The sequence below is a fragment of the Ensifer sp. VA4 genome, assembly GCF_055710065.1.
The window spans coordinates 509681-567351 of sequence record NZ_JBVQPO010000001.1; the positions used below are offsets into that span (position 1 = coordinate 509681).

General features: G+C 62.4%; 51 protein-coding genes and 2 tRNA genes (2 of these 53 running past the window's edge). 19 read left to right on the plus strand and 34 right to left on the minus strand.

The features are described 5' to 3' along the window. The 5 genes from AC0C6X_RS02395 to AC0C6X_RS02415 all read left to right on the plus strand — a co-directional run. Positions 1-306 carry the 3' portion of a FliM/FliN family flagellar motor switch protein gene (locus tag AC0C6X_RS02395; RefSeq protein WP_173515591.1) on the plus strand. It extends 630 nt beyond the left edge of the window, so only the last 306 of its 936 coding nucleotides appear in the window; its start codon lies beyond the left edge, outside the window; the stop codon is at positions 304-306. Positions 307-366: 60 nt separating this feature from the next. Beyond that, entirely contained in the window at positions 367-972 is a 606-nt protein-coding gene (fliN, locus tag AC0C6X_RS02400; RefSeq protein ID WP_173515590.1) for a flagellar motor switch protein FliN, read from the plus strand. 142 nt (positions 973-1114) lie between these two features. Then, positions 1115-2146, plus strand: coding sequence for a flagellar motor switch protein FliG (gene fliG, locus AC0C6X_RS02405; RefSeq protein ID WP_472951725.1), 1032 nt, complete (start codon positions 1115-1117; stop codon positions 2144-2146). A 259-nt stretch (positions 2147-2405) separates the two neighbouring features. Further along, a complete protein-coding gene (gene flhB / locus AC0C6X_RS02410; protein WP_173515588.1) occupies positions 2406-3482 on the plus strand; it encodes a flagellar biosynthesis protein FlhB in 1077 nt (358 codons plus the stop codon). 5 nt (positions 3483-3487) lie between these two features. Beyond that, positions 3488-3928, plus strand: a complete 441-nt coding sequence (locus AC0C6X_RS02415) for a hypothetical protein (protein ID WP_173515587.1) — start codon at positions 3488-3490, stop codon at positions 3926-3928. A gap of 91 nt (positions 3929-4019) precedes the next feature. Here the strand turns inward: AC0C6X_RS02415 and visR are convergent, their stop codons facing one another. The 20 genes from visR to AC0C6X_RS02515 form a co-directional block, all read right to left on the minus strand. Continuing rightward, a complete protein-coding gene (gene visR / locus AC0C6X_RS02420; protein WP_173515586.1) occupies positions 4020-4760 on the minus strand; it encodes a transcriptional regulator VisR in 741 nt (246 codons plus the stop codon). A gap of 12 nt (positions 4761-4772) precedes the next feature. Then, positions 4773-5513 carry a transcriptional regulator VisN gene (gene visN, locus AC0C6X_RS02425; RefSeq protein WP_472951727.1) on the minus strand — a complete coding sequence of 247 codons (741 nt, stop codon included), beginning with the start codon at positions 5511-5513 and terminating at the stop codon, positions 4773-4775. 826 nt (positions 5514-6339) lie between these two features. Then, the gene (fliF, locus tag AC0C6X_RS02430; protein ID WP_173515584.1) at positions 6340-8010 is read right to left on the minus strand and encodes a flagellar basal-body MS-ring/collar protein FliF; all 1671 of its coding nucleotides are present in this window, start codon (positions 8008-8010) and stop codon (positions 6340-6342) included. Positions 8011-8371: 361 nt separating this feature from the next. Next, on the minus strand, positions 8372-8764 hold the full coding sequence (gene cheT, locus AC0C6X_RS02435) for a chemotaxis protein CheT (RefSeq protein ID WP_173515583.1): 393 nt from the start codon (positions 8762-8764) through the stop codon (positions 8372-8374). A gap of 74 nt (positions 8765-8838) precedes the next feature. Beyond that, entirely contained in the window at positions 8839-9393 is a 555-nt protein-coding gene (cheD, locus tag AC0C6X_RS02440; RefSeq protein ID WP_173515582.1) for a chemoreceptor glutamine deamidase CheD, read from the minus strand. Continuing rightward, positions 9390-9779 carry a response regulator gene (locus tag AC0C6X_RS02445; RefSeq protein ID WP_034851752.1) on the minus strand — a complete coding sequence of 130 codons (390 nt, stop codon included), beginning with the start codon at positions 9777-9779 and terminating at the stop codon, positions 9390-9392. Before AC0C6X_RS02445 ends, cheD begins: the two co-directional genes overlap by 4 nt. Then, entirely contained in the window at positions 9779-10840 is a 1062-nt protein-coding gene (locus AC0C6X_RS02450) for a protein-glutamate methylesterase/protein-glutamine glutaminase (protein WP_247958118.1), read from the minus strand. The genes AC0C6X_RS02445 and AC0C6X_RS02450 overlap by 1 nt, the downstream gene beginning before the upstream one ends. Continuing rightward, complete coding sequence (gene cheR, locus AC0C6X_RS02455) at positions 10837-11745, minus strand: protein-glutamate O-methyltransferase CheR (RefSeq protein ID WP_472951732.1); 909 nt, start codon at positions 11743-11745, stop codon at positions 10837-10839. Before cheR ends, AC0C6X_RS02450 begins: the two co-directional genes overlap by 4 nt. Then, positions 11742-12212 (minus strand): chemotaxis protein CheW, encoded by a 471-nt coding sequence (locus AC0C6X_RS02460; protein WP_429812593.1) that lies wholly within the window; start codon positions 12210-12212, stop codon positions 11742-11744. The genes cheR and AC0C6X_RS02460 overlap by 4 nt, the downstream gene beginning before the upstream one ends. Before the next feature lie 5 nt (positions 12213-12217). Beyond that, positions 12218-14506 carry a chemotaxis protein CheA gene (locus AC0C6X_RS02465; RefSeq protein ID WP_472951735.1) on the minus strand — a complete coding sequence of 763 codons (2289 nt, stop codon included), beginning with the start codon at positions 14504-14506 and terminating at the stop codon, positions 12218-12220. Between the two features lie 19 nt (positions 14507-14525). Then, positions 14526-14891, minus strand: coding sequence for a response regulator (locus AC0C6X_RS02470; RefSeq protein WP_025425897.1), 366 nt, complete (start codon positions 14889-14891; stop codon positions 14526-14528). A gap of 3 nt (positions 14892-14894) precedes the next feature. Further along, positions 14895-15188 (minus strand): STAS domain-containing protein, encoded by a 294-nt coding sequence (locus AC0C6X_RS02475; protein WP_173515577.1) that lies wholly within the window; start codon positions 15186-15188, stop codon positions 14895-14897. Positions 15189-15229: 41 nt separating this feature from the next. Further along, positions 15230-16843 carry a globin-coupled sensor protein gene (locus AC0C6X_RS02480; RefSeq protein WP_472951739.1) on the minus strand — a complete coding sequence of 538 codons (1614 nt, stop codon included), beginning with the start codon at positions 16841-16843 and terminating at the stop codon, positions 15230-15232. A gap of 689 nt (positions 16844-17532) precedes the next feature. After that, complete coding sequence (locus tag AC0C6X_RS02485; protein WP_472951741.1) at positions 17533-18921, minus strand: FGGY-family carbohydrate kinase; 1389 nt, start codon at positions 18919-18921, stop codon at positions 17533-17535. A 4-nt stretch (positions 18922-18925) separates the two neighbouring features. Continuing rightward, a complete protein-coding gene (gene rhaM, locus AC0C6X_RS02490; protein WP_173515574.1) occupies positions 18926-19240 on the minus strand; it encodes an L-rhamnose mutarotase in 315 nt (104 codons plus the stop codon). Between the two features lie 7 nt (positions 19241-19247). Beyond that, positions 19248-20252, minus strand: coding sequence for an ABC transporter permease (locus AC0C6X_RS02495; protein WP_173515573.1), 1005 nt, complete (start codon positions 20250-20252; stop codon positions 19248-19250). Then, positions 20252-21232, minus strand: a complete 981-nt coding sequence (locus AC0C6X_RS02500) for an ABC transporter permease (protein WP_173515572.1) — start codon at positions 21230-21232, stop codon at positions 20252-20254. The genes AC0C6X_RS02495 and AC0C6X_RS02500 overlap by 1 nt, the downstream gene beginning before the upstream one ends. Then, positions 21229-22725, minus strand: a complete 1497-nt coding sequence (locus tag AC0C6X_RS02505; RefSeq protein WP_472951861.1) for a sugar ABC transporter ATP-binding protein — start codon at positions 22723-22725, stop codon at positions 21229-21231. The genes AC0C6X_RS02500 and AC0C6X_RS02505 overlap by 4 nt, the downstream gene beginning before the upstream one ends. 283 nt (positions 22726-23008) lie before the next feature. Next, entirely contained in the window at positions 23009-23998 is a 990-nt protein-coding gene (rhaS, locus tag AC0C6X_RS02510; RefSeq protein WP_173515571.1) for a rhamnose ABC transporter substrate-binding protein, read from the minus strand. Positions 23999-24116: 118 nt separating this feature from the next. Beyond that, positions 24117-24929: a DeoR/GlpR family DNA-binding transcription regulator gene (locus AC0C6X_RS02515; protein ID WP_173515570.1), complete on the minus strand. Its 813-nt coding sequence runs from the start codon at positions 24927-24929 to the stop codon at positions 24117-24119. A gap of 202 nt (positions 24930-25131) precedes the next feature. Here AC0C6X_RS02515 and AC0C6X_RS02520 point away from each other — a divergent pair, with 202 nt between their 5' ends. From AC0C6X_RS02520 to AC0C6X_RS02550, 7 genes are all read left to right on the plus strand, one after another. Continuing rightward, positions 25132-27231 (plus strand): bifunctional rhamnulose-1-phosphate aldolase/short-chain dehydrogenase, encoded by a 2100-nt coding sequence (locus AC0C6X_RS02520; RefSeq protein WP_472951745.1) that lies wholly within the window; start codon positions 25132-25134, stop codon positions 27229-27231. Between the two features lie 14 nt (positions 27232-27245). Beyond that, positions 27246-28541 (plus strand): L-rhamnose catabolism isomerase, encoded by a 1296-nt coding sequence (gene rhaI / locus AC0C6X_RS02525; RefSeq protein ID WP_472951747.1) that lies wholly within the window; start codon positions 27246-27248, stop codon positions 28539-28541. Between the two features lie 150 nt (positions 28542-28691). Then, positions 28692-28946 carry a GlsB/YeaQ/YmgE family stress response membrane protein gene (locus AC0C6X_RS02530; RefSeq protein WP_173515567.1) on the plus strand — a complete coding sequence of 85 codons (255 nt, stop codon included), beginning with the start codon at positions 28692-28694 and terminating at the stop codon, positions 28944-28946. A 125-nt stretch (positions 28947-29071) separates the two neighbouring features. Continuing rightward, positions 29072-29260 carry a hypothetical protein gene (locus AC0C6X_RS02535; protein ID WP_173515566.1) on the plus strand — a complete coding sequence of 63 codons (189 nt, stop codon included), beginning with the start codon at positions 29072-29074 and terminating at the stop codon, positions 29258-29260. Positions 29261-29345: 85 nt separating this feature from the next. Beyond that, on the plus strand, positions 29346-29807 hold the full coding sequence (locus tag AC0C6X_RS02540) for a YbaK/EbsC family protein (protein ID WP_247958125.1): 462 nt from the start codon (positions 29346-29348) through the stop codon (positions 29805-29807). Positions 29808-29868: 61 nt separating this feature from the next. Further along, positions 29869-30015, plus strand: a complete 147-nt coding sequence (locus AC0C6X_RS02545) for a DUF930 domain-containing protein (RefSeq protein WP_247958126.1) — start codon at positions 29869-29871, stop codon at positions 30013-30015. 546 nt (positions 30016-30561) lie between these two features. Next, the gene (locus AC0C6X_RS02550; protein ID WP_173515563.1) at positions 30562-31809 is read left to right on the plus strand and encodes a glycosyltransferase family 2 protein; all 1248 of its coding nucleotides are present in this window, start codon (positions 30562-30564) and stop codon (positions 31807-31809) included. A gap of 119 nt (positions 31810-31928) precedes the next feature. Here AC0C6X_RS02550 and AC0C6X_RS02555 read toward each other — a convergent pair whose 3' ends face one another. The 10 genes from AC0C6X_RS02555 to murA form a co-directional block, all read right to left on the minus strand. Then, on the minus strand, positions 31929-32150 hold the full coding sequence (locus tag AC0C6X_RS02555; protein ID WP_472951753.1) for a hypothetical protein: 222 nt from the start codon (positions 32148-32150) through the stop codon (positions 31929-31931). A gap of 524 nt (positions 32151-32674) precedes the next feature. Then, positions 32675-32750, minus strand: a tRNA-Phe gene (locus AC0C6X_RS02560). A gap of 341 nt (positions 32751-33091) precedes the next feature. After that, positions 33092-33304, minus strand: coding sequence for a DNA gyrase inhibitor YacG (gene yacG, locus AC0C6X_RS02565; RefSeq protein ID WP_429812633.1), 213 nt, complete (start codon positions 33302-33304; stop codon positions 33092-33094). A 5-nt stretch (positions 33305-33309) separates the two neighbouring features. Beyond that, positions 33310-33930 (minus strand): Maf-like protein, encoded by a 621-nt coding sequence (locus tag AC0C6X_RS02570; RefSeq protein WP_173515561.1) that lies wholly within the window; start codon positions 33928-33930, stop codon positions 33310-33312. A gap of 150 nt (positions 33931-34080) precedes the next feature. After that, a complete protein-coding gene (gene infA, locus AC0C6X_RS02575) occupies positions 34081-34299 on the minus strand; it encodes a translation initiation factor IF-1 (RefSeq protein ID WP_004435948.1) in 219 nt (72 codons plus the stop codon). Between the two features lie 271 nt (positions 34300-34570). Next, the gene (locus AC0C6X_RS02580; RefSeq protein ID WP_173515560.1) at positions 34571-35038 is read right to left on the minus strand and encodes an arsenate-mycothiol transferase ArsC; all 468 of its coding nucleotides are present in this window, start codon (positions 35036-35038) and stop codon (positions 34571-34573) included. Positions 35039-35052: 14 nt separating this feature from the next. Beyond that, on the minus strand, positions 35053-35529 hold the full coding sequence (locus AC0C6X_RS02585) for a UPF0262 family protein (protein ID WP_173515559.1): 477 nt from the start codon (positions 35527-35529) through the stop codon (positions 35053-35055). Next, positions 35526-36830: a histidinol dehydrogenase gene (gene hisD, locus AC0C6X_RS02590; RefSeq protein WP_173515558.1), complete on the minus strand. Its 1305-nt coding sequence runs from the start codon at positions 36828-36830 to the stop codon at positions 35526-35528. The genes AC0C6X_RS02585 and hisD overlap by 4 nt, the downstream gene beginning before the upstream one ends. A 148-nt stretch (positions 36831-36978) precedes the next feature. Continuing rightward, positions 36979-37419 (minus strand): DUF2948 family protein, encoded by a 441-nt coding sequence (locus AC0C6X_RS02595; protein WP_173515557.1) that lies wholly within the window; start codon positions 37417-37419, stop codon positions 36979-36981. A 105-nt stretch (positions 37420-37524) separates the two neighbouring features. Continuing rightward, positions 37525-38817 (minus strand): UDP-N-acetylglucosamine 1-carboxyvinyltransferase, encoded by a 1293-nt coding sequence (gene murA / locus AC0C6X_RS02600; RefSeq protein ID WP_173515556.1) that lies wholly within the window; start codon positions 38815-38817, stop codon positions 37525-37527. Positions 38818-39075: 258 nt separating this feature from the next. Here murA and AC0C6X_RS02605 point away from each other — a divergent pair, with 258 nt between their 5' ends. Both AC0C6X_RS02605 and AC0C6X_RS02610 read left to right on the plus strand, forming a co-directional pair. Next, positions 39076-39429: a hypothetical protein gene (locus tag AC0C6X_RS02605; RefSeq protein WP_432704674.1), complete on the plus strand. Its 354-nt coding sequence runs from the start codon at positions 39076-39078 to the stop codon at positions 39427-39429. A gap of 43 nt (positions 39430-39472) precedes the next feature. Next, positions 39473-39547 (plus strand) — tRNA-Thr (locus AC0C6X_RS02610). A gap of 492 nt (positions 39548-40039) precedes the next feature. Here AC0C6X_RS02610 and pncB read toward each other — a convergent pair. The 3 genes from pncB to AC0C6X_RS02625 form a co-directional block, all read right to left on the minus strand. Next, positions 40040-41344 (minus strand): nicotinate phosphoribosyltransferase, encoded by a 1305-nt coding sequence (pncB, locus tag AC0C6X_RS02615; protein WP_173515555.1) that lies wholly within the window; start codon positions 41342-41344, stop codon positions 40040-40042. A gap of 37 nt (positions 41345-41381) precedes the next feature. Next, entirely contained in the window at positions 41382-41981 is a 600-nt protein-coding gene (gene pncA, locus AC0C6X_RS02620; protein ID WP_472951769.1) for a bifunctional nicotinamidase/pyrazinamidase, read from the minus strand. Between the two features lie 176 nt (positions 41982-42157). Continuing rightward, positions 42158-43339, minus strand: coding sequence for a polysaccharide biosynthesis/export family protein (locus AC0C6X_RS02625; RefSeq protein ID WP_173515553.1), 1182 nt, complete (start codon positions 43337-43339; stop codon positions 42158-42160). Positions 43340-43746: 407 nt separating this feature from the next. Here AC0C6X_RS02625 and AC0C6X_RS02630 point away from each other — a divergent pair, with 407 nt between their 5' ends. The 5 genes from AC0C6X_RS02630 (at position 43747) to AC0C6X_RS02650 (ending at position 56634) form a co-directional block, all read left to right on the plus strand. Next, positions 43747-51255 carry a type I polyketide synthase gene (locus AC0C6X_RS02630; RefSeq protein ID WP_472951771.1) on the plus strand — a complete coding sequence of 2503 codons (7509 nt, stop codon included), beginning with the start codon at positions 43747-43749 and terminating at the stop codon, positions 51253-51255. Further along, positions 51252-52667 carry an aminotransferase class I/II-fold pyridoxal phosphate-dependent enzyme gene (locus AC0C6X_RS02635; protein WP_247958130.1) on the plus strand — a complete coding sequence of 472 codons (1416 nt, stop codon included), beginning with the start codon at positions 51252-51254 and terminating at the stop codon, positions 52665-52667. The genes AC0C6X_RS02630 and AC0C6X_RS02635 overlap by 4 nt, the downstream gene beginning before the upstream one ends. 95 nt (positions 52668-52762) lie before the next feature. Beyond that, complete coding sequence (locus AC0C6X_RS02640) at positions 52763-53602, plus strand: SDR family oxidoreductase (protein ID WP_173515550.1); 840 nt, start codon at positions 52763-52765, stop codon at positions 53600-53602. A gap of 97 nt (positions 53603-53699) precedes the next feature. Then, positions 53700-55292 carry an LTA synthase family protein gene (locus AC0C6X_RS02645; protein ID WP_173515549.1) on the plus strand — a complete coding sequence of 531 codons (1593 nt, stop codon included), beginning with the start codon at positions 53700-53702 and terminating at the stop codon, positions 55290-55292. Between the two features lie 31 nt (positions 55293-55323). Next, on the plus strand, positions 55324-56634 hold the full coding sequence (locus tag AC0C6X_RS02650) for a capsule biosynthesis protein (RefSeq protein WP_472951774.1): 1311 nt from the start codon (positions 55324-55326) through the stop codon (positions 56632-56634). Here the strand turns inward: AC0C6X_RS02650 and AC0C6X_RS02655 are convergent. After that, positions 56618-57671, minus strand: the 3' portion of a protein-coding gene (locus AC0C6X_RS02655; protein WP_173515547.1) for an MFS transporter. 131 nt of this gene lie beyond the right edge of the window; only the last 1054 of its 1185 coding nucleotides appear in the window; its start codon lies beyond the right edge, outside the window; it ends in the stop codon at positions 56618-56620. The genes AC0C6X_RS02650 and AC0C6X_RS02655 overlap by 17 nt on opposite strands.

Genomic DNA, 57671 nt, shown 5'->3' on the forward strand with positions numbered 1-57671 from the left:
GGCAGCGGTCAGCAGCGCAACGCAAAGGCCGAATGGACCGAGCAGCTCGAGGAACAGGTGCGCCGCTCCGCCGTCACGATCGAGGCGCGGATCCGGCTCGAAAGCCTGACGCTCGAAACGATCAGCCGGCTGCAGGCGGGCGACGTCATTCCCTTCCACGACGCCCAGGATGTTCGCGTCGACGTCAACGCCAACGGCCGCGACCTCTATGTCTGCGAATTCGGACGGTCGGGATCGAAATACACGGTCAGGGTCAAGGACACCCACGGCTCGGAACAGGACATCCTTCGCCACATCATGAGTTAAATCGGCCTGCCGCGCGCTCGCAGCATGCCTGAGGCAAGCTTCAACTGGAATAGTTCTCACATGGCACCCAAGAAAGCACCCATCAACGAGGCAGACGTCGCGGTCGGAGACATGGAACTCGACCAGGCGATCAATGACCTGCGCGGTGTCCTCAAGCAGGATTCGGATGCGCCGGCAGCCTTCGGCTCGGATTTCGGCAGCGAACCCACGGGCGCGGCAACCGATTTCGGCAGCGAATTCGGCACCCCGGCCGGCGGCCTCGACGCGTTCGGCGGCAACTTCGGCTCCAGCGACTTCGGCGCCGATCTCAGCGGCGGTTCCGTTTCGGGCGACTTCGGCGGCGCGGATTTCGGCACGACGTCCTTCGATGGCGCTGAAGCGGCGATCGACACGCCGCCCGGCAGCGGCATGACGGCCAATCTCGACCTGATCATGGATATCCCGATCGATGTCCAGATCGTGCTCGGCACGAGCCGCATGCAGGTTTCCGGTCTCATGGGCTTGAGCGAAGGTGCAACGATCGCGCTGGATCGCCGGATTGGCGAGCCTGTCGAGATCATGGTCAACGGCCGGGTGATCGGCCGCGGTGAAATTACCGTTCTCGAAGGCGACGATACGCGCTTCGGCGTCAAGCTCATCGAGATCAAGGGCAGCAAGAAGTCATAGAGCCAAGAGCGGGATGAGGAAAAGTGTTTACGGTTTTCCGCCCGCATCCCGCTCTAACTTATGAGAATCGATCACGTTTATGATTTTGGGTCGATCCGACCCAAAATCATCGTGATCTTGTGACCGGGCGAAGGATGAATCCATGATGGATTTCGAAAGTTTCGAGGCTCAGGCGCTATCAAGGCCGCTGAGCCAGACGGACAAGGCAGCGGCCGTCCTGCTTGCCATGGGCAAGGGCGTCGCAAGCAAGCTCTTGAAGTTCTTCACCCAGAGCGAGTTGCAGTCGATCATCGCCGCGGCGCAGTCGCTGCGCGCCATTCCGCCGCATGAGCTCGAAGCGCTCGTCAACGAATTCGAAGACCTCTTCACCGAGGGCGCCGGGCTGATGGACAATGCCAAGGCGATCGAAAGCATCCTCGAAGAAGGCCTGACCCCGGACGAGGTCGACGGCCTGCTCGGCCGCCGCGCCACGTTCCAGTCCTACGAGGCCAGCATCTGGGACCGCCTGCAGGAATGCGACCCGGTCGCCGTCTCGGTCCAGCTTGCCAAGGAACATCCGCAGACGATCGCCTACGTTCTGTCGATGATGCCTTCGGGCTTCGGCGCCAAGGTGCTGCTGCAGCTTTCCGAAGAACAGCGCCCAGACATCCTCAAGCGCGCCGTCAACATGAAGGACGTCAACCCGAAGGCAGCCGCGATCATCGAGAAGCGCGTCATGGAAATGATCGGCGAGATGGAAGCGGAACGCAATTCGGCCGGCCCGGCCAAGATCGCCGAGGTGATGAACGAACTCGACAAGCCGCAGGTGGACACCCTGCTCGCGTCGCTCGAATCGCTCAGCACCGCTTCCGCCAACAAGGTGCGTCCGAAGATCTTCCTGTTCGACGACGTGCTCCACATGCCGCAGCGCAGCCGCGTACAGCTCTTCAACGACGTGTCGACCGACATCATCACGATGGCGCTGCGCGGTTCGACGGCCGAATTGCGCGAATCGGTACTCGCCTCGATCGGCGCACGCCAGCGCCGCATGATCGAATCCGATCTCGCCATGGGCGATGCCGGCATCAACCCGCGCGACATCGCGATCGCACGGCGTTCGATCACCCAGGAGGCCATCCGCCTGGCAGCCAGCGGCCAGCTCGAGCTCAAGGAGAAGGACGCGCAAGCAGCCTGATCGCACAGCGCGCAGACGGCCTGACCCCCCTTTCGCCACGGTATTTCCTGTTGAGCCCCTGCATATGCCGGGGCTCAACGCTTGTCTGCCCTGCGTTTCGGGTTCACTACTGCATGGCTTCCGAGATCGGAATCGATTGCGGGATAATGATGCGGCAGCTCAACGTGGTGCAGCAGGCTTCTTGCGCCTGAACAGGCGCGCGGCGCTGATGGAAAACGCGAACGAGGCTGCGCTGGTGTAACCGGAGCCTTCCTGCTTCATGTCTGATGATCAGGATAAAGACAGCAAAACAGAGGCCCCGTCCGAGAAGAAGATCTCCGACGCCGCCGAGAAGGGTAATGTGCCTTTCTCTCGCGAGGCGACAATGTTCGCCTCGACGCTGGCGATCTACATCTTCTTCGTCTTCTTCCTCGCCGACGGCGTCAGCACCATGGCGGAGGCGCTCAAGGACATCTTCGAGCAGCCCGAAGCGTGGCGGCTGGAAAATTCGACCGACGTGGTGGCGCTCATCACCCATCTCGCATGGAAATCGACCGCGCTGCTCGTCCCGGCCTTCGTGCTGCTCATCATCTTCGGCGTCGGTTCCTCGATCTTCCAGAACCTGCCGCGGCCGGTCCTGGACCGCATCCAGCCGAAGCTCAATCGCATTTCACCGATGGCTGGGTTCAAGCGCATCTTCGGCGTGCAGGGACTGGTCGAGTTCGGCAAGTCCCTGTTCAAGATCATCATCGTCTCCGTCGTCGTCGTGCTGGTGCTGTGGAACGACTACTTTGCGACGCTCGACCTGATGTTCTCCGATCCGGTCACGATATTTTCGACGATGACGAGCGACCTCAACGAGATCATGATCGTCATCCTGTTTGCCACCGCAGTTCTGGCGATCGCCGACCTCTTCTGGTCGCGCCATCATTGGTACACCGAACTGATGATGACCAAGCAGGAAGTGAAGGAGGAAATGAAGCAGGCCCAGGGCGATCCAATCGTCAAATCGCGCCTGCGCTCGATGCAGCGTGATCGGGCGCGCAAGCGGATGATCTCGTCCGTACCACGCGCCACGCTGGTCATCGCCAACCCGACCCACTACGCCGTTGCCTTGCGCTATGTCCGCGAGGAAAACGACGCGCCCGTCGTCGTGGCGATGGGCCAGGATCTGGTTGCCCTGAAAATCCGTGAAATTGCGGAGAAAAATGGCGTGCCCGTCTTCGAGGACCCGCCACTCGCACGCTCCATGTTTGCACAAGTCTCGGTCGATAGTGTGATTCCACCCGTGTTTTACAAGGCTGTTGCCGAGCTCATTCACAGGGTGCATGCGTCGCAACCAAAACGGATGACATAACTCCGATGAAAAAGTGCGAATTCTCCGAGAAACGGGAACAGATCGTCGCTGAAGCAATCCGCCCCGTGGCGACCGAACTGCGGCTCATCGACGCCGCCGATTTCATCGCACTCTTGCGGTTCGAATCCTACGCAAGCCTCGCCGATCTCGTCGAATCGGCGGCAGAACTTTACTTTCTGCCCGGCACGGTCAACTTCGGCCTCGGCGGCAACTACAATCTGGATTGGGATTGCGAGCCGGAAATCGTCCTCGACCTGGAGCTCAAGCCCCGCGGCGTCACCATCTATGCGCGCCTGTCGCTCGGCAACGAGACGGCCGGTATCGAGATCAGCCATATCAGCTTCCAGAACCCGTCTGCCGACCCGGACGAGAACACGGCATTCCTGGCCCGAAGCCTGGCGGACGCAAAGTTCATCAAGTCCTACGAATTGCCGCTCGCAAGCTGAGAGAACCGCGCCAGAGCCCCCTCAACTTGCCGAGGGCGCCAGCGCTTAATGCCCTTGTGGGAGGCGCAGCGCCCGATCCCGCCGAGCGCTCTTAGCTGATGTAACCAAGGCGAATGGCCTTGGCGATCGCCTGGATGCGATTGACCGAGTCGAGCTTCGTGGTCGCCGCCCCCAGATAGGCGTTGACCGTGTGGACGGAGAGGCCCATGCGCTCGGCGATCTCTTCGCTGATATGGCCGTCGCCTGCCATCTGCAGGCAGGCGATCTCGCGGTCGCTCAGGGTTTCGGCCGGTGCCATGCGCTTTTCGTCGGCAGCCAGCAGGTCGGTCATGATCATGCAACTGCGGCCGTGCAGATCCACCACCTGTTCCGTCGAGGCATCGACGTAGCTGCCAGCAAATATCACGTAGCCGTTGCCCTGGGCGCCGAGCCTGACGGGAAAGGCGATGCCCGAATAGGCGAGCTTGCGCGCTTTCAAGCGGTACGCAAAGGGCGCGAGTTCCGAGACCTCGACCGCCTGGTGTTCCCCTGCCCCATTCCAGAGCACCGGCAGCAGCGACTGATCGAGATGGGTAACCAGTTCCTCGCCATAGGCGGTGATGAGATCATGCGCGTTCGCTTCGGCCGAAATGCCCCAATTGTCGAGCACGCAGGTCAGCTTTCGGGCGGTGCCCTTGCCGTTGAGGCGCAGCACGGCGAAGTGCTTGGCATTGATCTGCCGCTGCATGGCTTGAAGACGCGTGACCAGGGTTGCGGCACGGGCGGCGCGGTTGCCCTGTCTGGCGAGCTTGTGGTCGTCGTCAATCCGCCCACCACCGAGAAAATGCGTCATCGCGCCCGTTCCTTACACAAGATTGTTGCGCACCGCGTAGGCGATCGCCTCCGATCGCGTCCTGGTCGCGGTCTTGCGCATGACACTGGTGATGTAGTTGTTGATGGTGTTGCGCGAAATTCCGAGGATCACCGCGATCTCTTCGCTGGTCTTGCCCTCGGCGATCCAGAAGAGGCATTCGAGCTCGCGTTCGGTCAACTCGAAATCCCGGTCGTGCCGGACCTCTGCGCGCGTGGTGAAGCTTGCGAGGTAGCCCGCAAGCAGCGTGACGTCGCGCAGGCTCTCCTGCGACAGGATCACGTCTTCCGGTACGAGTAGCATCAGCGAGAAGCGCAGGCGTCCTACATTGAAGGTGATCGCGCAGTATTCGCGGCTGATGCCGCGCGGCAGGTCGATATCATCGGGCAATGCGTAGAAGCACGGCTGCAGCACCGCCAGACATTTCTCCAGCTCGGTCGTCTTGGCGTGGAGCGACGTGACGACGCCGGAGAGGCGTCGGACGACATCAAAGGGCCAATCGGAGCAGACCACGAAATCGAGCCCGTTGTCCTGCGAGATGTCGTAACGCGCCAGCATATAGTGGCTCGCGCCGACATACTCCGTCAGCGCCGAGAGACCGCTGCCGAGGCCGCCCCGCCCGGCGACTTCCCCCAGCCTTCGCAAAAGCTGCTCGCGCGAGAACCCGCCGCCGCGCGCACGTGTCGGTGCCGTCGGCAAAGGCCAGACAGCGATGTCTGCTTGCGAAATGTCCATGAATTCAGCCCCCGTACCGGATTCACATCCCGGAACTGCACTTGCACTGTCGCCGCCAACAGCCGGCCGAAGCCGATTATTACCACCAGTCGCAGATCAGGACGCGAATCAACTGCTAAAAATGTACATGGCCACGAGAAAAATACCACCGCCCCGTCCTGGCTATTTACTTCACGTCCGGCGCTCGGGCCAAGCACGCCTCGCACGTTCGGGCCAGCTACGTTCATTGCCGGCGTCAAAGCGCAACCAATTGACAGAAAACGCATTTCCGTTCGAAAACTTGGCTTTCCGCCGCGATTGCCGCAATTCCGGATAGGACCTACCGGCGTCATTGTGCCCGGAAAACAGGCGTTTGTTGCCGATATCCGAAAATTAGAACCGCGAGAAATTATACTTTGTTTTCACGGCTGTTGCTGAAATGCACCAGGAGATTTTCGGATTCTTCTCATTTTACCGATATATAAATTGTGAAATTGTCAGAATAAATCCTGATTTCGATAAAGTTATATTTCGATTTGACTATGTATAGAGGGAATCCGGTACAGTACATGACCGCAGCTGATGCACGCCATGGGCCCGCGCCGAATCTATAAATTAAGATATCGTTAAAATATTACCATTCGCGGCATCCGGCGGGACTCAGCGACCTCGCTTCGAAACTTGAAGCAAATTTCGCGACGATGACGACGGAGGCGCCCGGACTCTCATAATATTTGGCCCGAACATGAAGCCGCCGCGAAGGATGCCGTGGTGGCGCCCACAAACACAAATCCCGCCACCAGGGCGGGATTCGTGTTTGATTGCGGCGGCCATGGCTGCGGCGGGATCAGGCGGCCTTGTCGAGGGCCCATTTGCGCAGGATCTTCGCCGCGCGTTCTTCGCTGATCTCGACCATCCGGGCCAGGCGCCTTTCCGGCCCTTCCTTGACGCGGCGGTTGAAGCCACCGTCCTCGCCCATGTTGAGCAGGTCGTCGGTGCTGTCGAAGCCGAAGTCCGACCCGAAGCCTTCCATGAGCGCCCCGCCGGCACCGGCATTGGCCGGAGAGAAGTCGGGCAATTCGAGACCGGCGGCTTCGCCTTCGAGCTGGCCGGCGGTGCTGCCGAACCCGAGTTGGCGGGCGAGCGGCCGCATGCCCCAGACAACCAGAGCGGCCACCACGATAAAGGCAAGGGCATTGATGATGCCGCCGAGATTGCGGGTCAGCGTTTCCATCACGCCGGGGCCGGCGACGGCCTGGTCGAGCAACTGCGTTTCGACGAAGTCCATGGCCGTCAGGGTAACGACGTCACCGCGGCTCGTATCGAGGCCGGCGGCGGACGCAACGATCTTCTGCATGTCCTGCAGATAGGCGTCGATCTTCGCCTGATCGGCCGGCTCGCCAACCATCGCGGCCAGACGGCCCCGGTTGACGACGACCGCGACGGAGAGGCGTTCGATCGTGTAGCTGTTCTTGACGGTGGCGATCGTCTTGCTGTTGATCTCGTAGTTGGTCTGCTCTTCCTTCTTCTCGGCCTCGTCGCTGGACTTCGGGCCGGCGCCGCCGCTGGGAGCAGCCTGCGGAATGTTCTGCTGGACGGTCGCGGCATTGTCCGGCTGCTGCTGGCTGGACTTCTGTTCTTCCTTGGTCACGCGCGTGGAGCGCTCAACCCGCGATTCCGGATCGAAGACCGTTTCCTGGATCTGCTGCGTATCGGTGTTCAGCCGCGCAGTAACGCTCGAGCGGAAATTGTCCATTCCGAGGAAGGGCGCCAGCGCATTGTCGATCTTCTTCTCAAGTTCGGTCTGGACGTTCTGGACAACGCCGAGCGACTGGTTGAGAGCGCTGTTGGCCGGGTCGTCACCGGAGGCGAGCAACTGTCCCGTCGAATCGAGCACCGTCACGTCATCGACGTCGAGCCCGGGCACGGAAGAGGCGACGAGATGGCGGATCGAGGCGGCGGCGCTGCGGCCGACGGTTGCGCTGGCACGGATCATGACCGAGGCAGTGGGGTTCTGGTCAGCCTTGCGGAAACTGCCGCGCTCCGGCATCACGATGTGGACGCGGGCGGCGGCGATGCCCGAGATCTGCTGGATCGTGCGGCCGATTTCGCCTTCGAGGGCACGTACCCGCGTCACTTCCTGCATGAAGGAGGTGAGGCCGAGCGAGCCGACATTGTCGAAGAGTTCGTAACCGGCATTGGCGCTGCTCGGCAGGCCGCGCTCGGCAAGCAGCAGGCGCGCCTTGCTCGTCATGCCGACGGGAACCTGGAGGCTGGCGCCGTCGGAGCCGACATTGAAGTCGATGTTGGCCTCGGCCAGCGCAATGCTGATCTGGGTGACATCGCTGCGTTCGAGCCCGACATAAAGCGTTTCGAACGAGGGTCTGTTGACGTAAATGCCCGCCCCGAGCACCAGGCCGACCGCGACAACGCCGGCTGCCGCCAGCGCGATCAGCTTGCCCTGCCCGAGATTGCTCAGGTTCTTCGTGACCGTGGAGAGTTGATCCAACAGACTCATTCTGTTTCCGCACCCAGTATCGCAGGACATTCGGACCGGTCATCGGCCGAGCGCCCTGCGCAGTTCCAACATTCGGGTTTGCTGGGTATCGACATGCTTCGTATCGACTTCCAATGCGCGCGAATCTACCAGCCCCGGTCGGGACCGTAGGAAATGAAACTTGCGCGAACTTGGCTTGATCCGGCCTGATGGCCGATCGGATGGCGGCGCCGGCGGAGTTGTCCACCGGCCTAACAAGAGCCCACGGCGACGGATATCCGGGACGAGCAGCCTTGCCAGGCCACGAGTTATCGTGCCATTAAATGCCTGATTCTAAAGACTTATCGTCCTGGCGCGGCGTCAGCAGGGCTCCCGACGAGCGTCAGAACGCCTCGAAATCACCGGCTGCCTTGGTCAATGGCTGGGAGTGGCCGTGGCGCAACATGCCGTTGCCAAGTGCCTTCTTCATATCGGCAAGCTTGACGAGGCTGACCGCGGTGGTCACGTCGACCAACCAGTTGTCAGGGATCGACGCCGTTATGGTGTCGATGAATTCCGCGAGGCCACGCGTCTTCTGCACGGCGAGGTCGATGCCCTGGAGCACCATCATCTTGTCCGGGTTTGCGAGCGCATCAACGCCCTCGTCACCCAGAAGCTGCGGTTCGACCCGTTCGATCAGATAGGCGACGTCGTGCAGTTCGGTGACGATTCGCATCAGCACTTCGGGCAGTGCTTCTTCCACGTGCGGCATGTGGCCCTGGTAGTCAGTCTGCATCGGTATGTCTCACGTGGCTCGGGGCTTCGGTAGAAGGTCGTATTTGCGGACTGCGAGGCGCCTGCCTCGCGGGATCAGAAGAATTCAATCGAGCTTTCGGCCGGCTTCGGCGCGACGATCGGGCGTTCCTCCATCTGTACGGTGCGCTGCGTCTCGACGCCGGTCAGGGCATATTGCCGGGCCCGGCCGCTGGACGGCCAATATTCGAGCTTGCGGCCGTGCTCGCCGCCGGTGCTCTCGCCAACGATGCGGATGCCTTCGTCGAGCAGGAATTGCCGTGCGAAGGCGGCATTCTGTTCGCCGACATTGGAGAAACGCGCAATCGTCTTGGCGCCGCCAAAGATCTTGGCTTCGAGACGATCTCGACGCGCGCCCTGCTTCAGCAGTCCGTTGATCAGGAGTTCCATGAGATGCACCCCGTAGCGCGTGGCGTCACCGCCGGAAGCGGGCGACGTCGCGGAACCAGGCAGCAGGAAATGGTTCATGCCGCCGACGCCGACCACGGGATCGCGCATGCATGCAGCCACGCAGGAGCCGAGAATGGTCGACAGTACGATATTCGGATCGTTGAAGACCTTGTACTCGCCCTGGATGACATGCACGCGCTTGCCGGCGGCTTCCATGTTCATTTGAGCGCCCCGAATACCGCCTCGATCGCAGCCTTCATCTTTTCGATGGTGAAGGGCTTGGCGAGTACGTTGTTGGCACCGAGGGCCGCCGCCTTCTGGACCAGCGCGCGATCGCCCTGGGCCGTCAGGATGATGAAGGCCGCCTTCTTGGTCGTCGGGTTGGAACGGACCGCCTGCAAGAGGCCAAGACCGTCCATCTTCGGCATGTTGAAGTCGGAGATCACCAGATGATGCGGGTTCTGGGCCATGATCTTCATGCCCTGCTCCCCGTCACCGGCAGCGGTGATCTGCTTGAAACCGAGCTGCTGCAGGGCATCACCCAGCAGCAGGCGGCTCGTCACCTGATCGTCGACGATCAGAACTTTGATTTTTTCGGCGATGGACATTATTCGCTTCCTTCCTTGCGGAGCGCCGCTGCTTTCAGGACCTCCTCCCCGATGGAACCGAGGGGAAGCTGGGTTTCAACGGCGCCCAATTCATAGGCGACTCTCGGCATGCCGTAGACGACGCATGTCTTTTCGTTTTGTCCGAAGGTCTTTGCTCCGGCATGCCGCATTTTCAGGAGACCGGAGGCGCCATCGCGCCCCATGCCGGTCAGAATGACGCCGATCGCGTTGCGGCCGGCGAGTTCAGCAACGGAATCGAACAGCACATCCACCGACGGGCGATGGCCGTTGACCGGTTCGCGTTCGACCAGGCGGCAGCAAGGTGCCGTCGCATTCGCGACCTGCAGATGGCGCTCGCCGCCGGGCGCCAGGTAAACCTTGCCGATTTCGAGCCGCGCGCCATCCGTCGCCTCCTGCACCGTCGGCGCGCACAGGCGGTTCAGCCGCTCGGCAAAGCTCCTGGTGAAGGTGTGCGGCATGTGCTGCGTGATGACGGTCGGCGGGCAATTGGCCGGGAACTTCTGCAACACCGTGATCAACGCCTCCACGCCGCCGGTCGAAGCACCGATGGCGATGACCTTGCGACCGGCCCGGTATTCCGAAGCCGTGTTCGCATTGGCGGCAGCAGGCGAGCCCGCGATCTTGTTACCGGTGATGATGAACTTGCGCTGCGAACGAGCGGCCGCCTTTACCTTGTCGACTAGGCCGGCGAAGGGATGCGGGTCGCCCGGATGCGGCTTGCCGACGCAATCGAAGGCGCCGATTTCGAGCGCGGCGATCGTCGCTTCCGCGCCCTTGTGCGTCAGCGTCGAGACCATGATGACCGGCATTGGCCTCAGCCGCATGATCTTGTCGAGGAATTCGAGGCCGTTCATGTTCGGCATTTCGATGTCGAGCGTGACGACGTCGGGGTCGAGCTGCTTGATCGCCTGACGCGCTTCCATGGCATCGGCCGCCTGGCCGACGACGGTCACGTCGGGGTCGGCATTCAGGACAGCGGTAATCAGGCCACGCATGGTGGCCGAGTCGTCGACGACGAGAACACGAGCGGGAGCTGTCATGCCCGTCCTCCATGAAACTTGCCGGTATGGCGGTAGGTGGTGATGCCGATGTTGTCGAAGTGCGACTTGGCGTCACCCGACACCCGCTCGGAATGGCCGATATAAAGATGACCGGCAGTGTTCAGCATGCCGGCGAAGCGCGACCAGATCTTCATCTGCGTCGGCTCGTCGAAATAGATGACGACGTTGCGGCAGAAGATGACGTCGAACGGACCCTTGAACGGCCACTGCGCCATCAGGTTCAACTCGTTGAAGGTGATCAGCCGCTTGACGCGGTCATCGATCTGCCACTTGAGGCGGCCGCCGACATTGACCTCGGAGAACCATTGCTTGCGCATCGCCGGGTTGACCGTTTCGAGCGCCGTCGCGTCGTAGGCGCCGGCGCGGGCGAGCGCCAGGATCTTCGGATCGATGTCGGTCGCGAGGATGCGGAAGTCGTAGTCGGCCGCGTTCGGTAGCAGCGACAGAACGGTCAGCGCGATCGAATAGGGCTCCTGCCCGTCGGAGCAGGCGGCCGACCAGATGCGCACGCGACCGCCGGCCTTGGCGCGTGCGATCAGTTCCGGCAACACCTCGGTCTTCAGGTGCTCGAAGTGGTGGTTCTCGCGAAAGAACCGCGTGAAGTTGGTGGTCAGATGCGAAAGCATGTCGCGGCGCGCGGCGGCACCGGCAGGTGAAGCAACCAGTTGGCAATAATCACGGAAGCCCCTGAGCCCGAGATTGCGGATATGCTTCGACAGCCGCGAATAGACCAGCGACGCCTTGCTCTCGTTGAGATAGATACCGGCATCCGCATAGATCATCGCGGCGATCTCGTTGAGGTCACGACGGGTCAACGGATACTCGCCGCTTGCCAGGCACTCGTCCGGCGACAGCTTCTGTTCGAATGCGACCTGGTTCCTCATGCCGCTTCCCTTTCTTCCTGTGGGAAGATGGCTTCCAGCTCGATGAGGCAGATCATCCGGCCTTCGATCGCGAGCACGCCGCGGGCGAAGCTCTTCTCGAACTCCGAGGACACGACATCCGGCGTCGGCTGGATCTTGTCGTCGGTGATCGTCAAGATGTCGGAGACGGCGTCCACCAGAAGGCCGACGACCTGGCTCTTCACCTGCGCGACAATGATGACGTGGCGGACCGTCGGATCGGCCGGCGTCATGCCGAGACGGGCCGAAAGATCGACGATCGGCAGCACGGCGCCACGCAGATTGATCACGCCGAGCACATAGGATGGCGCATGCGGCATCGGCGTCGCGGGTGTCCAGCCACGGATCTCGCGCACCGACATGATGTTCACGCAGAATTCCTGAGCGCCGACGCGGAAAGCGATCAGCTCCCGTCCGTCCGTCGTCAGATTTTTTGCGGCATAGGTCATTGTCATTATCCGACTGCAGCAAGTGACATTTCAGGCTTCAGCGACTGCCCGCGCGAGGCGGCGACGATCGCATCGACATCGAGGATGAGCGCCACGCGGCCGTCGCCGAGAATGGTTGCGGCCGCGATGCCCGGCACGTGGGTGTAGTTGGCTTCGAGGCTCTTGATCACCACCTGGCGCTGCCCCTGGATCGCATCGACCATCAGGGCGCGCTGGCCGCCGCCTTCCGATTCCACCAGAAGTGCGACGCCTTCGACCGGGTTCGCCTGGATGGCGCGGAAGTTGAGGATGCGGCCGACGTCGACGAGGGGGCAGAAGGAGTTGCGGATCGAGATCAGCCGCTGGTTGGCGCCGAAGGAGTGGATCGCCGACGCTTCCGGCTGCAGGGTCTCGACGATCGCGGTCAGCGGCACGACGAGCGTCTGGTTGGCGACGGTGACCACCATGCCGTCGAGTACGGCGAGCGTCAGCGGCAGGCTCATGGTGAAGACCGAGCCGTGGCCCGGTTTCGACGAAATGTTGATGCGGCCGCCAAGCGCCTGGATCGAACGCTTGACCACGTCCATGCCGACGCCGCGGCCGGAGATGTCGGAGATCTTGTCCGCCGTCGAGAAGCCGGCGTGGAAGATCAGGTTGTCGATCTCTTCGTCCGAAAGATTGGCATCGGCGGCGATCAGATCGTTGTCGATCGCCTTCTGGCGCACCTTCTCGCGGTTGATGCCGGCGCCGTCGTCGGCAAGTTCGATGACGATGCGGCCGGAGCGGTGCTTCGCCGTCAGGCGGACCGTACCTTCGGCGCTCTTGCCGGCGGCAAGGCGCTTCTCCGGCGTTTCGAGGCCGTGGTCGACCGCGTTGCGGATCATGTGGGTCAGCGGCTCGGCAAGCTTGTCGATAACCGTCTTGTCGACTTCGGTGTTTTCACCCTCGGTGATGAGGCGGACCGACTTGCCGGTCATGTCGGCGATTTCGCGGACGATGCGCGACATGCGCTGGAACACCGGCTTCACCGGCTGCGCACGGATCGCCATCACCGAGTCCTGGATCTCGCGGGTGAGCTGCTGCAGCTCTTCGAGGCCCATGTTGATCGAGGACGTGCCGTTGGTGTCGTTCTCGACGACGCTTTGCGAGAGCATCGCCTGGTTGATGACGAGCTCGCCGACGAGGTTGATCAGCCGATCGACACGGTCGAGATCGACGCGGATCGTCGGCGTGGCGGCCGATGCGGCGGCCTGTTGGCCGGCAGCGCCCTGAGCAGCGGCACTGGCGGCGGGTGCTGCCTTCTCGGCCGGGGCGCGGGCTGCGGATTGCGCCATCTGCAGCACGTTGCTGGCAGTCCCCGCGGCCGAAACCGCGGCGTTGCCGAGCTGCTGGGACGCGAGCTGTTCTTCCTCCTCGACGACACCGACCGATACCGCCGGCTCGTCATCGAGGATCGACAGATCGAAGGGCACTGGCTGCATCGGCAGCTCTTCGTCGGACGACGCGGCTTCGTCCGACGCGAGGGAAATCTCCAGGTCGCAATCCCACTCGGCGAATTCGAAGACGGCACGGATCGCGTCCTCGCCCTTGTCGGTCGCGAGTTGGATCTTCCAGAAGAAGTAGGCGCTCTCCGGACTCAGCCGATCGAGTGTCGGCAGCGCTTCCATGTCGCAATGGATGCTCATATCGCCAAGGCGGGAGAGGTCGCGCAGAAGCAGCGTTGCCTCATTGCCCTTGGCATAGAGATCGGACTTCGGCCTGAAGACGATCTCGTAGGTCGGCGTTTCCATCAGCGGCGGTTCTTCGGCCGCTTCGAAGTCGTCGAAGGAGAAAGCGACCGGCTGGAAGCCTTCCTCGTTGACCGGCGGCGCGGCCACGGCGGCAACGGGTTTGGCGACCACTTCGACCGGCGCTGCGGATGCTTGCGGCACTTCGCCGTTCGCCAGAGCTTCGAGTTCCTTGATGAGCTGTCGGCTGCGCGCCTCGTCGACGCTGCCGCCATCGCGAGCGGCATTGGTGAGATCGGCCAGCACGTCGGCCGACTTCAGCATGACCTTCAGAACTTCCGGCCCGGGATCCAGCCGGTTGGAACGAACGCAATCAAGGGTCGTCTCGAACACATGCGCGAAGGAGACGAGGTCGTCGAGCCCAAAGGCACCGGCACCACCCTTGATCGAGTGCACCGCGCGGAACACCGCATTGACCGTTTCCGGGTCGCGGTCGCCGTCATTGAGCTTCAGCAGACCCGATTCCAGCTCGGCGAGTTGCTCCTCGCATTCCTGGAAGAAGATCTCTTTGATTTCGTTCATATCCATTGGAGGCTATCCCCGGACTTCAGGCCGTTACGCGCTCGATTGCGTCGATGAGTTTCGTCGGGTCGAACGGCTTGACGATCCAGCCGGTTGCGCCCGCCTGACGCGCACGGTTCTTCTTTTCGGCATCACTTTCGGTGGTCAGCACCAGGATCGGAATGGCGCGGTAACGATCGTTCTTGCGCACGCCTTCGATGAAGCCGAAGCCGTCCAAACGCGGCATGTTGATGTCGGTGACGATCACATCGGGATTGGCTTCCTCGAGAACCTCGAGGCCCTCGACGCCGTCCTCGGCCTGGATCGTTTCGAACCCGGCATTGTTCAACGTGACCAGCAGCATGTTTCGGATCGTCCGGGAGTCGTCGACCGTCAGAACTCGCTTCTTCATTTCTCAAATCTCCTTGGCCACCAGATGGTCGATCTCGACCCCGATGAGCTGTGTCGTTTTCTCGAAAGCGTCCGACACCTTGCTGAAGGTGAAAGACAAATGATCCTCTTCCCAGGTCTTGGCGCCGGCCATCAGCACCTGAACGCAAAGCGTCCCCACCCGCTCGACCGCCGAAGCGTCGATCGCGACGTCGCTGCCCTTGAGAGCGAGCAGCTTCTCATGCAGCGTCGTCGCCTCGTTAAGATCCAACACCGGAGCGAGGCTGAGCGTCTTTTGAGCGGTCTTGTTGCTGGCCATTACTGTCTTCCTCGACTGCTAACCCTGTGCTGTTCTCGAAATCAGCGCTGCCATCCGGCGAGCTGCCGCTGCGGTCCGTCGTCGAACAGCGCAACCGTCGGCTCCTCGGCAATCACGCCCGGAGCCGGCTGGTGCGGCTCGCGACCGGCGGCTGACGAAACGGGATGACGCCGCTCCAGGCGGAACCGGCGGATCGTTTCGCCAAGTTCGACGATGACGGTGTGGAGATCGTCCGACGAACGGGTGGCTTCGCTGGCCAGGGCGGCGCTTGCTTGCACGCGCTCGGAGATCGTGCCGATCTCGGCAGCGACGCCCCTGAGATCACCGACCTGCTGCTCCGCTTCGCGGGCGATGCCGGAAACCGCCGAATTAATCGACGTGACCTGCTCGACGATGCTGCTGATCGCGTCCTGGGTTCGGCCGACGATCTCGACGCCGGTCTCGACCTGGGCCTTGGTGCCGGAGACGAGCTGCTTGATTTCACGGGCCGCCTCACCGGAGCGCTGCGCCAGGGCACGCACTTCCTGGGCGACGACGGCAAAGCCGCGACCGCTGTCGCCGGCCCGCGCCGCTTCGATGCCGGCATTGAGCGCCAGCAGGTTGGTCTGGAAGGCGATCTCGTCGATGACGCCGATGATCTGGCCGATCTTTTCGGCCGAAGCTTCGATATCGGCCATGGCGGTGATCGCCTGGCCGGCGATCTCGCCGCTGCGCTCGACGGCGATACGAGTTTCGTTGGCCTTCGTTTCCGTCGCGCTGATGCGGCCGGAGCCGGATGCCATGCGGCCCGCCATGTCCGAGAGCGCTGCAAGTTGCCCTGACAGCGCATCGGCTTCGGCGCCCGCCTTGTCCGAGAAAGCGGCTGCGTTTCCACGCATGCGATCGACCAGGGCCTCGGCAGAACGATTGTGGCGATCGGATGCCTGCAGGCTCTGCTGAATCTGTTCCAGTGCCGTATTGAGGCTGGCAACGATCGGCTGGTAGGCCTCCGCTGCCGCTTCCGGCAGCCGCGCGCCGAGATCGCCCTGACTCAAACTCTCGGCAAAGTCGCCGAAGAGCGCCTTGACTTCCTGTTCGTCGGCGCTGCGCTGCTCGGTCAATTGCCGCTGGTGCTGCTGGCGAAGGGCATTGAAACGGAGCGAAACGCCGATCTCTGTGTCGACGAAGACGGTACGCACGAGCGCGGCGACGAGGTCGCAGAGCTCACGACGACGTGCCTTGCCCATCGGCAGGAAGGATCTCGGCCAGGCCTCTTCGATGAGGCCGACGAGGAGATGTTCGAGCACGACCGCATGGCTTGCCATCTGCCAGCGCGGATCGAGACCCATGCGGCTGGCCGTATCGGCGAGCACCTTGACGCGCTCGGCATAGAGACCATCGAAACGCGCGTCTGTCAGCACATTCCAGTGCGACGATTGCAGGTCTTGAAGACGATCGATCTGGCGATCGCTGTCGAAATGGCGGGCAGCATCGGCATAGGTCTGCAGGCGCTGGAAAAGGTCACGAAGCGCCTGGTCGATGCGGGGGGAAAGCTTCTGTCTGTGGTCCCGGACGCGGTTGCAGCTCTCGTCGTCGAGCCCGGCAAAACGCAGGCGCTCCAGCAGGCTGCCTGCCTGGCCTTTCCTTGCCTGTTCTGACGACGCTTCCTGCCTCAACGCTGATCCCCGGGTATTTGCGCGTTCGGAATTTGCCTGGGAGGATCAAGGGGAGCTACGGTCCACCGGACGTGCACGCCACATTGATGAGATCAGCCCCCGCCGGCGGCGTCTGCCATCGTTCATCCCGCAAGTAAATTCGGTGAAGATTGGATACCGGACCGGAACCGGTACGGCGGGGCGGCATCATGCCTTGAGGAGACTTGTGAATTATCCCATTCCGACGTGTGGGACCATGTTTATGGTTAATTCCTTGCTTGAAGGTTAACGGTCCCTCGCCTCAAATCGGATTCACTAAAGTTCGCAGGGGTGTTTTAGCGGGTCGTTCTTGCGCTGCAACAAAACTGTAATATAGCCGCCGAACTACAACAGGTTCTCAATCACAAGAGTTTAGAATTGCACTTGCACTTGCGCTCGCGTATCGAAGCGAAAGTGGAGTGGGCGCTGCATGCGCGAGGAAACCTTCGCACCAAGCAAAGCGACATCATGACGATGCGCTTACGGGAAACGAACAATGATTGTTCTTGGAATCGGCGCCGCTCTCACCGCAATCCTGACAATGACGGCAGTATCGATCGTGCTCAACATCGAACACAACCGATCGGCAAAGCGCAGTTCCGTGTTCTGATAGGACCAAGGTCCGTCTCTTACTGGCACAACCAAGCATGTCTATGGCCGAGGGCGCTGCTCTACAGCCGCTTTTCTTTGCCTGCATGGTCCAGTGCCGCCTTTCGCCACGCCCTTGCATAATTTGCGAAACTCTCGGGAACCTCGCCCGCGAGTGGCTGAACGCCGGTCCTGACCTTGGACCCCGCGACCAGGCTTGCCGCGCCAAGGCTCGTACCCGTAACATTCTGGGGATCGGCGAAGACCGGCCGACCGGTCGCCGCTGCCAGCATGCGCAGATAGGCCGTATTGACCGCAAACGGTCCCTCGACGACGATCTCTCCGCGCGCTCCGATCAGATCGAGGCAGGTGGCCGTCATCAACGCCAGGTGAAACGACACGACGGCAAAACGCTCGGCGGGGCCAAGCGCCTTCTCGCCGGTCGTCCAGATCGCCTTCGAAGCCGGAAAGGGACCGGAGCCCTCGGGTATCGACGGCAGCAGCATATGGCCGCCTTTGGCGACGGCCGCCTCCACCTCCGGCGATGCGGGAACTGCCCCTTCCCCCAATAGAAGCTGGAACGCCCGGCCGCCCATGAAGCGGGCCGAGGGCACGGGATCGCCAAGCGCATTGACGTTGATGAGCGTGTCGCGATGTTCGTCGAGTGGCTTCGGCTCCGCGCCGACCGCCAGCATGACGACCCAGGTGCCAGTGGAGACCACCGTGAAGGGCGAGGCGCGCGTCAGCAGATGCGGGAGCAGCGAGGCGTTGGAGTCATGGATCCCGCAATAGACTGATGTCTCGGTCGCAATCCCGGTCGCGGCGCAGAGTTCCGGCCGCAAGGTGCCAGCGATATCGCTTGCCTTCAGCACCGGCGCGAAAAGCGGCCGCCAGCCCTGGCGCTCGACCAGGGACGAGAAGGTCCCGGCTCGCGGGTTCCAGAGATCCGTATGGCAGCCGAGCGAGGTCAGTTCGTTGCAGAGCACGCCCGTCAGTCGATAGGTCCAGTATTGCGCATAGGTGAGGATCGAGGCGACCCTGGCGAAGGCGTCGGGAAAGGTCTTCTGCTGCCAGAAGAGCTGCGCACCGACATTGAGGCCCATCGGCAGGCGCGCGGAACCGGTCTCGGAAAACGGCGGCCGCACCGCATCATATTCAGCGGCAAGGCCGTCGGGACCGGCATATTCATAGTCCAGCACCGGCAGCGCCAGATCGCCGGCCACATCGAGCACGACAGCCGTCGCGCCATGGGTGGTGATCGAGATTGCCTCGAAGGCGTGCTCGGCATTCAGTGCCGCCAGACTGTCGAGCACGAAGGCCCAGAGATGCTCGATATCGAAATGCGGATAGGGACCGTCGGTGAGCACCGCATTCGCCGTCTTGCGGACGGCGATCTCCTCGAAACGGTCGAGATCGACAGCCGCGACCTTGGCATTGGTCTTGCCGATATCGATGACGCCAACGACCCGCATCACATCAATCCATATGAAAGACGGTCTTGAGCGGTACGGCCACCGGCTCGTTGTCGGCTTTGGTTTCCATGATATCGGCCATGTAGGCCCACCATTTCCGCATGATCGGATGGGACGGCAGGTCGGCCATGCGGTGATCGTCGGTCCGCCAGAGCACGCCGAAGAGCAGGTTCGTCTCCTCGTCCAGATGGATGGAATAATCGGAGACGCCGGCCTCCTTCAAGAGTGCCGCCAGCTCCGGCCAGATGGCGTCGTGCCGCGCCTTATATTCGGCCGCCATGCCCGGGTTCAGCCGCATGCGGAACGCATATTTTTCCATTGTAACCTCAATGCGCAAGACGGTGGCGGGCGCGCCGCCAGAGGATCGGAAGTGCGATCACCGAGATCAGCAGCAGGCCGATGAAGATCGACATGACAATGCCAGGCACGTTGAGCAGGCCGAAGCCGAAGGTCACCATGCCCATGATCAGCGCCGCGAGCACGACGCCGGGAATGGTTCCGGAGCCGCCGAGAATGTTGACGCCGCCGAGCACGACCATCGTCACCACTTCGAGCTCCCAGCCGAGCGCAATCGACGGGCGGGTGGAGCCGAGGCGCGAGGTCAGGCAGATCGAGGCGAGCCCCGCCATCAGCCCGGTCAACAGGAATAGGATGAACTTGATGCGCCCGACCCGGATGCCGGAGAAGAGCGCCGCCGTCTGGTTGTTGCCGATGGCATAGACCGCACGGCCGAAATTGGTCTTGTGCAGCACGACGCCGTAGACGACAGCAAGGACCACGAAGAGCGTGAACTCGAAGGAGAACACCCACCAGACATATCCCTGGCCGAACCAGGAGAAGCTGTCGGGATAGCCGGTAAAAGCCTGATCTCCCAGGATGATGAAGGAGAGCCCGCGGAAAAGGCTCATGGTGCCGATGGTCACGACGATGGACGGCAGCCCGAGACCGGTGATCAAAAGGCCGTTGATGGCGCCGCAAAGGAGGCCGACGGAGAGGCCGATCGCCACCAGCGCCGGCGTATCGAAACCGAGCTGGACGGCATAGCCCATCGCCGTCGAGGCGAGCGCGATGACCGAGGCCACCGAGAGATCGATCTCGCCAGCGATGATCACCAGAGCCATGGCAAAGGCGATCATCGCCTTTTCGGTGAAGTTGAAGGTCGCGTCCGAAAGGTTCCAGGGATCGAGGAAATAGGGCGATGCCAGCGAGTTGCCGAGGAAGATCAGGCAGGCGACGACGAACAGCAGGCTTTCCCAGCTCTTCAACAGGCGCGCGCCGCGGCCTTCCAGCCGATCGGGGATGTTGCGGGGGGTAAGGTGGGTCTCGGCCATCAGACAGCCTCCGCCTTTCTCAAGATGACACGTCCCTTGCGCCGTTCGGCGCGAGCGTTGACGGCGACGGCAATGATGATGACCATGCCCGAAATCGCCATCTGTGCGAAGGGCGAGATGTTGATGACCGGCAGGGCATTCTTGATCACGCCAAGAAACAGCGCGCCGAGCACGGCGCCCGCGACAGAGCCGATACCGCCGGCGATCGATATGCCGCCGATGACGCAGGCCGCGATTATGTCGAGCTCGAAGCCGGCAGCGATGTCGACATAGGCGACGGCGTAGCGCGACACCCAGAGGTAACCGGAAAGCCCGGCGAGCGCACCCGAAAGGCAATAGGCCGAGAAGCGGGTTCGGCCGACGTCGATGCCGGTATAGACGGCCGCATGCGGATTACCGCCGACGGCATAGAAGGCGCGCCCGAGCGCCGTCCGGCTCATCAGCAGGAAGATGAGCCCGATCATGACCAGCGATAGCCAGGAGAGAACCGGAAATCCGACAAGCTCGTCACGCGGCAGCGCCTTGAACGCGTCGCTCATCTGATGGGCATTGATCCACTTGCCGCCGCTCAAGAGGAAGATCAGGCCGCGATAGATGGTGAGGGTGCCAAGCGTGACGACGATCGGCGGAATGTCGAGCTTCCAGACGAGCGCTCCGTTGATCATGCCGAGCGCGGTGCCGAGCGTGATCGCTGCAAGGATGATCAGCGGGATCGGCAGGCCCGGAAAGGCGGCGTTCAGCATCGCTGCCACCATGCCCGAAAGCGCCAGGTTGGCGGCCATCGAAAGGTCGATGCATCGCGTCAGGATCACGGCCATCTGGCCAAGCGCCAGAATGATCAGGATCGACGTGTCGTTGTACACGCGCGCGAGATTGGCGGGCGCCACGAAGGGGGGAAAGCGCAAGGTGATCAGCGCGAGCAGAACGGTGATCGCGCCGACGAGCAGGAGCTCACGATTCTTGAGAAACTTCGCCATCACGCGGCCTCCCGAATGCCGGCGGCAGCGCGCACCAGCTTTTCCGCCGTCAGTTCGGCGCGCTCAAACCGCCCGGCGATCCGGCCCTCGCGCATGACGATGACGCGGTCGGACATGCCCATGATCTCGGGGATTTCCGAGGAAACCATGATGACGCTGAGGCCCTCGGACGCCAGTTCGCTCATGAAGGCATGGACCGCCGCCTTGGAACCGATATCGATGCCCTTGGTCGGCTCGTCGAGAATGATCACCTTCGGCCTCGTCGCCAGCCACTTGGCGATGACGACCTTCTGCTGGTTGCCGCCTGACAGCGTCCCGACATCCTGGTCGAGCGAAGCGGCGCGCAGATCGAGACGCGAGGTGTATTCGCGGGCAAGCGCGAACTCGTTGGCAAGTTTCAGGAAACCCGAGCGCGAGGTGCGCGACAGCGACGGCAATGTGACGTTCTGGAAGATCGGCAATCCAATGATCGCACCCTGCCGGCCGCGCTCTTCGGGCACATAGACGATGCCGCTGCGGATCGCTTCGGACGGGCTGCGGATCACCAGCACCTCGCCGTCGAGCCGAACGGCACCGGCGGAAGGCCGGGTGACGCCGATCAGCGACTGCATGAACTCCGAGCGGCCGGCGCCGACGAGGCCGTAGAATCCGAGGATTTCGCCACGGCGAAGCTCGAAGTTGATGTCCTCGAATTCGGTCGGGTGGCGGTAGCCAGAGACGGTCAGGATCGGCTCGCCGATCGCCACTTCCTTCTTCGGGTAGACCGAGCCGACCGCGCGGCCGACCATGAGGCGCACCAGCTTGTCCTGGTTGACATCGGCGATTAGCCCCTCGTCCACCATGGTTCCGTCGCGGAAGACGGTGTAGCGATCGGCAATGCGGAAGATCTCGTCGAACTTGTGGCTGATGAAGAGGATCGCCTTGCCGTCGGCCTTCAGCCGCTCGACGAGAGCATAGAGCTCATGGATTTCCTTGTGCGACAGCGCGGCCGTCGGCTCGTCCATGATGACGACCTGTGCGTCGACGGAAAGGGCGCGGGCGATCGCGACGAGGTGTTTCCTGGCAATGCCGAGATCACGGAGCCGGATCGTCGGATCGAAATCGGCACCGGCTCGCGCGAGAAGCGCGCGCGCATCGGCATTGAGCTTCTTCCAGTCGATCAGCCCGAAACGGTTGCGCGGGGCGTGGCCGAGGAAGATGTTCTCGGCAACCGAAAGCTCGTCGAAGAGCACGGTTTCCTGGTGGATCGCGGTGACGCCGGCGCGGGCCGCGGCAAGCGCCGTCGGGAAATGCACCTCCTGATCGCCGACGGAGATCATGCCTTGGTCCGGCTGATAGATACCGGTCAGGATCTTCACCAGCGTCGATTTGCCGGCGCCGTTTTCACCGACCAGCGCGGTCACCGATCCCGGATAGAGCGACAGCGAAACGTCGGAGAGCGCCTTGACGCCAGGGAAGGACTTCGAGATCCCCTTGAGCGCGATGGCGGGCTTTATCCGCGATGTGAGCGTATCCTGGAGCAAGAGTCAGTCCACCAATCCAGTCGTTTCGATAACGCAAGGGCTGCGGCAGTTTGGGCTGCCCCTCACCCTAACCCTCTCCCCGCAGGCGGGGAGAGGGGACGAGAACACCGCGGCCATCAACTCCCGATTTGAACGGGAGCGAGCGGTTGCCGCTTGTCCCTTCTCCCCGCCAGCGGGGAGAAGGTGCCGGCAGGCGGATGAGGGGCAGCCCTCACCGCGCGGATGAGGGGCAGCGTCGCTTTGATCGTTCGCCAGATCAGAAGATCTTGGCGAATTCCTCGACATTCTTGGCGTCGTAGACGAACGGATCGGCCATGGCGCCTTCATTGTTGTCATCGAGCTTGACCGTGCCCATGCGGCCCATCTTCAACTCGGCACCGGGCTTGGCCTCCGCACCGTTGATCAGGTCGTAGGAAAGCATCGTCGCGGAATAGCCGAGGTCGATCGGGTTCCAGATCGCAAACGACTTGGAGGCGCCCGACTTCACGTGGCCGGCCATTTCCGAGGGAAGGCCGAGGCCGGTGACGTTGATCTGGCCGATCTTGCCGGCGTCGGTGACGGCCTGCGCCGCTGCGACGATGCCGACGGAGGTCGGCGCGATGATCGCCTTCAGGTTCGGATAGGACTGGATAAGCCCTTGCGTCTCGCGATAGGACTTGTCGGCAAGGTCGTCGCCATAGACGGTGGCAACGACGTTGATGCCCTTGTAGTTGCCCTGGACCTTCTTCATCTCCGCGATCCAGGTGTTCTGGTTGGTCGCGGTCGCCGAAGCAGACAGCACGGCGACGTCGCCGCCCTCAGGCAGGTTGTCGGCGGCAAGCTTGATGATCATGTTGCCGATCAGCGCATTCGAGGACGGGTTGAGATGCATCATCCGGCCTTCCTTGGCGACGCCGGAATCCCAGGAGATCACCTTGATGCCGCGGTCCATCGCCTTCTTCAGCGCCGGCACCAGAGCGTCGGTGTCGTTGGCGGAGACGGCGATCGCATCAACCTTCTGGGCGATCAGCGAATTGATCACTTCGATCTGGCCTTCCGCCGTCGTCGAGGTCGGGCCGGTGTAGATCACCTCGACATCGCCCAATTCCTTGGCCGCTTCCTGGGCGCCCTTGTTGGCAGCCTCGAAGAAGCCGATGCCCAGCGCCTTGACGACAAGGGCGATCTTCTTGTTTTCCGCATGTGCGGCATTGGCCATCAGCGCCAGCGAAACAGCGGCCGTGACCATCAGTGATTTCAGAATCTTCATGCTCATTTCCTCCCATTGACCGGTGCGCGAAACACGCATCCGGCGCGACTTCCTCCGTTCGGCAACGACCCGGCCCCTCATTGACCGTGACCGTCACCTTCCCCTCACCTCGCCCGCCTCAGGCGGACGAGGACATGTTCTCCGCATCCATGCCGGCCCTGCTGCTGGCAACGATCAGCCTCACGCCGGCATTTTCAAGCATCGCGGCATGCCTGTCCTCGATGCCCGAATCCGTGATCACCGTGGCGATCCGCTTCAGCCCGCAGAGGATGAGGCTGGAGCGCTTGTGAAATTTCGACGAGTCGACCAGCACGACGAGTTCGTCGGCCTGGTCGATGAGCTTCTGTTCCGCCTGGATCAGAAGCGGATCGGCCTCCATCAGGCCGAGCGGCCCCAGCCCTTGAGCGCCCATGAACATGCGGCGCGCATAGAAGTTGCGCGTCACGTCGTTATCGAAGGGACTGAGGATGATGTTCTGTTCGCGGTAGATCGTGCCGCCCGACAGCATCACCGTGTTCTTCGAGTGCTTCAGCAGATGCTCGGCGATCGGGAAGGAATTGGTGAACACCTGCATGCGGCGATTGCTGAGGAAATGCACCATCTGGAAGGTGGTGGTTCCGCCATTGATGATGATCGGCTCGCCATCCTCGCAGAGCGCCACCGCCTCCTTGGCAATCGCCTGCTTCTCGCGGGCATGCAGCCCCTCGTTGACCTTGAACGGACGGCCGGCAAGCCCGACGAACTGCGGCGGATTGATCGCCTCGGCGCCGCCGCGCACGCGGCGCAGCTTCTTCTGCACGTGAAGCGCCGCGATGTCGCGCCGGATCGTCGCCTCGGAACTATCGGTCAGATCGACCAGTTCCTGGACGGTGACGACGGGTTTTTCCTGAACCGCCGACAGAATGATCCGGTGTCTTTCTTTTTCGTGCATGCGCTCCTCCGATACCAGCAATGCTTCCATCACGATCGACCATTGTCAATCACAATTAATCATATTTTTTCATTGTGCAGTGCACTATGCGCGGACTTGATCGTTTTTGATTGACTTTAACGCTCAAGTCCTATGATCTGATGCCAACCACATCTCTGCGCGGCCGCCAAGCCGCGCGGCATCAGACCGGGAGGAATTCGAGATGCTCGACAAGCAGCAGGGCGCACGACTTGCAAACCTTTGGGACGAGGCAAAGGCTGCCGAAATGAGCGAATCCGAGCGTTTGCTCTACCGCTCCAACCTGCTCGGTTCCGACAAGCGCATCACCAATTACGGCGGCGGCAACACCTCGGCCAAGGTGATGGAGAAGGATCCGCTCGGCGGCGGCACGGTCGAAGTTCTCTGGGTCAAAGGTTCGGGCGGCGACGTCGGCACGATCAAGCTCGACGGCTTCGCGACGCTCTACATGGACAAGCTCAACGCGCTGAAGTCGATCTATCGTGGCATCGCGTTCGAAGACGATATGGTCGGCTACCTGCCGCACTGCACCTTCAATCTCAATCCGCGCGCCGCCTCCATCGATACCCCGCTGCACGCCTATGTGCCGAAGAAGCATGTTGATCACATGCATCCCGACGCGATCATCGCGATCGCCGCATCGCAGAACAGCCGCGAGCTGACCGCGAAGATCTTCGGTGACGACATCGGCTGGCTGCCCTGGAAGCGTCCGGGTTACGAGCTCGGCCTGTGGCTGGAGAAGTTCTGCCTGGAAAACCCCAAGGCACGCGGCGTGGTGCTCGAAAGCCACGGCCTCTTCACCTGGGGCGACACGGCCAAGGAAGCCTATGAGACGACGATCGAGATCATCAACAAGGCGATCGCCTGGTTCGAAGCCGAAAACACCAAGCCCGCCTTCGGCGGCGCGGTGAAGCCGGTGCTCGACGACGACGCCCGCGCCGATGTCGCCCGCAAGCTGCTGCCTGTCATCCGCGGGCTGATCAGCGCCGACGAGCGCAAGGTTGGCCATTTCGACGACAGCCAGGCGGTGCTCGACTTCGTTACCGCGCGCGACCTGAGGCCGCTCGCGGCGCTGGGTACGAGCTGCCCCGACCATTTCCTGCGCACCAAGATCCGGCCGCTGGTGATCGATTTCGATCCGGCCAATCCCGATATCGACAGGACGCTTTCCGCGCTGCCTGAGGCGATCGCCGCCTATCGCGCCGACTATGCGGCCTATTACGAGCGCTGCAAGCATGCCGACAGCCCTGCCATGCGTGACCCGAACGCGGTCGTCTACCTCGTGCCCGGCGTCGGCATGATCACCTTTGCCAAGGACAAGGCAACCGCCCGCATCTCCGGCGAATTCTACGTCAACGCCATCAACGTCATGCGCGGCGCCTCCGGCGTCTCCACCTATGTCGGCCTGCCGGAACAGGAGGCCTTCGACATCGAATACTGGCTGCTCGAAGAAGCCAAGCTCCAGCGCATGCCGAAACCGAAGAGCCTTGCGGGCCGCATCGCGCTCGTCACCGGCGGCGCCGGCGGCATCGGCAAGGCCACAGCCAACCGGCTGATGCAGGAAGGCGCCTGCGTGGTGCTGGCCGATATCGACGAGGCTGCGCTCGCCGGCGCGACGAGCGAGCTTTCCGCACGCTACGGCACGGATTTCGTGCGCTCCGTCAGCGTGAACGTCACCAGCGAAGAAGCCGTCGAGAACGGCTTCCGCGACACGCTGCTCGCCTTCGGCGGCCTCGACATCCTCGTTTCCAATGCCGGCCTTGCTTCCTCCGCCGCAGTCGAGGACACGACACTGGCGCTCTGGAACAAGAACATCGAGATCCTGACAACCGGCTATTTCCTCGTCTCGCGCGAGGCCTTCCGCATCTTCCGCCAGCAGAAGGCCGGCGGCAACGTCGTCTTCGTCGCCTCCAAGAACGGCCTTGCCGCCTCGCCCGGAGCCTCGGCCTATTGCACCGCCAAAGCGGCCGAGATCCATCTCGCCCGATGCCTGGCGCTCGAGGGCGCGGCAGCGCAGATCCGCGTCAATGTCGTCAATCCGGACGCGGTGCTGCGCGGCTCGAAGATCTGGACGGGCGAATGGAAGGAGCAGCGCGCCGCCGCCTACAAGATGGATGTCGACGATCTCGAGGCGCATTATCGCGAGCGTTCGATGCTGAAACTCAGCGTCTTCCCGGAGGACATCGCCGAGGCGATCTATTTCCTTGCCTCCGACATGTCGGCGAAATCGACCGGCAACATCATCAATGTCGACGCGGGCAACGCCCAGTCGTTCACGCGCTGATCGAGGAGAGCGCCATGACAACCACCATGATCAGCCAGGCAACGGTCGAGGCGGAGAACGACAGCCGTCTTGCGGCACTTCGCCGGGACTATGAGAGCCTCGGCGAGCGGCTCGACCGGCGCGGTATCGCGATCGACGAGATCAAGCGCAAGGTCGCCGCCTATGGCGTCGCCGTCCCCTCCTGGGGCGTCGGCACCGGCGGCACGCGCTTTGCCCGCTTCCCCGGCAAGGGCGAGCCGCGCAACATCTTCGACAAGCTCGAGGATTGCGCGGTCATCCAGCAATTGACCAAGGCGACGCCGACTGTCTCGCTGCATATCCCCTGGGACAAGGTCAGCGACATCTCGGAACTGAAGCAGAAAGGCACGTCACTCGGCCTCGGCTTCGACGCGATGAACTCCAATACCTTCTCCGACGCCCCTGGCCAGGAATATTCCTACAAGTTCGGTTCGCTGTCGCATACGGACGCCGCCACGCGCCGCCAGGCGGTGGAACACAATCTCGAATGCATCGAGATTGGCCGGCAGCTCGGTTCGAAGGCGCTGACCGTCTGGGTCGGCGACGGCTCGAACTTTCCCGGCCAGAGCAATTTCACCCGCGCCTTCGAGCGTTATCTCGATGCGATGAAATCGGTCTATGCGGCATTGCCTGATGACTGGCGCGTCTTTACCGAACACAAGATGTTCGAGCCGGCCTTCTATTCGACCGTCGTCCAGGACTGGGGCACCAATTACCTGATCGCCCAGGAGCTCGGCCCCAAGGCCTTCTGCCTCGTCGACCTCGGCCACCATGCGCCCAACGTCAATATCGAAATGATCGTTGCCCGCCTCATCCAGTTCGGCAAGCTCGGCGGCTTCCATTTCAACGATTCGAAGTACGGCGACGACGATCTCGACACGGGCGTGATCGATCCCTACCGCCTGTTCCTCGTCTTCAACGAGCTGGTGGATGCGGAAACGCGCGGCGCCAAGGGCTTCAGGCCCGCGCATATGCTCGACCAGAGCCACAATGTCACCGATCCGATCGAGAGCCTGATGACGAGCGCGACCGAGGTCTGCCGCGCCTATGCGCAGGCGCTGATCGTCGACCGCAAGGCGCTCGAAGGCTGCCAGGAAGACAACGACGCCCTGATGGCGAGCGAAACGCTGAAGACCGCCTTCCGCACCGACGTCGAGCCGATCCTTGCAATGGCGCGACTTGAGAATGGCGGGGCGGTGGCGCCCGTCGCGGCCTATCGCCACAGCGGCTACCGCGCGAAAGTCGCGGCTGAGCGCCCGGCCGTTGCCGGCGGCGGTGGCGGCATCGTCTGATACCATCGAGCGGCGCCGTGCCCGCGGGGACCGGCGCTGCCGCCTGGGCCCGACCGCTCAAAAAATCGCCGTGCGATGAAATTGCCCCCTATCTGATTTCGATTCCTGATCTATCTTTCCAATCGAGATCCAATGGAAAGGGGACAATTCATGGGCATTGAAAGCATTCTCGTCTTCCTGATCGTCGGCGCAGTGGCCGGCTGGCTCGCCGGCCTCATCGTCAAGGGCGGCGGGTTCGGCCTCATCGGCAATATGGTCGTCGGCATCATCGGCGCTTTCATCGCCGGCTTCCTCTTTCCGGCGATCGGCATCAGCCTCGGTAGCGGCATTCTCTCCGCAATCCTGCACGCGACGATCGGCGCGATCATTCTCCTTGTGCTGATCCGCATTGTCAAACAGGCGTGATCCAGACCGGCGCGGTCATCCTTTTGCGCCTGCGTTCCATCTGGACGCGCGAAGGGGGCTGTAGCACTGTAATCTGCTGGACGGGTCACCGGACGGAAATCGCATATTGCCAGAGGGAGGCAAGCATGAACGCGCTTTACACCGACAAGATCGAAACGGCGCTCAAGTCTTTCATCGCAGATCATCCAGGCATGCAGACGCGAGACCAGGCGATCATCGCAATCCTCGAGAACTGGTTCACCAGCCACGGCTACCTTCCGCCGCAGCAGGAAGGTCTTCGCCCGGAAGACCTTGACGCCTCCAACGACGATTGAGAGATTTGCGCGCCCGGCGCAGAACATGATCTTCGCCCCGCGGCCGATCGCGCTAGATTTTTTTTGATAACGTGAACCGTTCGCCATGAGCCTTGCCTCCGTCAAAGACTTCTTTTCCCAGCACGCCCCCGACATCGACGTCATCGAGCTGCAACAGAGCACCGCCACGGTTGCGCTTGCGGCTGAGGGCCACGGTGTCGAGCCGGCGCAGATCGCAAAGACGCTGGCGCTGCGTGTCGGCGACGACGTGATCCTGATCGTCACGCGCGGCGACGCCCGCCTCGACAACAAGAAGTACAAGGCCCGCTTCGGCACCAAGGCCCGCATGCTCGGCTTCGACGAAGTGGAAGCGGAGACCGGGCATCCGGTCGGCGGCGTCTGCCCCTTCGGCCTTGCCAAGCCGCACAGCATCTATTGCGATGAGTCCCTGAAGGCCTACGACATCGTCGTGCCGGCGGCCGGCGCCACCAATGCGGCCGTGCATATCAGCCCCGCCCGGATCGTCGAACTGACGGGCGCCGAGTGGATCGACGTTTCCGAAGCGTGATCCCCGCCCATTGGAATGGCCACAATGCTTAGCTGAAACCGCAGGCGCGTCCGGGAGTGATTTGCCGGGTCCACGCATCAACGCCGACAAGTCAACCTTCAAACCGGACAAGGTCATCGCCGCGATCTTCCGCAGCAAGGGGGAGTGGTACAAACTGAAGTTCAGGTGCCGTACCGACGCGGAGCACCTACAGCGCCGCGCATCTTAATGTACCGCACGAGAGCTGGGACCAGTTCCACTTCTTCCCCTGACGGGCGCGCCGCCCGAACTTCCGGCCGTTGTTAGAGAACGGCCATCAGAAACAGCAGCGAGCCGAGCGACAGCGCGGCCATGATGCTCATCAGCATCTTCATCATATGCGCTGCCATTTCGTACATCCTCGTCTCTGCTCCCTCAGGAATGAACGAATGCGTCTGCTTTGGGGGGCGCTCGATGACACGGGGTTCGAGCGTCGTTGTACAGCCATCGAGACTGCCCCAGCATGGTTAACAAATCGCTAACAGGGGTTCTGCTCGCCCTCTGTAACCGTCGTCCGCTGCCCGACCTCCATTCAAGATAAGGCTCACGCAAGATCGAAGCGGAATAAGGGAACGTCGGTGGGCCCTCCACGCATTGCCCCTTGCGCCTGGAGGTGTCCAGCTCCTGCCGATGCATCGCCAGCCACTGCTGTATTCGTGCCGGCGGCGCAAGCAAACGCGATGCGAACGGTCTGCCGAGAGCCCGATGTCGCATGTCACTGACAATGGAGAGGCGAGTGAGCCAGGTTAAGCTGAGCATCTGCATTCCCACCTATAACCGCGCGCCCTTCCTCGAAAAGGCGCTCGACTACTTCGTCGAACTCTACCAATTCTCCTGCAAGTACGAGATCGTCATCTCCGACAATGCCTCGACCGACAGCACCCGGGAGATCGTCGATCGCTTTATCGCCAAGGGGCTGCCAATCCGCTATTTCCGCCAGTCGGAGAATTTCGGCGCGATTTCCAACGTCATCAGCGCCGTCAGCCGCGCGGTCGGTGAGTACGCCCTCTACCTCGCTGACGACGACGTGCTCATCAACGATGGCTTGCGCGAGGCGATCCGCTATCTGGACCTCAATCCCGAAGTGACCGCCTGCTTTGCGCCCTGGTACACGCATGACGAGATCGACGGACGTGACGGAGCACCATTCTACTCGGTCGACAGGGATACGAAATTCAAGAAACGGGAATTCGAGCCGGTTTTCGATTTTCTCATCGACCGACACGTCTTTCCCGAGATCGGCATTTACCGGACCTCGGCTCTGCGCTCCGCTTGGGCACCCCGGCACTTCGCCTATTGGGCCTTCGCCTATCTCGCGCATTTTCTGGAACTGGGCGCCGTCGCCTTCCTGAAGAAGCCGTTCTATCGTCAGGTGGTACGGTCCAAGATCATCCGCGATCGGCCGCAGGCTGGCCACGCTGAAACGCTGACCGGCTGGGACACCTATCGCGGCGGCCTTGAATACTTCCTCTATAGCGGCGCCAAACGCGGCGCTGTGAAGCTGACTGCCGATCGCCGCGCCTACCTCGACGCGCAGATCAAGGACTTCACCATGGTCCGCATGAGCGTCGCCTTGCGCATGTGGATGATGAAGAAGGACTACGTTCGCGCCTATGAACTCTACACGCGGCTGATGCTGGGCGGTTTCGAGCACCATCCCGACGTGCAGCAGGTACGAGGGGCGCTGCCCCTCCTGGTCGCTCTTCAAACCGTCACGTGGCACACGAACGCGATCGCGGAAATCGATCGGCTCGTCCTTCACGGCGTGGACGACCATAGCGCGATCGAGGCACTGTTGCGCGAGCTTGGCCTGCGCTCCGATATCGCCGTCGTTCCGCCAACGCCACAAATGACAGCGGACGAGATTGCCCGCACCGCCGTGTTCATTACTGCCGACAGCGACCGCAAGCATTACCTGCGCAACGGTCATCCGCCGAACCTGGTGGTCAGCGAAGGCGATATCCTCAGTCATGTTCTGATCTGAAACGAAAGGGCGCCACGGCGCCCTTTCCTGTTTTCATGGATGTCACCGCCTGAGAGGCTGACCGGCGGTCGATAGCCTAACGGCAATTCGGCCCATCGGCATCCTCTCACGTGCCCTTCCTACTTGCGCATGATGCCCTTGTAGTAGGAACCGTTTCTCGGCGGCGGGCGGTTTACCGTTTTTCCAGGCGGATTGTACTTCTCGCTCTGGTGGCCTTCATTGACCGGCGTCGGTGACACGCCCTTGTAGTAGCTGCCTCCTGCGAGAGCGGGAACAGGCGCGCCGGTGGCGATCGTTGCTGCGACGAGCGTTACTAAAGAGAGCCTGGCAAATTTACGCATTTCTAATCCTCGGTTGACCCTGCCACGACCCTGTTTTTATTGCGGTTTCGTGGCATCGATGACGCGGCGAAGACATTCGCCGCTCAGGTCCTCCCGGGCGTGAGAATAGGCGGAAGCTGCGACGGACGTGTAACGCAGGTAACAGCCGCCCATTCTCGTCTGCGGTAAAAAGGAGGATCGATGCCAGGTTCAGCGAACGGCCGGACCCATTTCGCAAGCCTACTCAACGCTCGGCTGGCATGCTCTCGTCATCGCGCTCCCTTCGCGCAGACGCGACCACTCAACGGAAACAGTTGCAGGATGCTCCGACGCCACTTCGATGGTGGCCATCAGCGTCGAAAGTCGATTGCTACGAACATTCGCTTCCAGGCCGATTTGGGAAACGAGGTGGCAACGAACGGGTTCCAGCGCACGCGGCCATCTCTTGTCCTGAACCAATCTCTGGCTTCCTTGAAAATCTCCTGGACGGACCGCGTCATTGACGCTTCAAGCGTCCATGGAAACCAGATTTTCGAGAAGAAAAATGGTGCCCGGAGGCGGATTTGAACCACCGACACGCGGATTTTCAATCCGCTGCTCTACCAACTGAGCTATCCGGGCATCCTGCCGTTTCTGGCAGCGGTCCCTTGCGGAACCATCGGGGCGCTTCTGTTTGCCCCGGAAGCGAGCGGGGTTATAGCATCTTGTTCGGCGGTGTCCAGCGCCAAATGAAAGTTTTTTGACCGAAATCCTGTGGACAGCTGAAAAAACCAAAAAGACAAAGAGATTCAGGCAGATCGTGTTCGCTCCCCTCGTACGCTCCGTGAGAGAAGCGGTCTTCGGAGACCGAAAATGGCGGCCGAATTCACCTGCCGGCGCGCAGGATCTTCCGGGCGTCCTTCACGGCAAAGAGGTGTGCGGAGGGGAAGGCCGGGCCTAAGCCCCGGCCACAGCGCTACGCCCTAGCGATCGTCGCCGTCGTCGGCCTTCGACTCGTCGTCGGCAACCGGAATGGCATAGGAGCCCGAGAGCCAGCGGTTGAGGTCGACGTTGCGGCAGCGATCGGAGCAGAAGGGATAGTGCTCCCGATGCGACGGCCGCCCGCATTCCGGACAGGGTCGAGGCGCCCGCAGGGGTGCGACGTTCGAACCGCTCTTCTTCGTTTCCTCGGTCACCGGTTTCAGCCTTCCAGCCAACGATTGTGCACGTCATAGCCTTCGCCGACAAGCAGACTGACGGTTTCGTAAAGCGGCAGGCCGACGACGTTGCTGTAGGAACCGACGAGTTTTACCACGAAGCTGCCGGCAATGCCCTGGATGCCGTAGCCGCCCGCCTTGCCGCGCCATTGGCCTGAGGCGAGATAGCTTTCGATGTCGAAACCGGACAGGCGCTTGAAGCGCACCTTGGTGTCGACCACCTTCTGCCTGAGCGTCTTGTCCGGGGTGATCAGGCACACGCCGGTATAGACGCGATGGCTGCGGCCGGAGAGAAGGTGCAGGGCGCTGGAGGCTTCGCTGACGAGTTCCGGCTTCGGCAGGATACGCCGACCGACGCAGACGACCGTATCGGCCGCCAGGATATAACTTCCGTCCCAGCCGGGCTCGCCCTTGATCGCCGCAAGTGCCGCCCGCGCCTTCTCAGCCGACAGGCGCCTTGCGAGCGAACGCGGATGTTCGGCACGCTTCGGCGTCTCGTCGAGATCCATCGGCATCAGGCGCGCGGGCTCGATGCCCGCCTGCGCCAGAATTTCGACGCGACGCGGCGAGCCGGACGCCAGTATCAGTTTCTTGGCCACTGTCATCGGAACGAGCCGTCACTCCAGAGCAATTCCAGCAAAAATGCGTTAGGCGGTTTTGCGTCTGGAATTGCAATCCAACCGAAGGTTAGAGCGTTTTCGCGATTCGAAGAAGAAAGCGGAAATGCTCCAGGAATTGCGTAGAGCCGGAGCGGCTTACTTGAAGCGGTAGGTGATACGGCCCTTGGTGAGGTCGTACGGGGTCATTTCAACGAGAACCTTGTCGCCGGCCAGCACGCGGATACGGTTTTTGCGCATACGGCCCGCCGTGTGAGCAATGATCTCATGCTCGTTTTCGAGCTTCACACGGAAGGTCGCATTGGGAAGCAATTCCGTGACCACGCCCGGAAATTCAAGGACTTCTTCTTTCGCCATGTAGGACTGTTCTTTCCATCTTTGCTTAGGGATACGTCAGGCATCCCGAAAAATTCGCCGGAAACTACACAATCGACGAGGATTTGTGAACCGTCTAACACCGGCTTTTGCGCTTTTGTGACGGCTACGGCGCCGCGCGTCCTATCAGAGGCGCGGAGGTCGCTATAGCACTTTGAACCGCTGCATGTCTTTAGCCTTAAATCGGTTGGGATCTAAGAAGACATGTAAAAGAGCCGTCGTCGGAAACCAGCTACGGATTTCGATAAAGCTCCTAAGTTTTCCCTCGTCTGTGCGAGCCGACCAGCCGATGCTTGATCAGCGTCGACAGGTGATCGCGTACGGCACGGTACGCATCGACGATCTGCTCGCGGGTGCCGACGGCCACCGTCGGGTCCGGCGTCGGCCAGTAGACCACGTCGACGGCCATCGAGCGAGTCAATTCGAGCGCCTTGTGGTGCGCCTCGGGCGCCAAGGTGACGATGAGGTCGAAGTAATCGTCTTCGAGTTCGTCGAGCGTGTGGGGCTGGTGACGGCCAAGGCTCAGGCCGACCTCGGCCATGACCACGTCGACAAAGGGATCGCGTTCGCCGTGCCGGACACCGGCGGAGGCGACATAGGTGCCCGCTGGCAGCGCCGCCTTGGCAAGCGCCTCGGCCATCGGGGAGCGGATAGCATTCATGCCGCACATGAAGAGGACCGAGCGGGGCGTTTTCAACTGCGGTGCCTCGGTTCCCGTCATGCCGGTTCCCGCCTCTACCCGCGCCAATAGAGCACGCAGACGAGCGTGAACAGGCGGCGGGCGGTGTCGAAGTCCAGCCGGATCTTGCCGGACAGGCGATCCATCAGGGTCTGCGAACCCTCGTTGTGGATGCCGCGGCGCCCCATGTCGATCGCCTCGATCTGACTTGGCGTCGCCGAGCGGATCGCCTCATAATAACTCTCGCAGATCATGAAGTAGTCCTTCACGATCCGGCGGAACGGCGTCAGCGACAGGATGTGGGTGGCGACGTCGCCACCTTTTTCGGTCGAGATCGCGAAGACCAGCTTCGCATCGACGAGCGAGAGATTGAGCCTGTAGGGTCCGCCAGGATGGCCGACGGGTTCGAACAGGTTCTCTTCGAGCAGATCGAAGATCGCAACCGCGCGCTCGTGCTCCACGTCAGGCGTCGAGCGGCCGATGGTCTCGTCCAGAACGACATCGCAGAGGCGCAGGTTGCGGTCCGCCTTCATCCAGCGTCCCCGAGATTGAGGCGGATGGCGACGGAGCGCGCATGGGCCTCAAGGCCCTCGGATTTGGCAAGCACGATCGCCGCCGGCCCCAGGATCCGCAACTGCTCCGGATCAAGCCGCAGGATCGACGTGCGCTTCATGTAGTCGAGCACGCCGAGGCCGGAGGAAAAGCGCGCCGAGCGCGCCGTCGGCAACACATGGTTGGAGCCGCCGACGTAATCGCCGATGACCTCCGGCGTGTGACGGCCGACGAAGATCGCGCCGGCATTGCGGATCTTGGCGATCATCGGCTCGGGATCCGCGAGCGCCAGTTCGAGATGTTCGGCGGCGATGCGGTTGGCCAGCGGCACGGCCTTTTCGAGATCGGGAACGAGAATGACGGCGCCGAAGTCGCGCCAGCTCGCAGATGCGGTATCGGCGCGCGGCAGCGTCTTCAGTTGCCGCTCGACCGCATCCTCGACCGCCTGGCCGAAGGCCGGATCGTCGGTAATCAGGATCGACTGGGCGCCGACATCGTGCTCGGCCTGGGCGAGGAGATCGGCGGCGATCCAGTCGGGATCGTTGTCGCCGTCGGCGATCACGAGCACTTCGGACGGGCCGGCGATCATGTCGATGCCGACTGTGCCGAAGACCTGGCGCTTGGCGGCGGCCACATAGGCATTGCCCGGGCCGACGATCTTGGCGACCGGCGCGATCGTCTCGGTGCCATAGGCAAGGGCGGCAACGGCCTGCGCGCCACCAATACGGTAGATTTCCTCAACGCCGGCAAGCCTCGCTGCGGCAAGCACCGCCGGGTTGATCTCACCGCCGGTTGCCGGCACCACCATGACGATGCGGGGAACGCCCGCCACCTTCGCCGGCAGCGCATTCATCAGCACCGAGCTCGGATAGCTCGCCGTACCGCCAGGCACATAGAGGCCGACGGCATCGACCGCCGTCCAGCGCGAACCGAGGCCGACGCCCATGGCGTCCTCGTAGATATCATCCTTCGGGCGCTGGCGGGCATGGTGCGCCTCGATACGGGTGGCTGCGACCTTGAGCGCGCCCAGAACCTCCGGCTCGACCGCCTGGATCGCCGCATCGATCTCGGCGGCGCTGACGGCCATCGGCGTTACGGCGAAATCGACGCCGTCGAAACGCTTGGAGTATTCGGCAAGCGCCGCGTTACCGCGCGCGCGCACGTCGTCGATGATCGCCTTGACCACCGCATTGACGTCCTCGGACACCTCACGCTTGGTCGTCAGGAATGACGCGAACTTTTGTTCGAAGTCATCATCGAGAAAATTGAGCCTGATTGCCAAAGGGGACGTCCTTGTATGCCAGTGTCGTTCGGGTCTACAGCGCCGCGCGTCTTTGTAAGGCGCGCTAGGGTCGCTGTAACACTTTAAAGCTGCTGCATAATTTTGCCCTTAAATCGATGCCGATTTAAGGAATTATGCAGTAGCGGGCTCAAGCACCTTCGGGATGCTTGGGCTTGAAAGCGGTTTCCCACGCCCCGCCGGTATCCGCAAGCTGCGTTTCGATGCATTCGACGTCAAGCGCGATCGACGCATCGCCGGCAAGAACCAGTTCGAGCGTGCCTTCCGGCCCCTCGCCGCTGACCGTGAACTTGAGCGCCAGCAGGTCGAGCACCGTTTCATCGTCGCGCCGGTCAAAGCCGACCGAGCGGACCGCATTCACCCGCTTGAACAGGAGCAGCGCGCGCCGACGCTCGAAAGAGCGCCGCTTGCCGTCGGCCGTCTCCCAGACGAAGCGGTTGACGACGAGCGAGAACTGCTTGCGGCGGGCGTCGTATTCGAGACCCGATACCTTGAACACGGCGTCCTGGACATGGGCGGAGACGACAGCGAGATCTTCCTCGTCGAGCGCCAGCAGCTTCAGACCATTCATGCCGTCCATTCCTTTCGTTTCGCCGCACATCTTCCGTGCCACAATTGAAATGGACATAGGATGTTGCGCCTGAAACCGCAACGGTATCAGGCGCAACCGATCAAATCAGTCGCTAACGCGCTCGACATGCGCGCCGCAACGGGTGAGCTTTTCCTCGAGCCGTTCAAAGCCGCGATCGAGATGATAGACACGCGAGACCATGGTTTCGCCTTCGGCAGCAAGACCGGCGATGACGAGCGAGACCGATGCACGAAGGTCTGTCGCCATGACCGGCGCGCCCTTCAGCCGGCTGACGCCCTCGATCTTGGCCGTCTGGCCGGAGAGCGAGATCTTGGCGCCGAGGCGGGCCAGTTCCTGCACGTGCATGAAGCGGTTTTCGAAGATCGTTTCAGTGATATGCGAGGTGCCATTCGCCTTGGTCATCAGGCCCATGAACTGCGCCTGCAAGTCGGTCGGGAAACCCGGGAAGGGATCGGTGACGATATCGACCGGCTTGATGCCGGCGCCGTTGCGCACGACGCGGATGCCGCTGTTGGTCTCGGTGATCTCGGCACCGGCCCGACGGATCGCTTCCAATGCAGTGTCGAGCAGCGCCATATTGGTGTCTTCGAGGATGACGTCACCGCCAGTCATGGCAACGGCCATGGCATAGGTTCCGGTCTCGATCCGGTCCGGCAGCACGCGGTGGCGGGCGCCGGAAAGCGAACGCACACCTTCGATGGTGATCGTCGGTGTGCCCTGGCCGGTGATCTTGGCGCCCATGGCGTTCAAGCAGTTGGCGAGGTCGACGACTTCCGGCTCGCGCGCGGCGTTGCCGAGCACCGTCGTGCCGTTTGCAAGCGTCGCGGCCATCATCAGCACGTGGGTGGCGCCGACCGATACCTTCGGGAAAGTGTAGCGCGCGCCGATCAGGCCGCCTTCCGGCGCCGTCGCGTTGACATAGCCGCCGTCGATCTCGATGTTGGCGCTGAGCGCCGTCAGCCCCTCGATAAACAGATCGACCGGGCGCGTGCCGATGGCGCAGCCGCCCGGCAGCGAAACGCGTGCCTTGCCTTCACGGGCGAGCAGCGGGCCGATCACCCAGAAGCTTGCACGCATCTTCGAGACCAGTTCGTAAGGGGCGGTCGTATCGACGATGTTGCGGCAGGTGAAATGGATGGTGCGGGCATAGCTCTCGCTCTGGCGTTCGCGGCGGCCATTGACGGAGATGTCGACGCCATGGTTGCCGAGGATGCGGATCAGTTGCTCGACATCGGCAAGATGCGGCACGTTTTCGAGCGTCAGCGTGTCGTCGGTCAGAAGCGACGCGATCATCAGCGGCAGGGCCGCATTCTTGGCGCCGGAAATCGGGATGACGCCGTTAAGCTGGTTGCCGCCTACAATCCTGATGCGATCCATGAGGCCTCTCGAACGGGCTTGGCCCGCCTTTCCAAAAATTTACTGTGTTGTCTGAAGGCGCCTCTTTAGTGGAGACGCCGCGAAATTAGAAGTGCCTTGAACGCCGCGCGCCCATTCGGACGCGAAGGTCGCCATAACCGTGAAGTCGCTACCCTCGGCCAACCCGACCGAGGACATTTATGCAATTGGACGCCAGACGGCTGAGCCGCCCGCAAACGGGAAGGAGCCGGCGAATGCCGCCCCTCCTTCGTACTAATCTTGGGATTCGTCCGTTTTTGCGGCAGGAAGGCCGCTTGCCTCATCGGCGGCGCCGGAACGGCGCGCCCGCATCTGCTGCTTGCGGCGCTGGAGATTGTCGCGCAAGTTCCTGGCAAGACGCGCCTTTTTCAGGTCCGCCTCGGTCGTATCCTTTTTCTTCTTCTGGCGCGTCTTGCCTTCGGCCTGCAACGCATCGCGCGCCGGTCGGCTTTTTTCGCCATCTTTGTCGTCTATCTGCATGGTCATGCATTAGCGCAAAACCAGGGCCTTCGGAAGCGGCGGGGACTTTTCTCACAGGTCTTCACGAAAAACTTTGAAAACCGGCTTGCACTCCCCGCTCAGCTATGGCAATAGCCCCCTCGCTTGATGCGGCTGACACACGAACCGGCCGCCAGATGCTGCTATAGCTCAGGGGTAGAGCACTCCCTTGGTAAGGGAGAGGCCGAGAGTTCAAATCTCTCTAGCAGCACCAGTTTTCTCTCAAGACATTCAAACGCTTAACTCCTGTACGTCCACTGCAAAGCCTAAATCGGTCTTCACGATTGAACCGGCTGCTCGGGCGCATCGGGAGGTTAGATGATACTGTGCGAGCAAGGGAGAGGCCGGGTCCAGGCCATGAACTGAGGCGCCATCCCGCCCAGCTGACGCCGGGAACGTATCTCCCGACACCGCGTTACCGTTTCAAAGGCAGTCACGCGGAGACTTTCAAATGAAGGGCATCATTCTCTGGCTCATGGGCGTGCCGCTGATCGTCATCATTCTTCTCTACATCTTCGTGTTTTAGAGAGATGAAACGCAACGGCAGGTTGGCGCCTTAACGCAACCTTAAGATTCCACTGCCAGATTTGACATCGCGATGATGGACAGTCGCAACATCTTTGATCCCCTTTTGAAACCGGCGTTTGCCGGTTTCTTTTTGAGCGATGGAAAGCCGGAAAGCCGCTCACACGGAATCGCTTCGCGGCTAGACCCTGACGGCCTGTTCGACGAAATCTTCCGAGCCGAAGAACTTGAGGTAGCGCTTAACCTCGGCCGGGTCGCCGGTGGCCTTGCGCGGATTGTCGGAGAGCTTGACCGCCGGGCGGCCGTCGGCCTCGCTGACCTTGCAGACGATCGAGATCGGATTGAGGCCGCTGATTTCCGTCGGGGCACAACCGGCGAAATCGTTGGTGAGATTGGTGCCCCAGCCGAAGCTCATGCGCACGCGTCCCTCGAAATGGCGATAGGTCTCGATGATCGTGTCGACGTCCAGGCCATCGGAGAAGATCAGGAGCTTCTCACGTGGGTCCTTGCCCATCTTCTTCCACCAGGCGAGAATCTTCTCACCACCCTCGATCGGCGGCGCGCTGTCCGGTCGGAAGCCCGTCCAGTCCGCGACCCATTTGGGCGCATTGCGCAGGAATGCCGCCGTTCCGAAGGCATCCGGCAGCACGATCAAAAGGTTACCGCCATAAAGCTGATTCCAGTCCTGCAGCACCTTGTAGGGTGCGGCGGCCAGTTCCTTGTCGTTGCGGGCAAGGGCTGCCGCCACCATCGGCAGTTCATGCGCGTTGGTGCCGAGCGCTTCCAGATCCGTATCCATGGCAAGCAGCACGTTGCTGGAACCCGAAAAGGAGCTTCCGATCCCTTCCTTCAGCGCCTCGACGCACCACCGTTGCCAAAGAAAACTGTGCCGGCGCCGCGTGCCGAAATCGGAAATGCGCAAGTTCGGATATTGCCGAAGGCGCTCGACCTTGGACCACATTTTCGCCTTGGCGCGGGCATAGAGCACATCGAGCGTAAAGGGCCCGAGGCCCTTCATCGCCGAGCGCGAACGCAACTCGTTGATGATCGCAAGCGCCGGGATCTCCCACATGGTGGTCTCGGCCCAGCGGCCGCTGAACGTCAGCTCGAACTGGCCATCGCTGCGTTTCAGCTCGTATTCCGGCAGGCGGAAGTTGGCAAGCCAGGCAAGAAATTCCGGCGAGAAGATCTGCTTGCGACCGTAGAACGTGTTACCGGCGAGCCAGATCATCTCCTTCTTGGAGAAGCGCAGTTCGCGCGCATGATCAAGCTGGTCGCGCAGTTCCTGCTCGTCGATCTCGTCGGCAAGCCGCACCGTCTTCGTGCGATTGATCAGCGAGAAGGTCGCATCGACATCCGGATAAAGCTGCCAGATCATCTGCAGCATCAGCAGCTTGTAGAAGTCCGTGTCCAGCAGGCTGCGCACGATCGGGTCGAGCTTCCAGGCATGATTGTAGACACGCCTGGCGATATCGGTCTTCGTCATTGGTGAAATCGCTCCTTCATCAAGGCGAGGCTCGACACTAGTCCAGCTCGACACCGGCATCGCGCATGCGCGTGACCATTGCTTGAAGCGAACCGTTGAGGTCGATGCCTCGACAGGCGTCGAGAATGACAGACGTCGAGAAACCCTGCGCAACCGCATCGAGCGCAGAAAAGGCCACGCAGAAATCCGTCGCCAGCCCGCACAGCGTCACCTTCTTGATGCCGCGATCCCTGAGATAACCCGCAAGACCCGTCGGCGTCCGGCGGTCGTTTTCGAAAAAGGCCGAATAGCTGTCGATCTGAGGCCGGAAGCCCTTGCGGATCAGGAGTTCGGCCCGAGTCCATTCGAGCATCGGGTGGAAATCGGCACCGGCGCTTCTCTGGATGCAGTGATCCGGCCAGAGCGTCTGCGCTCCGTAGGGCATGGCGATCATCTCGAAGGGTGCCTTGCCGGGATGGCTGGAGGCAAAACTCGAATGGCCGGCGGGATGCCAGTCCTGGGTCAGCACCACATGCTCGAAACGGCCAATCAGGCCATTGACCATAGGCACGATCTCATCGCCGCCTGCGACGGGAAGCGCTCCCCCCGGGCAGAAATCGTTCTGCATGTCCACGACGATCAACGCGTTATCCGCCATAATTCATCCCTGCCTGCCTATGCCCATCGATCACCAAAATCGATTTAAGTCCAAGATCAATCACAGAATTTGAGCGACGACAAGTCGCTTCCGTAGGGTTTGGAAATCAGGGCGATAGATAAGCAAAGGGGCGCCGACCTTGCGGCCGACGCCCCGGATAAAGCCATTGACCGGGATCAATTGCCGTTGATGTTGTCGGCGATCGCGAAACCGGAATTGGCAATGCCGACCGGCTGCGCAATGAAGTTGAGGAACTTCGAGAAGTCGACCGACGGATGGCGCGAGGCATAAATGACGTCGCGGTTCTTGATCGGGAAGGTCTGGCCGACGATCAGGCTATCCGGCTTGCTCATGTCGAAGCGGTAGACGATTGGATAGCGGCCCATGCTGTCGGTCTTCATGCCCTTGCGCAGCATCTCATTGAAGCGTTGCTGGCCGAGCAGGCTCATGACGACGTCAGGCTCTTCGTAACGGAAGATGAAATAGCCCTTCATATCGAGCGTATAGTCCGCGCCGCCGCCAGCAAGACCCATCGCCTCGAGCAGGTTCAGGTCGTTGGCGCCAAACTCGACGCGCTGGTTGGCCTTGACCGCACCGAGGATGGTGAAGCGACGCGGATCCCGCGTGACGAAGATCTGGTCGCCCGGCTTGACGTGGATGTTTTCCGACGGATGTTCGATGATGGACTTCAGGAGGACCGTACCGGTCTTCTTGCCGCGCACCAGCGTGACATAGGTCTCATAGGGTTGCGCGACGGGACCGCCCGCCTTGGCGATGACCTCGTTGATCGTCTCGTCGACGAGGCTGAGTGGTACAACCGACGATTTGCCGACGGCCCCGGAAACCGTGACGTTGCGCGATGCGGTGCTCATGCTGGTGACGATGACGTCCGGCTCGACCGCCTTCTGCTTCAGCGCCTCCAGGATCTCCTGGCGCGCCTGCTCCAGCGTCAGGCCGGCGAAGCTGACCGGACCGACATAGGGGATCGCGGCCTTGCCGTCCGGCTGGACGACGAGATCGATGCTTGTCTGCTTGGACTCCGACGTTGAGAAGAGCCCATCGCTGCCGGCTTCGAAGATCGAGACCCTGAGTTGGTCGCCGACGCCGATCACGACTCGGCCGACGCCGCCGCCAATGCCGAAGCGGCGGTTAAGCGTCGAAGAAACATAGTCGGAAACGAGGCGCGCGGAGCGGCCGTCCACATCGACGATATCGAAGACGGTCGCATTCTGGCGGCCGATCTCGGCGCCCGAATGGCCGGCATCCTTGACGATCGCTCCGGCCAGCGGCCCTTCACCCGGAACAGCCTGGCATCCCACGAGGGCGGTACAAAGCAGAAGGGCACTGACTCGTTTCAACTACGACACTCCAAATTCGACACAGCCATGATTTTACTCACAGTTCCGCGCCGCATCATCTCCCGACCGGGAATTCGCCGGTCTCTGAAAAGCACAATCGCCGTCCCACAACAAGTCACCCGAAGACCAAGACGGCCAAAATATTTGGGGCCGCGTCTTTCTGGTCATACCTTCTCTACCTTGAGCGTGGTTTATCGCCCTATCCGCCTTGGACTGGCGTTGACAGCGTGTATATCTTCAGTCTTTAGGGTTGAAAGCTAGGGACTTTAAGTTAAAAGCTGACTAATGAGGCGGAACGAATATAGCTGGGGAAAGCCCCGCAGCATGACGATTGGCGATTGCATTTCGTCCCTCGACACGCAATCGCAGATGCAACTTTAACGGCAGTTTAGAGCGTTCGATCATATATGGCTGTTGAGATTATTGGGCGTGCATGCCTCGCCCCTGGAGCAGAATCGCCTTCGGCGTTGTTCAAACTTCTTCGTCAGGGCAAGTGCACCGTCACCAGCATTCCATCGGATCGCTGGGACGTTGCGCGATTCTGGCATCCGGTCATGGGCACGCAGGGCAAGACCTATTCCTTCGCCGCCGGCGTCCTGGACCAGCTCTATGATTTCGACCCTGCCGTGTTCGGCATGTCGCAGCGCGAAGCCATGTATATGGATCCGCAGCAGCGCGTATTGCTGCAACTCGCCTGGCGCGCGCTCGAAGATGCCAACATTTCGACCACCTCGCTGCAGGGTGAGAATGTCGGCGTCTACATCGGCGCATCGAGCCTCGACCACGCCAACCTGACGGTCGAAGATCCGGCGGCCGCCGGCCCTTACTTCATGACCGGCAACACGCTGTCGATCGTATCGAACCGCATCTCGCACATCTTCGGGCTCAGCGGCCCGAGCATGACGGTCGATACCGCCTGCTCTTCCTCGCTGGTCGCGCTGGACCAAGCGATGCGGGCATTGACATTGGGCGAGATCGACACGGCGATCGTCGGTGGCGTCAATATTCTCGCCCATCCCCTGCCCTTCGTTGGCTTTGCGCAGGCGCGCATGCTTTCGCCGGAAGGGCTCTGCCGCGCCTACGACAACGACGGCGCCGGCTATGTGCGCGCCGAAGGCGGCGTTGTCTTCATCCTGCGCCGCTCGGACCGGGCCCGCCGCGAGAAAGACCGCAGCTACGCGCGGATCGTCGCGACCGGGGTGAATTCGGCCGGCCGCACCAACGGCATTTCGCTCCCCTCCCGCGAGGCGCAGGCCAATCTGCTCAGGGCAATCTACGAAGGCAACGGCATCGACGCCAACCAGGTCGCCTTCGTCGAAGGCCACGGCACCGGCACCAAGGTCGGCGATCCCGCCGAAGTCTGGTCGATCGGAACGGTCATCGGCGCGAAGCGCCGGGCACCGGTGCCGATTGGGTCGATCAAGTCGAACATCGGCCACACCGAGCCCGCTTCCGGCCTCTTCGGCATGCTGAAGGCCGTGATGGCGCTCGAAAACAACTATCTGCCGGCCTCGCTGCACTTCGACACGCCGAACGAGCACATCGACTTCGACGGTCTCAACGTGCGCGTCACGGCAAACCCGATCGAGCTCCTGCGGGGAAAACGCGCCCGGCTCGCCGGCATCAATTCCTTCGGCTTCGGCGGTGCCAACGCACATGTCGTCATCAGCGATCCGGAACCGGCCGCCGACGAAGGGACGTCGAACCCGTCGTCTTCCGGCCATGTCTTCCTGGCAAGCGCCCACACGGCATCGAGCCTGGAAGCGCTTCTCAGCGATTACAAGACGGCTTTCGCACATGCTTCCAAGGGTGAGGCGCGCGCAATGATCGCCGCATCGGGTGCAAACCGCACCCATATGCGCCATCGCTTCGCCGCCCGCAGCGACCAGCCCGAAGATATCGTCCGCGCGATCGCCAGCCACCTGGAAAAACCGGGTTCCGGTATCGGCGAGGTCGGCGAAGCCGTCGTCCGCGACGCGAAGGTCGCCTTCGTCTTCTCCGGCAACGGCTCGCAATGGGCCGGCATGGGTGTCGAAGCCTTCCGTGAAAACCTGCATTTCCGCCAGTGTTTCACGTCCGTCAGCGCGCTGTTCAAATTCCACTCCGACATCGCATTGACCGATCTCCTCACCGATCCCGATCTCGACAAGAAGCTTGCCGACACGAAGATCGCGCAGCCGCTGCTCTTCGCGGTCCAGGCTGCCCTCTCCGATTCGCTTGTCGCCATGGGCATCAAGCCGGTCGCGGTGTTCGGCCATTCCGTCGGTGAAATCGCAGCCGCCTACGCCGCCGGCGCGCTGTCGCTCGTCGACGCCGTTTCGATCGTGGCGAAGCGCTCGCTGCATCAGGACCTGCTTGCCGGCAGCGGCACTATGGCCGCCGTTATGCTCGGCGAGGAAGCCGCTCGCGCCTTTGCCGAGGCGCGCGGTCTCGACGACCTCTGCGTCGCCGCGGTCAATGCGCATAACTCCGTGACGATATCGGGACCAGCAGACCAGATCTCGACCTTCCGCGACGCTGCACGCAAGGCGAAGATCCCGGTCCAGATCCTCGACATCAACTATCCCTTCCACCACCCGATCATCGATCGGGCGAAGGACGCCTTCCTCTCCGACATTCCGGACATCGCACCGCGCCGCACCGAGCTCGCCTATCTGTCGACGGTCACGGGCGCCGCCCTCGAGGGCACGCAGCTCGACCCGGACTACTGGTGGAAGAACGTGCGCGAGCCGGTCCGCTTCCAGGCGGCGGCCGAGGCCGCAATCGAGATGGGTTGCCGCCTGTTCATCGAAATTTCGCCGCGCCCGATCCTGTCGTCCTATGTGAAGGAGACGATCAAGCAGGCCGCGGCCCCGGGCATGGTCGTGCCGACCCTCCTGCGGGACGTCGGCGAAACCGGCCAGGATCCGATCTCGGCGGCAATGGCGCGTGCCGTCGCGCACGGCGCGGTCGTCGACACGGCCCGTGTCTTCGGTAAGCGCAACGCATCGATCGCGCTGCCCAGCCTGCCGTTCGAGCCCGTCGAACTGCGCCCCGCAGCTACGACCGACGCCACCGACCTCTTCGGCCGGACTGCCAAGCCCTACCGCCTGACCGGCTGGCGCAGCGACCCGAACAGCGGCAGCTGGAAGAACCACGTCGACGCCCATCTCTTCCCCGACCTCGCCGAACACGTGGTCGACGGCAAGGCGATCCTGCCGGGCAGCGGCTTCATCGAAATCGCCGTTGCGGCCGCGCAGCAGTTCTACGGTAGCGACGAGGTCGAGATCACCAATCTGGAGATCGTTCGTCCGCTGGAGCTCAGCGATACGAAGATCATGGAACTGTCGACGGTGCTTTCGCCGGAGACCGGCGACATCGAGATCCGCTCGCGCGAACGTCTTTCGGAAGACGATTGGGCCGTGCATGCAGTTGCCCGCTGCCGCAAGCCATTGCCGGCCGAGGAGCGCGCCTATCCGTCGCTCGCCGGCTTGGCGAAGACCGCAACGGTCGCGCCTGGGCGCGCCTATGAGACGGCGAAACAGTTCGGCCTCGACTACGGCCCGCGCTTCCAGCTGCTGGCCAAGGCGGTCGCCTATGGCGATCGGCTGGTCGATGTCGAGCTGAAGTCGCCTGATGCGGCCGGCCACCCGCTCATCACCTACGCCTTGAACCCGATCTCCGTCGATGCGACCTTCCACGGTCTCGTCGCCCTCTTCGATCGTTTCACCGGCGACAAGAGCGGCGCCCCCTATATCCCCGTTCGCTTCGGTTCGGTGCGGGTCGTCAACGGCAGCCAGCCGATCGCGCGCGCGATGATCGAGATCGAGCGCGTCAGCGCCAATTCGATCAAGGCGAAATTCCACTTCTTCGACAAGTCGGGCGCACCGGTCGCGCATTTCGAGGATTGCCGCTTCCGCCGGACCTATCTGCGCAAGCACAAGACGCTCGATGCGCTGTCCTTCCACTACGAGGCCGTGCAATCCGAAGCGGCACTGCCGGGCCTGCAGACCAAGTCGCCGGCGCCGATCAAGATCGCCATGCCTGCTGCCCGCGAAGCCGGCGTCGACAACACGACGTTGCTCTTCAATGCGGCCATCTATCGCGCCTGCCAGGAGATTGCCCTCAAGCTCGCCAAGGGCCGATCGACCATCCAAGGCAACAGCCTTCCTGGCGATTTTGCCTTCCAGTGTTTCCTGACGAGCTGCCTCTATGTGCTGGAAGACGCCGGTCTCTGCGAGCACAAGGACGGCATCTGGACTGTTGCTCAAGACTTCAATTTGCCAGGCGTCCCGGAGATCCTGCGCGAACTCTACGGTGAGCGGTCCGACCGCGCCGTCGAGGCGGTGTTGATCAACAATGCCTATGCGGAGGCCCTTGCGCGCCTCGATGCTCTCCAGGCCGGCGACGAGGCTGCCCTTGGCGCCAACTTCATCAGCGATGCCACGCTCGATCATCAGGCCGTCCACTCGGAAGCGAGCCGGGAACGGATGGCATTCGTGCTCGAAGCGCTCGAGAAAGCTCTCACCGCACAACCTGCGGGCGCTCGCCTTCGCATCGTCGAACTCGGCAGCGTTTCGTCCGCCTTCACCCGCCGCCTGGCGACGCTCGCCGAAAAGCACGGCGCAAGCCTCACTGTCTTCGAAGCGCGGGACAACGCCCAGCGTGGCCTTGAGCTCGCCTTCGAGAACGATGCCCATGTGCGCATTCTCAAGAAGAGCGAACTCGCGACGCTGACGTCCTTCGACCTCGTCGTCAGCGCTTCCGATGGGCTCTACAGCCTGATCGAGGACGACGTGGCAGTGCGCACCGCACTTCGCTCGGCGCTGCGCGACACCGGCGGATTGATAGCGGCCGTCAGCGCGCCGTCGCTGTTCAACGATTTCGCCCTCGGACTTTCCGAAGGATGGTTCGCCCGCAGCCAGACTGCGGAATTCCCGATCGGCAATCTTGCGGCCGTGCCGCACTGGCAGAAGTGCCTCGCCGATCTCGATCTGCGCGACGTCAATATCGCCGACCGCGAATGCGCGAGCGGCAATGTCATCCTGCTCGAAGCGCGCGGTGCCGCCGCGGCTTCCGTGACTGCCGAAGCACCGGTGACCGGCGCCTATCTGCTGCTGCAGATCGCGGGCGACAAGGGCAATGCGCCTTCGGCACCGGCTATTCCGGTCGATCTCAGCGGCGACATCGCAGCCGACAAGGCAGCACTCCTCAGCGGCTTCGAGGCCCTTGGCGAACAGCCGCTGCGGGCAATCTTCCTTGCGTCGCCGACCGCTCAACCCCGGGCGGACGATTCCGCTTCGCTGCAGACGCAGACCCTTGCTCTCGGCGCCTTCGCCGAAGCCTTGCGCCAGCATGTCGGCGGAGCCGAACCGACCGGCGATAGCCGCCCGCGGCTCGTGCTCGTCGCGCCGGGCGGAGCGCCGATCGCGAGCCGGGCAACGGGCGCAACGGTTGCAAGCGACGGCGTCAATGCCGGTCTCTGGGCCTTCGCCCGCGTGCTTCAGAACGAATACGAGTTCCTCGATGTGCACGCGCTCGATATCGACGGTTCTCCGACCACGATCGAGCAGATCGCGGCAGCGTCTCCGCTGCTCGGCAGCGCCAGCGCCAACCGTGAGTGGCTGCTCGAGGGAGAAGAGGCGGCGCTTTCCGAAATCCGCGCCGTGCCGGGTCCGATCGACAATGCGCACGCGGCAATCGATAGCTTCCAGGCTGCAACGATCCGCCAGCGCGTCAACTCGCAGGTGGGGAGCATCGACTGGGAGGAAAGCGACATTCCCGCCGCAGGTCCGGGTGAAGTCGTCGTCGCGGTTGCGGCGACCGGCCTCAACTTCCGCGATGTGATGTGGGCGATGGGTCTGCTGCCGGAAGAAGCGCTCGAAGACGGTTTCGCAGGCGCGACGATCGGCATGGAACTCTCCGGCCACGTGATTGCCGTCGGTGCAGGCGTCGACGACCTCGTCGTCGGCGACGCCGTCATGGCGATCGCATCCTCAGCCTTCTCGACCCATGCCGTCGTCTCGCGCGCGGGCGTCGCCAGGCTGCCGCAGTCGGTAAGTCCGGTTGCCGCGGCAACGGTCCCAGTCGCGTTCCTCACGGCCTACTACGCCATGGTCGAACTTGGCCGCATCCAGCCGGATGAGACGATCCTCATCCACGGTGCTGCCGGCGGTGTCGGCCTTGCCGCACTGCAGGTGGCCAAGCTCAAGGGCGCCAAGGTCATCGCCACGGCGGGCACGCGCGAGAAGCGCCGTTTCCTGTCGATGCTCGGCGCCGATCATGTCTTCGATTCCCGCTCGCTCGGCTTTGTCAACGACGTTCGCGCGGTCACGGACGGAGAGGGTGTCGACCTCGTCCTGAACTCGCTCTTTGCCGAAGCCATGGAACAGAGCCTGGCGCTGGTGAAGCCCTTCGGCCGCTTCCTCGAACTCGGCAAGCGCGACTATTATGCCGACAGCAAGATCGGCCTTAGGCCCTTCCGCCGCAATGTCAGCTATTTCGGCATCGACGCCGACCAGTTACTGGTTAACCAGCCGAAGCTCACCAAGCGGATCTTCACCGAAATCGGTGCATTGTTCGAAGAGGGCAAGCTGACGCCGCTTCCCTACCGTGCCTTCGACTTCGACGAAATCGGCAACGCCTTCCGGCTGATGCAGAATGCCGGCCATATCGGCAAGATCGTCGTGCTGCCTCCGGTTGCGGGCAAGCATCGCGTCGCCAAGCGCCCGCATGGCGGCGTGAAGGTCGATCCGAACGGCATGCATCTCGTCGTCGGCGGCATCGGTGGCTTTGGTCTCGCTGCTGCCAACTGGCTCGTCGAAAAGGGAGCGACGAAGATTGCGCTCTGCTCGCGCCGCGGGCAGGCGGATGCCGAAACGACGGCGATGATCGAAGCCTGGGCGAAGGCCGGTGTCTCAGCCACCGTGCACGCCTGTGACGTCACCGATCCGGCGGCGACAGAGCGTCTCCTGAAAGAGTTGCGCGCGATTGCACCGCTCCGCTCGATCGTCCACGCCGCGATGGTGCTCGACGACGCGCTGATCAGCAATCTCAATCGCGAGCGCAACCGCCCGGTCATCGACACGAAGGCCAAGGGTGCCGCTGTCCTCGATCGGCTCACCAACGAGGACAAGCTCGACAACTTCATCCTGTTCTCGTCGGCGACGACACTCGTCGGCAACCCCGGTCAGGCCAACTACGTCGCCGCCAACGGCTATCTCGAAGGCCTCGCCCGCGCCCGTCGCGCCCGCGGCCTTGCGGGTCTTGCCGTCGGCTTCGGTGCGATCGCCGACAAGGGTTACCTGGTCCAGAACACGGATGTGAACGATCTGCTTGCCAAGCGCATCGGCAAGACGGCGCTGAAGGCACAGACGGCCCTCGACATGGTCGAGAGCCACCTGGCCTTCGATCCGGGCACCGTCGATGCGGCGGTGGTGATGATCTCGGAGATCGACTGGTCGGCCGCGCGCAACCTGCCGGTCGCGCGCAACGCCCTCTTCGAAGTCATCCTTCGCAGCGCCGACCAGCACGCCACCGGCGGCGAAGGCGCCCAGATGGATCTCGTGGCGATGATCGAAGGCAAGTCGCCGCAGGAAGCCGAGGACATTCTCTTCGACCTCGTCGCCGGAGAGATCGCTGCGATCCTGCGCGTGTCGAAGGATACGGTCACGCGCGCCAAGGTGCTGAAGGAAATCGGCCTCGACAGCCTGATGGCGGTCGAACTCGGCATGAGCTTCCAGCAGAACACCGGCTTCGACATGCCGCTTAGCGGCGTCGCGGACAACACGACAGTTGGCGATGTCGCCCGCAAGCTCTATGAAAAGGTGAGCAAGCGCGACCAGAGCGACGATGCCGAGCCCGCCGACGACAAGATCGTCAGCGAACTCGCGCAGCGCCATGTCGGAACGGCGAAGGAAAAAGCACAGAGCCAATGAGCACGAACGGAAACGGCCCAGGCGCATCCAAGATGACCAGCAGCCTCAAGGAGAACCTGCTGGACCGGATGAGAAACACGCATCAATCCTCCGAGCGCAACCGCATGGCGCGCTCGGAGCGGGAGATGCCGCCGCCGGCGCGCCGGCAGCAGGCCCGTTTCGAAGACCTGCCGGAATACAAGCAGGTGATGACTCAGAAGTTCGCCAGTGAACAGCTCGGTATCGCCAATCCGTTCTATCGCGCGCATCAGACCGCCGCCGGGGCGACCACCGTCATCGACGGCCGCAAGCTGATCAACTTCGCCTCCTACGACTATCTCGGCCTCAACCGCCATGCGGAGGTTCTGGCAAAGGCAAAGGACACGATCGGCACCTTTGGGATCTCCGCCTCGGCGAGCCGTCTCGTCGCCGGCGAGCGGCCCGTGCATGTGGCGCTCGAAGAGAAGATCGCAAGCTTCTACGGCGTCGATGCCGCCGTCTGTTTTGTCAGCGGCTATCTGACCAACGTCGCCGCCATCAGCTGCCTGATGGGCCCGAAGGATCTCGTCGTCCATGACGAATTCATCCACAACAGCGCTCTTGCCGGCATCAAGCTCTCTGGCGCGACCCGGCGGCTATTCAAGCACAACGATGTCGCCGATCTCGAGCACGTGCTGCGCACCGTCGCCGGCGACTATCGCCGCATCATGGTCATCGTCGAGGGCATCTATTCGATGGACGGCGATGTCGCCGACCTGCCGGCTCTTCTGAAGCTGCGGGCCGAGTACGGGTTCTGGCTGATGGTCGACGAGGCGCACTCGCTCGGCGTCCTCGGCAAGACCGGCCGCGGGCTTGCCGAGCATTTCGGCGTCGATCCGCACGAGATCGACATCTGGATGGGCACGCTTTCAAAGACCACGTCGAGCTGCGGCGGCTACATCGCCGGCAGCGAGGCGCTGGTCGAGGTGCTGAAGGCATCCGCCGGCGGCTTCGTCTACAGCGTCGGGCTTGCGCCCGTGCTGGCGGCGGCCGCGACCGCGAGCCTGGACGTGCTGGAGCGCGAACCGGCGCGAACGGCGGCGCTGCGCCGCAATGGCGCTCTCTTCCTGAAGCTTGCCAAGGAAGCGGGCCTCGACACCGGCCTCTCCAGCGGCTTCTCCGTCGTGCCGGTTATCGTCGGCGATTCCCTGCGGGCCGTTCAGCTGTCGAACGACCTGCTTGCCGAAGGGGTCAATGCACTGCCGATCATCCATCCGGCGGTGCCCGAGGGGCTTGCGCGCCTGCGCTTCTTCATCACCAGCGACCATACGGAAGAGCAGATCCGCCGGACCGTAACGCTGACGGCGGAACGGCTGACGGACCTCACCGAGCGCAATTTCGGACTGGGCGGCATCGACATCGATCAGATGATGAAGGCACTCTCGGCGCGCTGACCCGAGATCAGCATCGCCACCGCATTGTTTTCGCGCAATTCCGAACGCAAAGCGCTTCGGACTTTCCTGGAATTGCTCTTGAGCGGGATATCAGCATGACGCATGTGATCATCACCGGTGGCTCGAGCGGGATCGGATTTGCAGTTGCATCGATCTACGCGGCTCGGGGCGCCCGCGTCTCGCTGATCGCGCGCTCTCTCGACCTTTTGGAACGGGCGCACGCGGACCTCGCCCAATTGAGCGGGGGCGTCGCCGACAATATCGGGATCGAGGCTGCGGATGTCGCCTCGGAAGACGAGCTCACAGCTGCGGTCCGGCGATGTGAAGCTGCCTTCGGAGCGTGCGACATCCTCATCACATCGGCCGGCATCGTCGAGCCAGGACGCTTCGAGGAGCTCGACAGCGCTTCATTCCGGCGCCAGATCGAAACCAATTTCTCCGGCACGGTGCATGCGGTCCGTGCGGTTTATGACGGCATGAAGCGACGTGGCCATGGCCGGATCATGATGATCTCATCCGGCGCGGGCCTCATCGGCATCTATGGCTATTCCGCCTATTGCGCCTCGAAGTTCGCGCTCCACGGCTTCGCTCAGGCGCTGCGGTCGGAAGCCCATGCCCACGGCGTCGGCGTCTCCGTGTGTTTTCCGCCGGATACGGAGACACCGCAGTTTCAGCGCGAGTTCGCAAGCCGGCCCGCGGAAGCGGCCAAAATCATGGGCACGGTCCGTCCCTGGCCGGCGGATGCCGTGGCGAAGACGATCGCCAGGGGGATCGATCGTGGGCGGTTCGAAGTCTATTTCGGCACCACGCTCTTTCTGCTCGGTCGCTTCGCGCCCGCCATCCGCCCCTTGCTCAACTGGTGGTTCGACAGGGCAATCGCGCGTGGCGGCAACACCGCGGTGCATAATGGTGGAGTGTCGGAGCGACGGACCTGACAGCGCTTGTACGACCAAGCGATAAGATTTAAGTGTCGGGCGGATGCTGTGCCGCATGAAGCGGCGTCGGCCGGCATGAAGACATGAAGGTTTCCGCTTGGCGTTGCTTCCCTTTCAACTGCACGACTACCCCATAACACTGACGCTTAGTTGTTATCTGCTGTCCTGTGCAGTGATCTTCTTCACCGACCGATTTGCGCTTCCGAAGCGGGAGCGGCGCGCCCATCCCTCGCCCTTCGGGCGGACACAGGACGTGGTCGACGCGCTCGCGCGCCTGCCGGTCATCGCGCTGGTCTTTGCCGGTTTCTTCGCCGGCTCATGGCGACCGCTTTATGCCGCAGCCGGCACGATGAGCTTCTTCATCATCTTCACCGGCATTTCCCGCGCCAAGTTCAAGTTTATCCGCGAACCGCTGATCTTCTCGGATATCGCGCTCGTCGTCGACGTGTTCAAATACAAGACGATATTCTACGCAAGCTCTTTGAACGTCGTCTTCTGGACCGTCGCCTTCCTCTATGTCTTCGGCGTGTCCGGCCTCTATATGTATTTCGAGCCGGCCATCCTGCCGGACCGGGGCAAACTGTTCTGGATCCTGCTGATGCTCGGGATCGCCTACGGTCCATGGCTCCTATTGTTCTACGGACCGGTCAACCGGCCCACGGCAGCGCTGGTGCAAAGGCTGCTGAAGGTGCTCGACGTCAAGATGAACACGGTGCGTTTCGGCACCTTCGGCTCGGTCGTCTTCCGCTTCATCGTCTGGCTCGGCGTCCGGCGGGAGAAGATCGTCGCGGAACTTTCGGAGATCGTCAGAGCCGCCGTGCACGACCTCATCGGCGATGACGGCTCACCGCTGATCGTCGTCTGGCAGTCCGAATCCTTCATCGACATGCGGCACTTCGGCGTCGAGACCTTGAAGATGCCGACGCTGGACCGGCTGCGGCGCGAGGCGGTGCAATGGGGCCGGCTGAGCAGCGTTTTCGAAGGCGGCTATACGCTGCGCACGGAGTTCGCGGTCATCAGCGGCCTCGTGCCTGACGACATCCACGTCGACGCCAGCTACCCCTATCTCAGGGCCTCGCATTATGCCGACGTGGTCTGGCCCGGAAAGATGAAGCGTGCCGGTTGGAACACGCATTTCATCCATCCCTATGACCGCACCTTCTTCCTCCGGCACAAGGCAATGCCGCAGCTCGGCTTTTCGAAGCTGACAATGCTCGACGGTTTCGACCATCGACCCGAGAGAGACGGGCCATACGTCTCCGATGAGAAACTCGCGGCCAAGGTGATCGACGCATGCGATAAGCTGCCGGAGGACGAAAGCGGCTTCGTCTTCGTCGCATCCATGGCCAATCACGGCCCATGGGAGCCGGGTCGCGTCGGTGATCTTACCAAACCCGTCGATATCTATCTGGCCATTCTGGAACAATCCGACGCGGCGCTGAACACGCTGAGCGAGCACCTCGACAAGCTGGATCGCCCGGTCTGGCTGGTCTTCTACGGCGACCATGCGCCGCTGCTCAAGTCCTTTGCCGACCCCTTCCCCGACCCGCGCACCGACTACCTGATCGTGCCGCTTGCCAAGGCAAAGTCGTCCTCCCACAAGCCGGTGGAGCCGAGCAACGTCGAAGCCTGGAATCTGATCGAGGCCCTGCTCAACCACGCCAACCTCAGAAAGGATACGCTGCGGTAGCGGCGGTGGTGGACGGATGGAAAACGCTTCGATGACATCGGCTGGAGCGATCGATCGGCCAAAGCGACGGGTGTTCCTGTTCCTGCAGGGCCCGTCCTCGCCGATCTTCCGCAAGATCGCCGATCGGCTCGAAGCACGCGGGCACACCTGCCTGAAGATCAACCTCAATGTCGGCGACCAGATCATCTGGGGCCGCAAGGGTGCCTCCAACTATCGCGGCACGGCAGCCGACTGGCCGGCCTATCTCGAGGCGTTCATCGCACGCCATGGCGTCACCGATATGCTGCTGCTCGGCGAGGAACGCGCCTACCACCAGGCGGCAACCAAGGTCGCGCGCCGCAGAGGTGTCGCAGTCGCTATCGTCGAAATGGGATACCTTCGGCCGGACTGGCTGACGCTCGAGCGCGACGGCATGTCCTCGAATTCGCATTTCCCCTCCGACCCCGCACGGATTCTTGCGGCGGCAGCGGGCGTGCCAGAGCCGGACTGGCGCAAGCATTACAGCCAGACGTTCCTGGCGGATGCGAGCTACGACCTGCTCTACAATCTGCCAAACGTCTTTCTCTGGTTCCTCTTTCCGCACTATCGGCGCCACGCGATCTTCCATCCGCTTGCCGAATATGCGGGCTGGATCCGCCGGCTTCTGTCCGAAAAGAAACGCAACGCCGAAGCCGAGGCGACCGTTGCCAGACTACTTTCGGAAGACGCCCCCTATTTCGTCTATCCGCTGCAGCTCGAAACCGATTTCCAGCTCAGGGCACATTCGCCGTATCTCAGCCAGAAGGACGCGATTGCCGAGGTCCTCGGTTCCTTCGCAGCCTTCGCTGCCAATGACGCGCGCCTCGTCTTCAAGGTGCATCCGCTCGACAATGATCTGATCCCCTGGCGCAGGATCGTCGAAGAACGAGCGGCCGTCCTCGGCCTGAACGGCCGCGTCTTCTATCTCGACGGCGGCAATCTCGATACGCTTGGAGAGGCAAGCGCAGGCATGGTCACGGTCAATTCGACTGCGGGCCTGCACGCGCTGAAGCAGGGCCGGCCGGTGAAGGTGCTCGGCACAGCGGTGTTCGACATCGCAGGGCTGACCGACCAGCAGCCGCTCGACGCTTTCTGGCGCGCACCGCAGACGCCGCAAGCGGAATTGGCCAACGCGATGTTCCGTCTGCTCGCAGCCTCAATCCAGGTACGCGGCAATCTCTATTCGCGCGCGGGAACCGATGCCGGCGCTGACGCGATTGCCGAGCGGCTGCACGAAAACAGCCTCAATCAGCCAGGCGCTTTCGTCGACCCGCCGCCGCGCCGAAAGCCGGAAAAGCGGCCGAGGATCACCCCTCCCCTGTGAAGAAAGCGGTGGCGACGGCGAAAGCGGCCAACAGCATCAAGCAGGCGGCGGCCAAAGGCAGCACGAAGAAAGCTGCCCGGGCATAGATGGCACCGAAGCCTATCGTGCCGACAAAGAGGGCGAGATAGGTGACCCCGCTGTTCAGCCCCATGATCGCGCCGCGCCTGGCTGGATCGAGCCTCGTGAGCCGCATGATGAGCACGTTCAATCCGAAATGATTGGCAAGCCCCCAAAGGAAGACGACGGCCAGCATGCCGGCATAGGAACCGCTCGCCACGGCCATCGCAACATAAACGCCCCCCACTGCCAGGAAGATCAACGGCAACAATCGACCCGCGCCAAAGCGATCGATCAGGCGGTCGAGGAACGCGGCGGCGCCAAACCCGAAGCCGTAGGAAACGGCGATGAGACCGTTGGCGGTGACAGGCAGGCCGAGTGCGGCATGCAGATGCTCGCCGATATAGGCGTAGACGCCGTAGAAGGCGGCCATGAAGGCGGCGCAGGCGACCAGAAGCGGCGCGACGCCGCGAACATTTAGCGCTGCCAGCGGCGATGTCACTCTGCCGGTGGCGCCCTCCTGCACGGCCGCAAACTTGACGACGGCGCAGGCGATCATCGTCGCGACGGCGACAATGACATAGACCATGCGCCAACCGGCAAGATCGGCAATCGCTGCCGATAGCGGCACGCCTGCCACCATGCTGAGCGTCCAGCCGGTCAGCACCAGGCCGATCGTCTCGCTCTCACGCCCGGCCGGCGCAATGACCGAGGCCAGCGTATAGATCGATGGCAGTGCAATGCCTGCGGCGAGACCGACGACGAGCTGTGCGGCGACAAGGAACGCAAGCGACGGCGCAAGCGCACTGCCGCCGAGCCCCGTCGCCAGAAGCAGGAGGGCCGCAGCCAACATGCGGCGCGGGCCGTAACGGTCGATGAAGCGGCCAAGAAAGACCGCACTTACGGCCGTGCCAAGGCCAAAAGCGGCGGAGGCCGTCATGACGCCGGGAACGTCGGCGCCGAGGCTTCGCGCCACTTCC

Bases quoted from the DNA above. Each gene is read 5' to 3' on its own strand.
- fliN (WP_173515590.1), top strand. From the start codon at position 367: ATGGCACCCAAGAAAGCACCCATCAACGAGGCAGACGTCGCGGTCGGA.
- fliG (WP_472951725.1), top strand. From the start codon at position 1,115: ATGATGGATTTCGAAAGTTTCGAGGCTCAGGCGCTATCAAGGCCGCTG.
- flhB (WP_173515588.1), top strand. From the start codon at position 2,406: ATGTCTGATGATCAGGATAAAGACAGCAAAACAGAGGCCCCGTCCGAG.
- AC0C6X_RS02415 (WP_173515587.1), top strand. From the start codon at position 3,488: ATGAAAAAGTGCGAATTCTCCGAGAAACGGGAACAGATCGTCGCTGAA.
- visR (WP_173515586.1), bottom strand. From the start codon at position 4,760: ATGACGCATTTTCTCGGTGGTGGGCGGATTGACGACGACCACAAGCTC.
- visN (WP_472951727.1), bottom strand. From the start codon at position 5,513: ATGGACATTTCGCAAGCAGACATCGCTGTCTGGCCTTTGCCGACGGCA.
- fliF (WP_173515584.1), bottom strand. From the start codon at position 8,010: ATGAGTCTGTTGGATCAACTCTCCACGGTCACGAAGAACCTGAGCAAT.
- cheT (WP_173515583.1), bottom strand. From the start codon at position 8,764: ATGCAGACTGACTACCAGGGCCACATGCCGCACGTGGAAGAAGCACTG.
- cheD (WP_173515582.1), bottom strand. From the start codon at position 9,393: ATGAACATGGAAGCCGCCGGCAAGCGCGTGCATGTCATCCAGGGCGAG.
- AC0C6X_RS02445 (WP_034851752.1), bottom strand. From the start codon at position 9,779: ATGTCCATCGCCGAAAAAATCAAAGTTCTGATCGTCGACGATCAGGTG.
- AC0C6X_RS02450 (WP_247958118.1), bottom strand. From the start codon at position 10,840: ATGACAGCTCCCGCTCGTGTTCTCGTCGTCGACGACTCGGCCACCATG.
- cheR (WP_472951732.1), bottom strand. From the start codon at position 11,745: ATGAGGAACCAGGTCGCATTCGAACAGAAGCTGTCGCCGGACGAGTGC.
- AC0C6X_RS02460 (WP_429812593.1), bottom strand. From the start codon at position 12,212: ATGACCTATGCCGCAAAAAATCTGACGACGGACGGACGGGAGCTGATC.
- AC0C6X_RS02465 (WP_472951735.1), bottom strand. From the start codon at position 14,506: ATGGATATGAACGAAATCAAAGAGATCTTCTTCCAGGAATGCGAGGAG.
- AC0C6X_RS02470 (WP_025425897.1), bottom strand. From the start codon at position 14,891: ATGAAGAAGCGAGTTCTGACGGTCGACGACTCCCGGACGATCCGAAAC.
- AC0C6X_RS02475 (WP_173515577.1), bottom strand. From the start codon at position 15,188: ATGGCCAGCAACAAGACCGCTCAAAAGACGCTCAGCCTCGCTCCGGTG.
- AC0C6X_RS02485 (WP_472951741.1), bottom strand. From the start codon at position 18,921: ATGCGGGTCGTTGGCGTCATCGATATCGGCAAGACCAATGCCAAGGTC.
- rhaM (WP_173515574.1), bottom strand. From the start codon at position 19,240: ATGGAAAAATATGCGTTCCGCATGCGGCTGAACCCGGGCATGGCGGCC.
- AC0C6X_RS02495 (WP_173515573.1), bottom strand. From the start codon at position 20,252: ATGGCCGAGACCCACCTTACCCCCCGCAACATCCCCGATCGGCTGGAA.
- rhaS (WP_173515571.1), bottom strand. From the start codon at position 23,998: ATGAAGATTCTGAAATCACTGATGGTCACGGCCGCTGTTTCGCTGGCG.
- AC0C6X_RS02515 (WP_173515570.1), bottom strand. From the start codon at position 24,929: ATGCACGAAAAAGAAAGACACCGGATCATTCTGTCGGCGGTTCAGGAA.
- AC0C6X_RS02520 (WP_472951745.1), top strand. From the start codon at position 25,132: ATGCTCGACAAGCAGCAGGGCGCACGACTTGCAAACCTTTGGGACGAG.
- rhaI (WP_472951747.1), top strand. From the start codon at position 27,246: ATGACAACCACCATGATCAGCCAGGCAACGGTCGAGGCGGAGAACGAC.
- AC0C6X_RS02530 (WP_173515567.1), top strand. From the start codon at position 28,692: ATGGGCATTGAAAGCATTCTCGTCTTCCTGATCGTCGGCGCAGTGGCC.
- AC0C6X_RS02535 (WP_173515566.1), top strand. From the start codon at position 29,072: ATGAACGCGCTTTACACCGACAAGATCGAAACGGCGCTCAAGTCTTTC.
- AC0C6X_RS02540 (WP_247958125.1), top strand. From the start codon at position 29,346: ATGAGCCTTGCCTCCGTCAAAGACTTCTTTTCCCAGCACGCCCCCGAC.
- AC0C6X_RS02555 (WP_472951753.1), bottom strand. From the start codon at position 32,150: ATGCGTAAATTTGCCAGGCTCTCTTTAGTAACGCTCGTCGCAGCAACG.
- AC0C6X_RS02570 (WP_173515561.1), bottom strand. From the start codon at position 33,930: ATGACAGTGGCCAAGAAACTGATACTGGCGTCCGGCTCGCCGCGTCGC.
- infA (WP_004435948.1), bottom strand. From the start codon at position 34,299: ATGGCGAAAGAAGAAGTCCTTGAATTTCCGGGCGTGGTCACGGAATTG.
- AC0C6X_RS02580 (WP_173515560.1), bottom strand. From the start codon at position 35,038: ATGACGGGAACCGAGGCACCGCAGTTGAAAACGCCCCGCTCGGTCCTC.
- AC0C6X_RS02585 (WP_173515559.1), bottom strand. From the start codon at position 35,529: ATGAAGGCGGACCGCAACCTGCGCCTCTGCGATGTCGTTCTGGACGAG.
- AC0C6X_RS02595 (WP_173515557.1), bottom strand. From the start codon at position 37,419: ATGAATGGTCTGAAGCTGCTGGCGCTCGACGAGGAAGATCTCGCTGTC.
- murA (WP_173515556.1), bottom strand. From the start codon at position 38,817: ATGGATCGCATCAGGATTGTAGGCGGCAACCAGCTTAACGGCGTCATC.
- pncB (WP_173515555.1), bottom strand. From the start codon at position 41,344: ATGACGAAGACCGATATCGCCAGGCGTGTCTACAATCATGCCTGGAAG.
- pncA (WP_472951769.1), bottom strand. From the start codon at position 41,981: ATGGCGGATAACGCGTTGATCGTCGTGGACATGCAGAACGATTTCTGC.
- AC0C6X_RS02630 (WP_472951771.1), top strand. From the start codon at position 43,747: ATGGCTGTTGAGATTATTGGGCGTGCATGCCTCGCCCCTGGAGCAGAA.
- AC0C6X_RS02635 (WP_247958130.1), top strand. From the start codon at position 51,252: ATGAGCACGAACGGAAACGGCCCAGGCGCATCCAAGATGACCAGCAGC.
- AC0C6X_RS02640 (WP_173515550.1), top strand. From the start codon at position 52,763: ATGACGCATGTGATCATCACCGGTGGCTCGAGCGGGATCGGATTTGCA.
- AC0C6X_RS02650 (WP_472951774.1), top strand. From the start codon at position 55,324: ATGACATCGGCTGGAGCGATCGATCGGCCAAAGCGACGGGTGTTCCTG.